We start from the raw sequence: 43484 nt of genomic DNA on the forward strand, positions 1-43484 counted from the left end.
CGATCGTCACCGTCGTCGCGCCGAAGTGATCCCGGACCTGGTAGATCGGCCACAGTGGGGTGGGGACGGTACCGAACGCCATCAACGTCAGGAACGCGGCAGCCACGAACCAGAAACCGGCCAGATGTCGCCCAGCGCTGGCAACCTCAACACGGGACGAACGTGTAGCTGTACTCATTTCCAAAACCTCTCGCAAGCGAATGGTGCTTCCACTCGATGAGAACCGCCTGCTCGCGAAGGCCGATACCAGACTTATTGGGCTTGGATGAGATGGCTTCCATCTCTCCTGGAGATCCCGAGGCCGGAGCCCTCAGCCGGCGCCGTGCCGCGCCAGCATGCCGGCCGCGAACGCGGCGGCCGCAGGACTGGTCTCGGCGCGCGGCGGCAGGATCAGGTAGAGGTGGCGATCCATCTGGGCGCCGTCCACTCGGAGGTGACGCAGCAGGCTGTCGGGATCGGTCAGGACCTTGTACTGCAGTCCCACCGGGGTGAATCCGATACCGGCGCCGGCGGCAATCATCTCCAGCAGGACCTCCCAGTCGCCGACCTCCGCGACGATCCGCCGGGTAAGTCCGGCCCCGGCGAACAGGGCATCGCACAGCAGCCGCGCGGTCCAGCCCGGGGGTACGTCGACGAAGCGCTCGCCCGCGAGGTCGGCGACCGTCACATGGTCACGGCGGACGAGTTCGTGATCACTGCGACAGGTCAGCGCGAGCGGCTCGCTGGCCAGCGAGGTAAGGCGCAACCGGCCGCGTTGCTCCAGAGCCGGTCCGATGGCGCAGTCGAGCTCGCCGTTCTCCACCATGTCGAGCATGGCCTGCGCGGCGGTGCCGCGCATCCGGACGTCGACGCCGGGGTGGTCGCGCAGGAACGCGCCGAGGTAGCCCGCGAACGGTACGAGGTACTGCGCCGAGAGGGCGATGCCGAGGCGGAGCCGGCCTACGAGCACGTCCCGGGTCTCCTGCACCGCGCGGCGAGCGGTTTCTGCGGCGCGCAACGCCTCGCGGGCCGGCGCCAACAGAGCCTCTCCGGTGGCGGTGAGCCGCACCGGCCGGGTGCCGCGGACGTAGAGCTCGGTGCCCAGCTCGCGTTCCAGGGCCTGCAGGGAGTTCGACAGTCCGGATTGCACGATCAGCTCGCGACGGGCCGCGGCGGTCACGCTGCGCTCCTCCGCGAGTGCGATGAAATGGCGTAGCTGGCGCAGCTCCATGCCCGAACCTCCATCTGCTGAGCGGATCGAGAGTATCTGAGGCCGCCGCCGCGGTACCCCTGTCGGGGCTTCTCCGGCCGCGGTTCATTGGTAGTGGCACCCAGCACTGCCGACACCTACGTAAGGAGAACCTGATGCGTATCGAGTGGGATGTGCCGATCACCATGGACGACGGCGTGGTCCTGCGGGCCGATATCTTCCGGCCCGACACGGACGGCCGTTATCCGGTCATCATGACCCACGGGCCGTATGCGAAAGGACTGTCGTTCCAGCAGGCGTTCAGGTTCGCGTGGTCGAACCTGGAGGCCGAGCATCCCGACGCGCTCGACGGCTCGTCCAACCGCTACCAGAACTGGGAGACCGTCGATCCCGAGAAATGGGTCCCCGACGGGTACGTCGTCATCCGTGTCGACGCCCGGGGCTCCGGACGATCCCCCGGGTATGTCGACATCTTCTCGCCGCGCGAGGCCCGCGACTATTACACCTGCATCGAGTGGGCCGGGGTGCAGCAGTGGAGCAACGGCAAGGTCGGCCTGCTCGGGATCTCGTACTACGCCGTCAATCAATGGCAGGTTGCCGCCCTTCAACCGCCGCACCTCGCAGCGATCTGTCCATGGGAGGGTGCGACCGACTACTACCGGGAGTTCACCCACCACGGCGGTATTCCCAGCGACTTCCTCAGCCAGTGGTTTCCGCCGCAGGTAGAGGCGATGCAGCACGGCGTCGGCGACCGCGGCGCACGCAATCCAGTCACAGGAGTGCCGGTGGCCGGCCCGGAAACGCTCGATCCGGACGTGCTCGAGAAGAGCCGGGCGGACGTGGTCGCCGATATGCTTGCCCGCCCGATTCTGGACGACTACTACTGGGACCGATCGGCCGATCTCACCCGGATCACCGTGCCCACTCTGTCCGCCACGAACTGGGGCCACCACCTACATACCCGCGGCGGGTTCGAGGGCTACAACACGATCCCGGCCGGCCAGAAGTGGCTCGAGGTCCACGGGCAGCAGCACTGGGTCGAGTTCTACACCGACTACGGCCTGCGGCTGCAGAAACGGTTCTTCGGCCACTTCCTCAAGGACGAGGACACCGGCTGGCGCGACCAGCCACCGGTGTACCTCAATCTACGCAGGGTGGACGGCACGTTCGCGCAGCGCGCCGAGAACGAGTGGCCACTGGCCCGAACCACCTGGACAACATTCCACCTCGACGTCGACCGCCGGCAACTGGACACCACGCCGCCGCGGTCCGCGACAAGCGTCGACTTCGCTGCACTCAGCGACGGAATCACGTTGTGGACGGACCCGTTGAGCGTGGAAACCGAGATCACCGGGCCTGCCTCCGCGCACCTGACCGTTGCCTCCAGCACCACAGACGCCGACCTGTTCCTCGTACTGCGGGTGCAGGACCCGAACGGACGGGACGTCACCTTCCCCGGTGCAATGGATCCCGAGGGCGCCATCGCGTTCGGCTGGCTACGCGCCTCGCTTCGCTCGACCGACCCAGCGCTCAGCACGCCGTACCGGCCTTGGCACACCTACACCGAGTCGCAGCCGCTCAGGCCTGGCGAGCCGGTCGGCGTCGACATCGAGATCTGGCCCACCTCGGTGATCATCCCAGCCGGATACCGGCTCGGCGTCACACTGTGCGGCCGCGACTTCGCGTTCGCCGGCGAAGGTCCGTGGCCGGAAGCGTACGGCGTTCGTATGCGCGGCAACGGCATCTTCGTCCACACCGACGAACGCGCCCGTCCACACACGGTCTTCGGCGGCACCACCACACTCTTCACCGGCGGGCAGCGCAGGTCCTCGCTGCTACTACCGATCATCCCGGCGACCGCCCGCAGCGCTGGATGACCGTCGCGCCGCACTCGCCGGTGTCCGTAGCTCCGCTCAGCGGGCACCGGCGAGCGAGTGCGGCTCGCATGTCAGCGCCTGGCTCAGCGAATGCTGGCCATAACCGACAGCCAGGAAAGCGACCCGGCTCGTTGCGCAGGCACCAGATCGTGCAACGGTTCGCGGTGATTTACGGTCGTCTCCAGCACCTCGACAGCCGCCTCGGCATGTCTCACCAGGTCGACGTTGCGTCGCCGTACCTGATCGTTGCCTGCGTTCATCGGCGTTCCTTCCGTTGCAGTCCTGGAAGACAGCTTCTCAACCGCAGTTCATCCTTGGCAGGCAGCGGTGGGGAACCTTCGGCCATCCTTGGCAACGCGCACTGTCGATCTGGGGTGACGAGCTCATCGAATCGCTCGGGACCGACCTACTGACCTGGCTGCCGCGCCACCTTGCGCGCGCTTGTGGGAGTCGGTGATGCCTGCTGAACTGTGCTTGTGAGAGGCCGGGACAGGTCGGCGAACAGCAGGCGAACCGCGTTGGGCCGGGCACGACGGCGGTACGCTGCCGGTTCCCGCCGACTTGCCGCGGATGTCGCCGCGACGCGTGCGGGAGCCGGCGGTGGCGGCGCTTTTGCGTGCGGCGCGCGGTCGGGAGGGGATGGCGAGAGCGGTTGAGCGGTGAGCAGTTGCGCGTGCTGGCCGAGGAGCAGGCGGCGTTGCGGCGGGTCGCGACGCTGGTGGCGCGCGGGGTGCCGCCGGAGGAGTTGTTCGCGGCCGTTGTCGAGGAGGCCGGTAACCTGTTTTCGGTCGAATACGTGGCCATGGGCCGCTATGAGCCCGACGGCACGTTGACCATCGTGGCCGGCTCGGGCCGGGTAGCCGACGGCTTCCCCGTTGGCAGCCGGTGGGCCCTTGGCGGGAAGAACCTCGCCACGCTCGTTTTCGAGACCGGCCGTCCGGCCCGGCTCCACCTTCCCGATGCCTCCGGCTCGATTGGTGCAGCCCGGCCGGAGGGAATCGGCTCAGGCGTCGGGGCGCCGGTCATCGTCGAGGGGCGCCTCTGGGGTCTGCTGATCGCGGGCGGGACGTCGAAGCAGCCGCTGCCGGCGGACATCGAGGCGCGCCTGGCCAACTTCACCGAGCTGATGGCGACCGCGATCGCGAACGCGCAGAGCCGCGCCGAGCTGATGGCCTCGCGGGCGCGGATCGTCGCGACCGCCGATCAGACGCGTAAGCGGATCGAGCGCGATCTGCACGACGGCATCCAACAGCAGCTCGTCTCGCTCGGTCTGGAGCTGCGCGCGGCGCAGGCGACAGTGCCCCCGCAGCTCGACGAGCTCGAAGGTGCGCTAGCGCGCGTCGCCGACGGGCTCAGCAGCGTGTTCGACGAGTTGCGCGAGATCTCCCACGGCATTCACCCCGCGATCCTGTCCGAAGGCGGGCTGAAGCCGGCACTCCTAGCGCTACGGCGCCGTTCGGCGGTACCGGTCGAGCTCGACCTGCACACCGAGCGACGGCTGGCAGAGCCAGTCGAGGTCGCCGCGTACTACGTGGTCTCAGAAGCGTTGACCAACGCCGCCAAACACGCGCACGCATCCGTCGTGCAGGTCGAAGTCGACACCCAGGACGCGACCTTGCAACTGGCGATCCGCGACGACGGCATCGGCGGAGTCGACCTCGACCAGGGGTCCGGACTGCTCGGGCTCAGCGATCGAATCGAAGCGCTTGGCGGCACTCTGCAGGTCACCAGCCCCGCCGGCTACGGGACCACGGTGCTGGTCAAGATCCCACTCGAAGGCCCGGCCGGCATTGTGTCGCCCGAGCCGTAGCGCCGGTTCCATCACCCACCACGCAACGCAGCTCGACGATGGTGCCTCGCTCCGCGCGGGGCTGCTCCGGCCTGGCAGTGACGCCGTTCGCGATCGGGGTCGCGGTCTCCGTGGCGATCGCCCGACGCCTGGTCGTCGTCCAGGGGAGCCTGTGGGGCGTGATGAGCGCCTTGTCCCTGTGACCCGAGCCGCTGCCGCCGAAAACCCGAGTCTCGCGTCGGGGAGTTCACGCAGCTGGTTGCGACGGCCATCTCGAACCTCGAGGCGCGCTCGGACCTCGCCGCCTCGCGGGCGCCACCCCGCCGTCCTGTCGGAGGGCGGTCTCGGCCCCGCACTCAAGATGCTCGCCCGACGCTCGGCCGTCCCCACCACGCTGGATGTGAGTGTCGACGGGCGGCTGGCGGAGCGCGTCGAGGTGGCGGCGTACTACGTCGTCTCGGAGGCGCTCGCGAATGTGGCCAAACACGCCCTCGCATCGGTTGCGACGGTCCATGTCGAGGCCCGCCACGGCATCCTCGACCTGAGAATTCAAGACGACGGCGTCGGCGGAGCCGAGCCGGCCCGAAGCTCGGGTCTGATCGGACTCAAGGATCGCACAGAGGCGCTCGGCGAAACGATCGCGATCGCGAGCCCGCACGGCGAGGGAACGTCGCGGCACGTCGAGCTCCCCGCCGAGGTCGCCTGACCGCGCCGCCCCTGGCCACTCGGGAGGCACGTGTGGAACCGCGATGCTGTGGTCGACAGGGACATGGAACGGCCTCCCTTCAAGCTCAGGATTGCTCGGAGGCCAGTGCGGTGATCGCGGCGACCTCCTCGTCGGCAAGCTGGATGCGCGCGGCGGCCAGGTTCTCCTTCAAGTGTTGCAGGCTCGTCGTGCCAGGAATCGGCAGCGCATTGGGTGTGCGGTGAAGTTGCCAGGCAAGGGCGATCTGCTGTGGGGTGGCGTCGTACTTCGCCGCGATCGGGTCGATGACGGCGTGGAATGGCGCGCCGTCATCGCCGCCGGGGACCGCGCCAGGATGCCAGGGCGAGAACACAATGCCCTTGTCCTCTGCGACCGCGCGCACCGCCGCACCGAGGCGGACGGCGACGTTGTAGTGCACCGTGACCGCGGCGATGTCCGCGATCGCCAGAGCCGAAAGGAGCTGATCGGCGCTGACGTTGGACAGGCCGATATGGCGGATCAGTCCGTCTTGCTTCATCCCGGCCAACGTCTCGACTGCCTGCTCAAAAGGGGCATCGGTGAACGCAGGCGTGTGCAGGTAGTAGAGGTCGATCCGGTCGACGCCAAGGCGCCGCATGCTCATGTATGCGGCCTGACGCAGATACCACTTGTTACCCGTCGCGCCCATGTCGCTGTATTCGGGGCCGCCGCGGAGGAAGCCGCCCTTCGATGCGATGACGAGGTTGTCCGGGTAGGGGTGCAGTGCCTCCTTGATGAGCTCTTCATTGGAGTGCGGCCCGTACACGTCGGCGGTGTCGATGAAGGTTACGCCCTCAGCGACGACCTCGCGTAGCAGTGCTATGCCCTTGTCGTGGTCGGGGTACTCGCCCCAGACCTTCGGGCCGGTGAGCTGCATCGCGCCGTAGCCGATGTTCGCGACGGTGAGGTCACCGCCGATGGTGACGGCGCCGGCGATGTTCTTGTCTGTGCTCATGATTCCTTCTTGGAGGTTCGAATGGGTTCAGCGCGCGGTGTAGCCGCCGTCGACGGCGAGTGCGACGCCGGTGACGTAGCTCGACCTCTCGGTGACCATTTCCGCGATCAGGGCGTGCTCGCCAGGCCAGGGCACACCGCGTTGACGCGCACGTTACGGTCGGCGTAGTCGAGTGCAGCGCTCTTGGTCAGGCCGATTTCCGCGTGCTTGGAGGACACGTAGCCGGAGTAGCCCTGCACGCCGGTCAGACCAGCGCCGGACGAGATGTTGACGATCGGTAGTCCATCAGCGGATGCGCGTCGTTGCCTCCGTCGACGCCGGCGCTGTTGACGGCCTAGTCGAGTCGGCCGTCCCCGGCTGCGAACGCGACCGCGCGCTTGATCGCCTCCTCATCACAGCACCACGGCAAGGTGGATCACGAGCACGTGCAAAGGAAGGTCACCGAAGCGGCCGAACATTGACGCCTCCAACGGGTGCAGAGTCTGGGTATCGGGTGGCCGAACAGGCTGCTGTTCGCCGGCGACGCCGGGCGGGTCACCGGACAGGCCTGGCCAGTGGGGGCGGGCGGTTCGGCACGGCTCAGCTCGCGGGGCCTGTGATCTGGCCGCCCTGCACGGTGATGTCGGCGGCCGGCAGCGGCCTGCTCGCCGGGCCGTTGGCCACCGAGCCGTCCGCGATCTTGAACTTGCTGCCGTGGCAGGCGCAGTTGATCGTGCCGTCGGCGACGTCCGCGACGATGCACCCCTGGTGCGTGCAGACCGCCGAGAAGCCCTTGAACTGGCCCGAGGTCGGCTGTGTCACGACCACCTTGGCGTCGCCGAACACCTTGCCGCCGCCGACCGGGATCTCCGAGGTCGCCGCCAGCCCGGCGCCGGCGGCCTGTGCACCGCCCGCGGGTGCGCTGGCGGTGGTGCTACCGCCCGCGTCGCCGCCGCCGGTGCACGCGGCGATGACCGGAATAGCCGCTCCCGCAAGCCCGATCACGGCCGCGCCGCGCAGTACGGTCCGGCGGTCGCGGAGGGTCTGCTCGGGTGTCGAAGGCTTGGGCTGGGTGCTCACCGAATCAGTCCTTCCCAGGCAAGGCGAGATAGCCGAACGCTCTGGTACTGCGGTGGTCTACCGGTCGTAGAGGTGGTCGTGGTCATCGTTGCTCCTGTCTGTTCGCGGTACAGGTCGCTGCACCGCGTGGTCGGTGGCTACTTGGCCAGGAAGTCGAGCAGTGCGGTGTTGACCTCGTCCGGGTGTGTCCAGGCGATGTTGTGCGGGCCGCCTTCGACGGTGACGAAGGTGAGGTCCTTGATCAGTCCCGGCAGGCGTGCGGCGGTCGCCTCGTACGGGAGGATCCGGTCAGCGTCGCCGTGGACGAGCAGCGTCGGGACGTCGATCTTCGGCAGGTCGTCGCGGAAGTCGGTGAGCCAGGTGTCGACGCAGGCGTAGGCGGCGTACGGCGACGCGCCGATGGCCACGGCGAAGCTGTTCTGCCACGCCTGCTCGCTGATCTTGGTGCCGCCGAGCACGTCGACGTTGTAGAAGTTGTCGAGGAAGTCCTTGAAGTAGGCCGGCCGGTCGGCCAGCACCGCCGCCTTGATGCCGTCGAAGACCGCCTGGTCGACGCCCGCGAGGTTATCGTCGGTCTTCAGCAGATACGGCGGGATCGCGCCCATCAGCACGGCCTTGGCGACCCGCGCGGACCCGTAGGTACCGAGGTAGCGGGTGACCTCACCGCTGCCCATCGAGAACCCCACCAGCACGGCGTCGGTGAGGTCGAGGTGGCTCAGCAGCTTGTCCAGGTCGGCGGCGAAGGTGTCGTAGTCGTAGCCGACGGTGGGCTGGCTGGACTTGCCGAACCCGCGCCGGTCGTAGGTGATGACCCGGTACCCCGCCACGAGGAGAGCCCGCTCCTGCTTCTCCCACGACGCCCCGTTGAGCGGGTAGCCGTGGATCAGCACCACCGGCTGCCCCGAACCGTGGTCCTCGTAATGAAGTTCGATCGCCGCGCTGTTCTCCTGCCCGACGGTGATTCCAGCCATAGCTCTTTCCTTTCAATAGTGGAGAACGGTCGTTCCCCGAGGTGACTTTCTACTGCGCGAAAGATCGTTCTCCGTCCCTCGCCGAACCGCCCCTCACGATCCGGTCCAGCGCTCGATGAAGTCGTCCACATCCGTCACGCGGCTCTTCAGCAGGTAGCCGATCCGCTGACCGGTCGCCAGCAGCTCCATCGCGTGCTGGACCTCGGCGGGCGCCGACGGCACCCTCCGCTGCGTCTGAACGAGCCATAATCAGGTAGCCAGATACTGGCCGTCGGCAGCCGGCTGCATCCGCTCCCTGAGGGTCCGTCGGCCCCGATGGAGCCGTGACGTCACGGTTCCGCGGGGAATGCCGACGATCTCGGCGATCTCCAGGTAGCTGAAGCCGTCGACGTCGTACAGCAGAAGCACCCGCCGGTACCGCTCGGGCAGCGACGAGAGCGCCTCCACCAGGCGTTCGTCTGCGATCGAGTCGATCACGGTGGCTTCGACGGACGGCTCGACGTGGCCCTGGGCAACGTCGAGGTGCCACGAGTCGTGGGGAACGGTCATCGGTTCGTGCTGGCGCTTCCGGTAGCTGTTGATGAACGTGTTCCGCAAGATCCGGTACAGCCAGCCGGTCAGATTCGTGCCGCGCTCGAAGCGCGCGAAGCCGCGGTATGCGCGCAGGTATGTCTCCTGCAGCAGATCGTCCGCATCGGCGTGATTCCTGGTCAGCCGCAGGGCCGCGACCCGCAGGCGAGGCAGCAGCGGAACCGCCTCGGCTTCGAAGCGGTCCCTCAGGTCCTCGGTTTGGCACAGGGATCTCACGTCACGAGCATCGCTCTCCTGGCGGGTCGTGTCGTCCAGGTGGGCGCCAATCCCATCAGCCCGCTGACCGGAAGCCGATGTGCCTGCTACCAGGTACATCGGCGCAGGCCTTCTCAGGGGATCCACGCCTGGCGGCCGGGTCCATGACGGTGCGTTCGGCGAAGCGCTCCAAGCAGGCGTCTACACGACTGGAGCGCCTTGCTTCGCGGCTGAAGGAGCAGGGACGGAGCAAGGACGGAGCAAGCACGATCGAACGGCCGGGTACGACGAACTGGACGACGGTCCCAGCCTGCTCTGAAAGCCCTGCACACCACGCAGAAATCCCTTACAGGCCAGGCTATTTCAGCTCAGCGGACGTCTTCCCTAGCAGCCTGCGGGCGACGATGAGTTGCTGGATCTGTTGGGTTCCCTCGAAGATGTCTAGGATCTTGGCGTGGTTTGGACGCCGCCGGCCTCCGTCGGTGCGAATGTGTCTATGACCTGCGCGTTCATCAACCATCGATGATCAGCTCGACCGCGTGACCTTCGGCTCTCATTGCGTCGATGAAACCCATGATCAGCGGTTGCGGGGTCGAGCTCCCCGACGAACAAGACCGTCGCAGCCTTGAGGATCGCGTTGTCCTCCTCCAGTCGCCGAACCTTGGCCTTCAGGGCCTTGATCTCGGCCAGTCCCTCACTCATGGAGCGCCGCCGCTGCCCCCCGTCGACCTGGGCCTGCAGCACCCACCGCCGCACCGTCTCATTGCTGACCCCGACCTGCTTGGCCACCGCAGCCGACGCGGCCGTCAGCGACGAGTACTCCGCCAGATGGTCATTGACCAGTCGCCCAGCACGAGACCGGACCTCAGGATCGATCTTCTTCGGCATAGTGCACATCCTTCCAACTCAGAAAGATGCGGCATCAAACCCGGGGCGCTCCACGGTGTCGGAAGGCTGGGGCTGCCTAGCCGGTACGTCGAGTGGTGCCCCTGAGCGGGGAGCGTTCCGCGGCGGGCCTGTTGCCCATGCGGTCCGCAATGGAGGCTGCAGTAAGCGCGAGGACGAATGCGGTTGTCACCCCGACCAGCGTCCAGGACCAGGCTCGCCAGAAGGGGGACTGCTCGGCGTGGACCCACAGCATGACGAAGTTGGCGGAGGCTGCCACGGGGAAGGTGAAGGCCCAGAAGCTCAGCGTGAACGACAGGTGCCGGTACTCGCTGAAGAACAAGACCTGGACCAGCACCATCATGAGCAGGATGCCGAGCAGTGTGGCGGCGACGGTGTCGATCTGCCCGTTGGTGAGGATGAGCCAGGCGATGCCGGCGACCGCCGGCGGAGACAACAGAACGGACAGCGACGGTTTGATGGCATCGGGCAGCGGGGCGCCAGTGAACAGGCGATGGAAAATCAGTGTGCCGATGCTGAGCCAGAAGAACACACCGACGCCGAACGCGCCCTGCGCGACCCGGTGCCAGCCGCTGGCACTGAGCCCGATGCTGGCGATGAACGCGCCGGCAACGGTCGGCAGGAAGTAGCCGGGGTGGAAGGTCGCGATCAGCAGATTGCCCAGGAGCCAATGGGCCAGCAGTTGCGCGACGATGACTATGAGGGCAACCATGAAGACGGCGACCGCGGTACGCCCTGCAACGCGGGCGTATTGCTCGTAGTGGGCGGCGAGCATAATCCCGATGATCGGTATGTACGCCGCGAACGGGCCGTAGATCGCGTGCGTGCGGTCGGCGGTGAAGGTGCCCGGCCGGCGTAGACCGCCGACGAAGTAGGTCGCGGTCAGCGCGGCCCACAGTGCCACGCTGATGCCGAACAGCAGTTCCGCCGGCCACGCCGGGGCCGACAGCGCGGCGTGCGCTGTTTGCCATACGCCGCCGACGCCCGCCAGACCGAGTGGTACCGCGAACAGGGCCAGCAGGTTGGCGCTTGCCGCGTGGGGTGTTGACCTGGTCATCAGCGTGCCTCGGTTCGATGTCGGGAGGTTGGTCGCGGCTACGGGAGCGCCACGCCAATACCGTCCTGCAGGGTTCGCTGCTGTCGCGCCCTGGGATCCACTGGTCATTCCCGGGTCTCTGTGTGACTCCGCGTACGCCCGCGTCAAGGCCCGGGGATTCACGGGCGCGGCCGGACGGCCTCCTGCGCGACCGTGAGCCGGTGCTAACGGGTGCGAGGGCCCTCGTCCCGAGACCAGCACACCAGCCGTGCGTCGGTGCGGCTGCGGTTCACGAAAGGAACTGCCATGTCCTTGAAGCGCAAGGTGCTGACTGCCGCGGCGGCGCTGACCACGATCGGCGGCCTAACCACGGCGGGGACGGTCTTCGCGAGCGCCGCCACCCCGCAGTGCGGCGCAGCGTGTATCTCCATCTTCAGCAAGAAGCTCGGAACGCCGGCCCAACCCAACTTTGTCGAGGACATCCTGGGCGGAGTTGCCCGAGTCGGCACGCCGGTGATCCTCAAGGAGGTCCATGGCTCTGACGCTTCGGAAGACATCATTCCGCACGGGGGAACGGTCGCCGATTTCTACGCGGCAGGCATGGTGTCCGCCGCGGCGAATCAGCACTACGGCAGCCTCCGGGCCGTGCAGCAAGAATATGCACCGCTCGGAGTCCCGAGTGGTCTGTGCGTGGGCGTGGCGAGAGTTGCGTACCAGAACGAGGGCCTCACCCTGCAGCCGTGCAGCGTCCCCGGTACGACGGTCTGGATCCTCGCTCCCGACCTCTCGCCGGCGCCGGGGTTCTTCCCCATCATCAACGCCTCGACGACCGACTTCCGGCACCCGTTCGCGATGGACCTCCCGCCCGGCGGAAGCGCAGGCCACAACCACCTACTGCAGATCCACACGCGCCGCCTCCAGTTCCGTGGCGGCACGCTGCCGGACAGCCAACTGTGGAGCGCCCACTTCGGCGAACTGAAGTAGGAAACGCAGTATCGAGTGGGTCGCGCCGTCCCCGATCCGAGGTGGCGCGACCCTTTGGCGGGGTCTTACGACTCTTCGGCGAGGAAGAACTCGGCGTTGGGGGTACCCGCGACGACCACGCCGAGTGGCTCGCCTTGGACCGACGCGGCGTAATCCTCGAGGAAGCCGACCTCGCCGTAGTCACCGGCGTACTTGAAGTCCTGGAACTCGTACAGCTCGCGAGCCTTCACCACGATCGCCCGAACGGCCTCCGGGCCGCGCGCAGTCCCGTTCATCGCGCCACCCTCCAGGGTGACGTCGTCGGCCAGCTTGTCCAGCCACCATGGGTAGTAGTAGCCGGTGCCCTGATGCGTGTTTCCTCCGGAGCTCATGTCGCACCTCCCTCCGCAACCGGCAACGCACCATCGGCCAGGAAGTGCTTGGCCAGCGGGGTACCGGCGAACTCCTCGTACATCAGGCGGGAGAAACGCAGCATCGTGTTGCGTGGCCGGTGGTTCACCACGACCTTCTGGGCCTCGCCGGCGGCGTTGCGGGTCACCGTGACGACAACGTAGAGGGGTTCGCCGCGGACCTGGGTCGTGTACTCCTCGAGGAAGCCGTTGTCGCCGTAGTCGCCGGTGAAGCTGAAGTCCTGGAACTCGTAGAGACCGCGAGCGGCCGTCACCACCGAACGAACGGCTTCAGGGCCCTGAATAGGCCCGCCGTCGATGAACGCACCCTGCCCCGTGACGTCGTCGGCCAGCTTGTCCAGCCACCACGGATAGTAGTCAAGAGTCATGCCGTGCCTCCCTCGGAATCCGGCCATGGGCCGGATGCTCGGTTTGTGTCCCGAGCGTCGCGCGGCGCGCGGGCGGGTCGCGCCGGTGACAACCCTGGGTGCACACCCTGGTCCGCGACCGACGCCCATTGGAGCCTTGTGATGTGCAAACTCCATCGGCGGGCGATGATGCCTGCTATGACGAGCCGCGGTGCTGTGACGGCGTTGCTCGGTCGGCGCAGCGAGTGCGAGAAACTCGATCGGCTTCTCGCCGATGTCCGGGGCGGTGACAGCCGCGCACTGGTGGTGCGCGGAGTGCCCGGCGTAGGGAAGACCTCCCTGCTGGAGTACCTGACTCAGCGGGCCACGGGCTGCCGGGTGGTGCAGGTCGCGGGTGTCGAGTCCGAGATGGAACTTCCGTACGCCGGTCTGCAGCAACTGTGTGCCCCGTTCCTCGATGGGATGGACGGCATCCCAGCCCCGCAACGTGACGCCTTGGGTGGCGCCTTCGGCCTGACCGCAGGTCCGCCACCGGATCGGTTCCTGGTCGGGCTCGGGGCGCTCTACCTCTTCGCCGAGGCGAGCGAGCGTCAGCCGCTGGTGTGCGTGATCGACGACGCCCAATGGCTGGATCGAATCTCCCTGCAGACGATCGTCTTCCTCGCACGCCGCCTGATGGCGGAGCGGATCGCTGTGGTGATCGCAGTGCGCGTGCCGAGCGAGGTCCCCGAGTTGGCACAGCTGCCGGAGTTGACGGTGGACGGGCTGGGTGATGCCGAGTCCCGAGCGCTGCTGGCGACAGTGATGCCGGGACGGCTGGACAGTCGGGTCCGTGATCGGCTCGTCGCCGAGACCCGCGGCAACCCGCTGGCGATCCTCGCACTGCCGCGTGCCTGGACCATCGCCGAACTCGCCGACGGGATCGGGTTGCCGGGCGCGATGCCGATGACGGGCCGGATCGAGAACTCGTTCTTCCGGCGGCTGGTGCCGTTGCCGCCGGACAGCCGTCAACTGCTGCTCGCTGCGGCCGCAGAGCCGCTGGGCGACCCAGCCCTGCTCTGGCAGGCGGCCGGCCTGCTGGGGATCGACGCCGCGGCCGCTGTTGCAGCGGAGGCGTCGGGGTTGGTCGAGTTCGGCGTGCGGACCAGGTTCCAGCATCCACTGGTCCGATCGGCCGTCTACCGAGCTGCCTCGCCGGAGGAACGCCAGGCCGTCCACCGCGCCTTGGCCTATGCAACTGACGTGAACACCGACCCGGACCGTCGTGCCTGGCATCTTGCGTCGGCGGCGCGCGGTCCGGACGAAGAGGTAGCCGCCGAGCTCGAGCGGTCGGCTGGTCGCGCGCAGGCCCGAGGTGGGTTCAGTGCCGCAGCGGCGTTCCTACGGCGCTCGGTCGAGCTGACCCAAGAGCCGGTGCGGCGCACCGAACGTTCGCTGGCCGCGGCACAAGCAAGTCTCGCGGCCGGGGCCTTTGACCTGACCCGCGATCTACTGAGGATGGCACAGGCGGGGATGCTCGAGCCGTTCCAAAGTGCCCGGATCGATCTATTGCGGGCCCACGTCGCCTTCGCGTCGGGTCTCACCAACGACGCAGGGCCGCTGCTGCTGACGGCCGCCGGTCGGGTCGAGTCGTTCGACCCGGACCTCGCTCGCGAGACCTACCTCGCCGCGTGGGGCGCGGCGGCGCTGATGGGGTCATCCGGACTAGGCGTCCTGCTGGACATCTCCCGCGCCATCCAAGCCCTCCCCCCGCCGCCGGCCGCGCCGCGTCCCCTCGACCTCCTGCTCGACGGCCTCGCTCTACTGATCACCGACGGGCACACCGCCGCAGCTGCACCTTTGCAAGCCGCAGCGAAAGTGCTCGTCACGCTGCCGGTCGAGGACGTCCTGCGGTGGGGCTGGATGGCTCCGGCTGCCTGCGCTGCCACTTGGGACTTCGAGGGCATGCACGCGGTGGCCACTCGGCAGGTCCAGCTCGTCCGCGATGCCGGCGCGCTGTCTGAGCTGCAGTTTCACATCGCTCAGGTGGGCCTGGCGCTCTCCTGGATGGGGGACTTCGCGGGTACCGCCGCGAACATCGCGGAGACCGACAGCACTGCGGCGGCAACCGGGATCCCGATCGCTCCCTATTCCCTGCTGAGGCTCCGGGCCCTGCAAGGGCGAGAAGACGCGGCGACTGCAGCCATCGTGAGCGCGGACGAGCAGGCGTCGGCGGGAGGGCCAGGGCTGGCGGCGGACTGGGCGCAGTGGGCGGCGGCGGTCCTGTACAACGGGCTCGCCCGCTACGAGGATGCGGCTTCGGCGGCGCGACAGGCCAGCTCGGACAGCGTCGTTCCGTTCTACACGATGTGGACGCTGCCTGAGCTCGTCGAGGCAGCCGCTCGCTCGGGAGACTCCGAGCTCGCCCGCGACGCGCTCGAGCGGCTGACGACGGGTACTCGCCCCTACGGCAACGATGCAGCCCTCGGCATCGAGGCCCGCTGCCAGGCGCTGCTCAACACCGGCGAGACCGCCGAAGCGCTCTACCGCGACGCGATCCAACGGCTTGGCCGCACCCGGCTCCGTCCGGAGCTCGCCCGTGCGTACCTGTTGTACGGCGAGTGGCTACGCCGGGAGAGTCGGCGCGTCGACGCCCGTGACCAACTGCGCACGGCGTACGACATGTTCACCACGATCGGAATGGAAGCGTTCGCCGAACGGACCCGACGCGAGCTGACCGCCACCGGCGAGACGGTCCGCAAGCGAACAGCCGAGGTCCCGACCGCACTCACTCCACAGGAGACTCAGATCGCCCAACTCGCCCGCGACGGCTACTCCAACCCGGAGATCGCTACCCGGCTCTACATCAGCCCCCGCACCGTCGAATGGCACCTGCGCAAGGTCTTCACCAAGCTCAACATCCGCTCACGACAGCAGCTCCACGGCGCAGCGCTGGACAACACGACGGCGTAACCAGCCGACAGTTCACACCAGGGCTCAAGTCCAGGGAGTGCCCTGGTGCGACCAACTCCTCAACAGGTGAGCTTGGGAATCGCCGCAACCGTAGGCGGCCAGTCGCCACAACAAGGAGTCAGAACCATGGACGTAAACCTCGAGGTCGTGAGCATCCCCGTCTCCGACGTCGACAAGGCACTGGAGTTCTACCACGAACGCGTCTCGGCTGGCGGCTCGACGCCGACATCAAGAACGGCGACGTATTCCGCGTCGTCCAGATCACCCCGACCGGCGCGGGCCACACCTCGATCGCCTTCGGCAAAGGCATTCCGATGGCCACCCCGGGCTCGATGCGGCACCTGGAGCTGGTGACCTCCGACATCGTGGCCACCCGCGAAGAGCTCGTCGAACGAGGCATCGACGTGACCGAGGTCTACCACGGTCCCGGCAGCCCGTTCCTCCCGCAGAGTCGCATCCCGGGTCCCGACCCCGGCCGCACCAGCTACGCGTCCTACGCCTCCTTCGAAGACCCCGACGGAAACGGCTGGACCCTACAAGAGATCACCACCCGCCTCCCCGGCCGAGAACCGACGCGCTGATCCCCAGGAAGCACACGAGTCCGTGGCCCGCGATGAACGGGGGTGCCAAGGATCAGGCGAAGTAGGTGTCACCCATCCGCGATCCCGGCGATGGTCGCGGGCCCCGAGAGCAGGTACGGCGATGCCGGGCGTCGTCTGCCCGTGGACAGGTGCACCATACTCATCGAGTCCTCGACGGTGATGGACTGCGGTCCGCCGGCTTGCCGGTCGAGTTCGGGCCGGCCCAGGCAGGGCAGGATGACTGCCTTCCGGCCATGCCGCTGAGGCGGGCTCATTCTACGTGACCCCGATCACATCACCGGCCGGGGTGAAGGGGTCTCGCGCGACAGTACGCCCGAGTAGTCGCCGGCTGTCGCGAAGTCCCGCGGCGGAGGAACGAGTCCTTCTTGACACATAGGGCGGGCCATGAGCGGTCACGCTGTGCCGTCCATGTCGGTGGCGTGTGCCGACTCGCCAGTGTTGTGGTCTCGCTCTGAGGGATCAGGCTCCATCGGGGTGGCGCTCCAGCTGGAGAGCAGCGCGAGCTTCTCCTCCGAGGGGGAGCCCTTGTCGGCGGTGTAGACGATCACGGTCTGTCCGTGGTCACCGGGCAGTGGAAGGGCCTCGTAGTTGAGCTGCATCTCGCCGACGGCCTCGTGGAAGAACCGTTTGCTGCCGTGGGTGTGCTCGAAGAGCCGGTAGTCGGCCCAGAACCTGGCGAACTCCGGGGAGGACACGCTCAGCTCGCCGACCAGCTGGACGAGCCGGTCGTTGCAGACACCGGCGACCGCCGCAGCCCGCAGTATCGCGACCATCTCAGCAGCGATGTCCGCCCAGTCGAGATAGACCTGCTTCGCTCGTGGGTCGAGGAACATCCAGCGCGCCATGTTGCGCTCCCGGATCGGCATGCCGTCGAAATCGTCGAGGAGCGCCTTGGCCGCGTGGTTGATGCCGAGCACCTCGAGATGGGGGCCGTGGATGACCGCCGGCACCGGGTCGAGCGCGTTGATCATCGCGAGTGCCGCGGGCCGTGCCTTGACCGTCGGCGCGGGGTGGGGCGTGTGGACGCTCTCGGAGCTCAGCAGGGACCGCAGGTGCTGGCGCTCAAGCTCGTCCAGACGCAGCGCGGCCTCGATCGAGGCCAGTACCTGCTCGGAGATGTTGCCGACCCGGCCCTGCTCGAGCTTCGCGTAGTAGTCGACACTGACCCCGGCCAGGATGGCGACCTCTTCGCGCCGCAGTCCCTTGACTCGACGATGCGAGTGCGAGGGCGGCAGGCCAACTTCCTCCGGGGTCAGTGACGCCCGCCTGGAGGTGAGAAAGTCGCGCAACTCGCGACTACCGTGCATGTCCCTGATTATGCCGTGGGTCGACCGCTGGACTGCGGGCGAAGGTGGCTCGCTGAGTACCAGGATGAGCCGTACCAGGCATCGCCTTCTGTCGGCGGTCTGACGCGGCTCCAATCGAGGTATCGACCGGTCGCGCCGTGCGACCGGCACAGACACAAGGACCATTGGATGCCTCTGCCCCCAGCCCCGGCGATTATCACCACCTCGCCGTTTTCCTCGATGCGCGGCCATCACGCCGCGATCCGCTACCCCGACTTCGAAGCGGCCCGTTCGTTCTGGGTCGACACGATGGACTGGCGGATCCTGCAGATCTGGCCGTACGGCGACCTGACCCTCGCCTACGTGATGCCGCCCGAGCAGAACGACTTCCACCTCGAAATCCTGGCCGGGCCCGGCGCCGGCGCCCAGACCATCTACCCCGATGTCGACGCCAGCCTGGCCGTGCCGGGCTTCAACCACGTCTGCCTGTCCGTCGATTCGGTCGACGACACCCTGGCGGTCCTCCGCGAGCGCGGCGTGAACGTCGTCAACCCGCCCTTCGAGATGGCTGACATCAGCGCCCGTCTGGCGTTCTTCCGTGACCCGTGGGGCAACATGTTCGAGCTCTCCGAGCGCATCGGCCCGGACGATCACGGAGCGATCTTCGCCCGCCCGTTGGCAGGCTGGCTCGACTCCACGGAGACGTCATGAAGCGGTCCTCCGGGTTGGATGACGAACGCGACAAGGTACCTGGGGCGCAGATCGGCGCTATCTCTGGGCGGAGCGATGCGGGTGGCGAGGAGCTGACGCTGGCTTCGGCGTGGCAAGCGATCAGCGGTGGCGGGTTCACCGACGAGCTGCTCGAGTGGCCGCCTGACGTGTTCGCGCTCACCAATGTGCTGCTCGATCGCACGGAGGCATTCCGTTTCGCGTTGGCGCCACCGGCGGGGGCGCAGTGGCCGCCGGCCGGTGCCGATGACTGGTCCGATGCCGTTGTGGACGCGGGTCGGGAGTGGAGCGCGTGGGTCGAGGATCCTCGCGGCTCGCTGCCGAGCATGGTGGCCGAGGAATGGGCTATCGCACTGAAGCACGCCGATCTGCCGCTGGCCGATCTGGCGGCCGGCCACGATTGGCGGGCCTGTCAGGCGCTGCTGTCGCTGCATGCGATGGCCGACGAGGCGTGCGCCGGGCTCGGGAGCGCCACCGAGCGCGCGGAGGGACCGGGCGCCCGGTATCGCGCTCGGGCGCGGGAGTTGCTGGCCACGACGGGATCACTGGCGCGAACAGCGCCGCGGCGGGTGCGTGTGCTGCCGAAAGTCCGTACGCCGCCGAGCGGGCGAACCGCATTCTCACGCTACGTCTGCGTGCGGGGTGCCGGACTCGAGGCATCCTGGCACAAGACGCCGTCGCGTCACCTCGGGACCGATCCGCGGGCCGAACATGTCAACTTGTTGTTGCTGCCGTGGCCGCTGCGGATCCGCGCGTCCGACTTCCGCGCCGTGGAGGGATCGGTGCAGCGGCTGGAGCGCGACCCCTTCGGATTCTTCGAGTTCGCCCCCGCCGAGCGGCTCGACCTGGACCTCGTGGATCGTGTTCTCACCGCTGCTCTCGAGGAGGTCGACGACGTCGATGTCGTAGTACTGCCGGAGGCCGCCATCGATGAGACCGAGATCGAGGACCTCGAGGCCGTCCTGAGCCGGCACGGGGTCACCTATCTCACCGCCGGGATTCGTCAACGCTCACCAGGCCTGGGCCGGCTCCCGCGCAATGGGGTGCACATCGGCGTGGATCCAAGGCTGCGCAAAGGCGCAGGGGCGCCCGACGGCCCTGACCGGCAGTGGTTCCACATCCGTCAGAACAAGCACCATCGGTGGTCGCTCGACGAGAACCAGATCTACCAGTACCACCTCGCAGGCGCCCTGCACCCGCAGGTGCAGTGGTTGGAGGCGATGGACGTACCGCCCCGCGCGCTGCAGTTCGTGTCGCTCGGCGAAGAGATCACGATCGCCTCGCTCGTGTGCCAGGACCTGGCCGAAACCGACGAAATCGCCGACGTCATCCGGGCCGTCGGCCCCACCGTGGTGTTCGCGGTCCTACTCGACGGACCGCAGCTGGCATCTCGATGGGCGGCGCGGTACGCGAGCGTCCTGGCCGACGACCCAGGATCGGTCGTGCTCACGCTGACCTCGTTCGGAATGGCGCAGCGAAGCCGGCCGCCGGGGCACGAGGCCTCTTCGATCGTCGCGCTGTTGAAGGACGCCGACCAAGGGTTCCGCGAGATTCCACTCGAGCCCGGCGCGCACGCGGTGCTCCTGACGGCAAGCGGCTCGCACGCGACCCGGCGTACCGCCGACGGCCGCCGACCCGTCGACACCGGCACGCACTACTTCGGCACCGCCGTGCACCAGATCCGCGCGTCCGACGCCGGCTCGAAACCATCGGCGGCCGAAACCCGGGCTCCCATGCCCCGAGTCCTCGAGGTCGAGGATCTCACGATCCTGACCGGGTGGGCTGAGGCGGTGGCAGAAACCCTCGCCCACGCTCCCGAGCGCCTCCCGGCACTCATAGCAGATCTCCGGCCGGGCGCACCGTGGCGATCCGAGCTCGGGATCGCAGAACCCTCGCAGCGGCTCGTCGGGGCGATCGATTCCCTCACTCACACGATGCGAGCGGCCGCGCGGACAGCCGGCACACCGACATTCGACGCCGTGCTCGCCGCCGTCCGCGAAGACCGGGCGGGCGAACAGCCACTCGACGAGCTCGTGCGCGCCGTGCTGCGATCCACCCTCGAGCAACTCCGCTCCCGCCAGGCGAGGTCGTAGTACAGATCATGGCGCTGGTGCGCCGTCAGGGTGCCACCGACCCTGAGGGCAAAACGCGTACGGCATTCACCCCTCAGGGATGATCCGGGTCGTCCCAACACAATGTCAGCCTGCTGGGATGCCTTCACCTGCGCTTCGGGAGGTCCATCGTGGCACCGACTACTGAGCAGCGAGCCGACGCGATCCGTCCGTTCTCCGTGGCCATACCGCACGAGGCACTCGATGATCTGAGGCGTCGCCTTGCCGCGACGCGCTGGCCGACCAGGGAGCTCGTCGAGGACCGCTCACAGGGCGTGCAGTTGGCCGCGATGCAGGCGGTCTGCAGCTACTGGGCGAGCGGGTACGACCTAGGCCGGGTCGAGGCGCGGCTGAACGCGCTGCCGCAGTTCACTACCGAGATCGATGGTGTGGAGATCCACTTTCTGCACGTGCCGTCGCAGCACGACGACGCACTGCCGCTGATCATGACGCACGGCTGGCCCGGCTCGGTCATCGAGCTGCTCGATTCCATCGGTCCGCTCACCGACCCGACCAAGTACGGCGGCATCGCCCGGGACGCGTTTCACGTGGTGCTACCGTCCCTGCCCGGCTACGGCTTCTCCGCCGAGCCGGCCGAGGTCGGCTGGGACCTCGGCCGCACAGCTCGCGCCTGGGCAGAGTTGATGCGCCGCCTCGGCTACACCCGCTTCGTGGCGCAGGGCGGCGACGTCGGCGCCGGCGTCACCGACGCAATGGGCCGCCAAGCACCCGACGGGCTGGTGGGCATCCACACCAACCTGCTCGTGCCCGCACTGAACGACCCCGCTGCCCTGCCTTCGGGAACCGAGCAGGAACGTGCGGCGCAGACGGCGATCAAGACGTTCCAGACCAGCGGCAACGGCTACTTCGTTGAGCAGTCCACCCGCCCGCAGACGCTCGGCTACGCGCTCCAGGACTCGCCGGCAGCCCTCGCCGCCTGGATGCTCGACCACGACACCGACGCCTACTACAAGATCTCCGGGGCCTTCGTCGACGGACAACCCACCGGCAACCTGACCGCCGACCACGTCCTGGACAACATCACGACGTACTGGCTGACCGGCACCGGGACCTCGGCCGCCCGGTCGTACTGGGAGGCGTACGGTCCCGACGCACCCGCCGCGCAGAACCAGACGCCGCCACCTCCGGTCCGGATCCCGGTCGGGTTCACCACCTTCCCCGGCGAGATCTGGCAGACACCGCGCAGTTGGGCCGAGCAGGCCTATCCCACCCTCGACTACTTCCATCAGGCGGAGCGGGGCGGTCACTTCGCCGCGTGGGAAGAACCCGAGCTGTTCGCGGCCGAACTCCGGGCCGCATTCCACCCGCTGCGCGCAGACAGCATTACCGAGCCGAGTAGCTGATCCCGACCCACCACACGAACAGGATGTCCCGAAAAAGGAACCTGCCTCTCCTGGCGCCACCTCCGCAGGACGGGACGCTGAAGTGTGTTGAGTGTATGACGGGTCTGCTCGCTTGCGATGCGACGTATACCGGGGGGCGGGACGGTGGTGGCTTCTGATTCAGAACCACCCGAAGGAGCATCATGCAGGGCTCAGAGCCGTATCGAGCGGGCCGATTCCGGAACCTGCGTCGCTGGCCGCTGGTCATTGTGATGGCCGTCGCCATGCTGGCCGGATCGGTCACCGTCTCGCAGCAGGCCAGTGCGAACACCGGCCTGGTCGCCGTACCGGGGGATCTCACGAACTTCGTCATCGCGGGAGCACCGACCTGGTACTTCGCCCGTGCCAACAGCCATGACGCCTGCTGGCCGTCGCCGGCCTTCGTCGGCGCCAACAACGACCAGCACCCGCCGGCCGCGACGGCCAACTGGCCGGACACCAACAAAGGCTGCGCGCCGACCTGGTCCTGGTTTCCCACGTACTACAACGTGAAGACGTGCTATGGCACCGAGGTTCGCGTCGTGTACACGATCTACTTCCCGAAGGACGGCTTCAACCCGTCCGGCGCCAACGGACACCCGCACGACTTCGAGCACGTCACGGTGATCTGGCGCTACGCGGGTAACAACGAGTGGAAGCGCGCCGTCCTGGTCATGGGCAGGCACGGCTGGGAGTACCCGAAGAAGTGGGCCGACGTGGAGACTCTGACCATCCAGGACAACGAGGGCACCTACGGCCACAACGGCGACTTCCCGCAGGCGTACGTCGGTTTCGCGAAGCACCAGATGTTCAACGACAAGACCGGCTATGACAAGTCGGCCACCGGTGGAGCCACCCCGGCCGAGTACCGCAGCTCCGACTACCGGTACACCCCGCGCAACTTCGTCCCGGTGACCGACACCAACTACTGGGGCCAGAAGTTCCTTCAGTACAACTGGGGAGAGGCCAGCAGCAACCCCGCCAAGATGTACCAAGACATCTGCAAGACCAGGTGGTCGGACTTGGGCTACTGAGCCCTGCCTCACGGCCGTTCGGTAGGCGGCGGCGGAGCCGGTTCCGTGTACGGTTCCGCCGCCGCCAACGCGTCCCGCAAGGCGGCGCGGGTGGCGACGCCGAGCTTGGGGAAGATGCGATAGAGGTGCGTGGAGACAGTCCGATGGGAGAGGAAGAGCCGCTCCCCGATCTCCTTGTTGGTCAGGCCGGCAGCAGCCAGTACGGCGATCTCACGCTCCTGAGTGGTCAGGACGGGCGATCCGCTCACCAGCGAGACTGGCACGGTCCGGCCGGTCGCACGCATCTCGTTGCTCGTCCGGCTGATCCACGGCGTAGCGCGCAGCCGGCCGAATGTGTCGAGCGCCGCCGCAAACTGCGCCCTCGCCGCACCGGACGCGTGCTGGCGGCGGAGCCGCTCGCCGTACGCGAGTTGCACGCGGGCCTGCTCGAACGGCCAGCGCGCGGCATCCGGGACGTTCAATGCACGGTCGAAGTGCTCGACCGCGGCTTCGTGGTTGTCGGCGACGATTCCCGCGGACGCGTACACCAGCATGGCAATGCGCGGCGACAGGCGGGCCACGTCCAGCTCGAGCAGGGCGGCTACATGCGCGACTGCCTCGGCCTGCCGGTGGGTTCGGACCGCCGACTCGACCAGATCCAGGCAGACGTTGGGCGCGTCGTGGATGTAGGCGGCCAGAGTGCCGGGTGGGCTCACCGCCGCCGCGTGCTGGTACGCCGTCTCGAAGTCACCGCGGCCGAGCGCGCTGAGAGCCTGCACGTGATGGGAGTAGCGGGTGATCACCTCGGCTCCTCGCGGGACCGCCCATCTGGTCATCTCATTGGCCAGGTGGGTAGCCGAGTCGTCGCCTCGGGCGGCTGCGAGGAGACCCTTACGGAACTGGAAGATCGGGACATAGAACCCGAGCCCGCGGGCGTCGCACAGTTGCAGGCACTCGTCGAGGAGCCGGTCGAGCTCGTCCCATCGACCAGTCTGCAGGTCGTCCCCGGAGATGTGCATGAGCAAGGCGACGAAGTTCGTCACGGCACCCGACTCGCGGCTCTGCTCGACGACTCGCAGGACGGCTGACCGGTACGGCGTCAGTCGATCCAGGATGCCCGCCGCCAGAGTGAGTCTGCGGATCCGCCAGGGACCAGGCTCGTCGTTCAGGCTCTGCAGGGCGGCGTCGAACTCCTCGAGGATGGCAGGTGCGGTCCGGACCGGATCGAGAAAGACCTGCGCCAGCAGGTACAGGTCGTCCGGTACGGCGGGCGCGAGGCGGCCGAAGACGTCGTACAGCAGTTCACTGTGATCGGCTCGTGCGCTGTACCCGCAGATGAGCAGGAGCACGAAGACCGCGGCCAGGACTCGGTCATCCTCGGCGTCCAGAGGCATGCCGTAGCCGTCGATGGCCGCCATCATCAGCCGGTGTGCGGTACCCACGTCGCCGTCGTTGTTGAGCAGCAGGAAGACGCCCGTGGTCGCCGCCTGCAAGGACTGCTTCAGATCCAGCTCACCCTGCAGAGCGTCGCGGAGCCACCGCGACACGTCCTCCAGACCACCAGCCATGTTCGCGCCGAGGAAGGCGGCTTCAGTCAGCCGACGCCCACGGTCCGTTGCGGCCGGGCTGAGTTCTGCGGCCCGGATCAGCCGGAGGACCGCGCCGACGGCATCGCCACGCCCCAGGACTCGATGCGCCGCGAGCTCGAGCAGACCGGCGACTGCTTCGTCCGCGCCAGTGGTCGCCTCCGCCAGGTGCCACGCCTGACGATCGGGCTGCTCAGCCAGTACGTCGGCCAGCAGCCGGTGCGCGCGCTGCCGCTCGTTTCGCGTCGAGACGCCCACGATGGCCGATCGAGCCAGCGGGTGCCGGAACACCAGATGATGGTGGTCCGCTTCGATCTGGACCAGTCCGGCCCGCTCGGCCGGGCCGAGATTCCTCAGGTCCGGGTCCCGCGATGCCCGTTGCAAGACCGCCAACTCACCCGTGCCATCGAGCGCGGCCAGCAGTAGCAGGTTGCGGGCCGCGTCGGTCAGACTCTCGACCCGCGCCTCGAACATCGCCTGCAGCCGGCTGGTGAGCGGAAGGACTGCGGGCAGCGACTCCGAAGCGGTCCGTTGTCTCCCGCTGAGCGCCGTGGGGAGTTCGAGCAGGGCCAGAGGGTTGCCCCGGGCAACCTCTAGTAGCCGCTCGTGCACTCCGGGCGCCAGTGTCGGATACCGCCGTCGCAGCAACGCGTCTGCGGCCTTTGGCGTCAAGGGGTGCAACCGAAGCACAGGCAGAGCGGTTCCGTCGAAGAAGGTCTTGGCATCCGATCGGGCGGCTGCCAGCAACCCCACCCGGCTGCCGGTCAACCGGCGGGCCACGAACCCGAGTACGCCGGCGCTCGATCGATCCAGCCACGGCAGGTCATCGATCACCAGGAGCAGCGGCGTGCTGATCGCGGCCCGTCGCAGCAGCGCGAGAGCCGCGTTCGAGACCACCAGCCGATCCGGTGGCGGCCCCTCACCGAGCCCGAGTGCCGCGCTGAGCGCCGTACGGTGTAGCTCCCCCAGCTGCTCGAACTCGTCGAGGAGGGGTATCAGCGCCTGGTTGAGGCCGGAGAAGCTGACCTGGGCCTCGAACTCGACCCCTTCGACCCGCAGGATCCGGATTCCGCTCGCGGTCGCCGCCTCGGCAGCCGCGTTCAGCAACGCCGTCTTGCCGATCCCGGGATCTGCCGCGACCAGCAGGACACGGTCGGCCTCGGCGTCGTCGTCGAGCAGCGTCGCGACGAGTGCCAGCTCGGTCTCGCGCCCGATCAGCGGCTCTGGGGTCTCGCGGATCACGTCCCCTCCCGGCTCGCGTACGGCGGCTCGGGAACCGCCGTACCCGCCAAAGCTAGCACCGCACCCTGCGTCTATGAGCGGTATATGGCCGCCCAGGACCGTGGAGGCAAAAGCTAGCGACAGAGGAGTTCGTTGTGAGTGACAAGAAGATCATCGCGGTGGTCGGTGCGACCGGTTCCCAGGGCGGAGGCCTGGTGCGAGCCATCCTGGCCGACCCCGACGGGCCGTTCACTGTCCGGGCGCTGACCAGGAATCCCCAGTCGGACAAGGCACGCGAGCTGGCCGCCGCCGGCGTCGAGGTGATCCAGGCAGACCTGGACGACGAAGCGGCCACCCTGGCCGCGTTCACCGGCGCCTACGGTGCGTTCGTCGTGACGAACTTCTGGGAGCAGCGCGCCGAGGGCGAGGAGGACACTCCGCAGGCCCGCGGCGAGAAGGAGTTCGCGCAGGCCGAGACAGCGGCGAAGGCCGCGGCTGAAGCAGGCTTGAAGCATGTCATCTGGTCGACACTGGACGACACCCGGAAGTTCTTCGGCGACGACGCGTCGGTGCCGTCGCTCGGCAAGTACAAGGTCCCGCACTTCGATGCCAAGGGCGACGCGGACGAGCTGTTCGTGAAGTACGGCGTACCGACGACCTTCCTCAACACGACCTTCTACTTCGAGGGGCTTCTGTACGGCCTGGGGTTGCGGCGCGACGAGGACGGCAAGGCCGTCTTCGACTTGCCGATGGCCGACGCGCGCCTGTCCGGCGTTGCGGCCGAGGACATCGGCCGCACCGCGTATGCGATCTTCCGCGACCCGGAGAACTTCATCGGTAAGACCGTCGGCCTGGCCGGCGACCACCTGACCGGTGAGCAGTACGCGCGAGCGCTGACCGACGCCCTCGGTGAAGAGGTCGTCTACCGGCCGCTGACCTGGGACGAGTACCGGGCGATTCCGTCTCCGATCGCGATCGAGGCGGGGAACATGTTCGAGTACTACGCCCGCAATCAAGAGCAGTACACGGCCGACCGCGACCTCGACGCGATCCGCAAGATCAATCCCGCACTGCAGTCGTTCACCGACTGGCTGGCCGAGCACAAGAGCCGGATCTCGATCTGACCGCGACAGCGGCCGGAAGGAAACGACATGTCTGACAAGAAGATCATTGCCGTTGTCGGTTCGACCGGGGCTCAGGGTGGCGGATTGGTTCGGGCCATCCTCGACGATCCCGGCGGTCAGTTCGCGGTACGGGCGCTGACCCGCAACGCCGACTCGGACAAGGCGCAATCGCTGGCGGAGCTCGGCGCAGAGGTCGTGCAGGTCGACTTCGACGACGAAGCCTCGGTCACCCAGGCCTTCAAGGGCGCGTACGCCGCGTTCTGCGTCACCTTCTACTGGGACTACCTGTCCGCCGAGAAGGAGCTGGCTCAGGCCACGATTCTGGCCCGCGCCGCCAAAGCCTCGGGTGTGGAGCACGCGATCTGGTCCACCCTGCCCGACACCAGGGAGCAGTACCCCCTGGACGACGACCGGATGCCCAGCATCGGCCGCTTCAAGGTTCCGCACTTCGACGGCAAGAGTGAGGCCGACGCGATCTTCCGTGATCTCGGCGTACCGACGACCTTCCTGCAGACGGTCTTCTACTACGAGAACTTCATCCACTTCGGGATGGAGCCGAAGCGGAACGGCGCCGGAGTCCTGAGTCTCAACCTGCCGCTGGCCGGCGGGAAGCTCCCCTTCATCGCTGCCGACGACATCGGCAGGTGCGCCTTGGCGATCTTCAAGCAGGGCCCAGCGCTCGTTGGGCAGACGGTGGGTGTCATGGGCGATCAGCTGACCGGGGATGAAATCGCCAAGGCGCTGCAGAACGCCTTCGGCGAGACGGTGGTGTACGAGCCGGTCACGTATCAGCAGTACGCGGCCCTCGGCTTCCCCGGCTCCGATGACCTCGCGAACCAGTTCCAGTACTTCAGCGAGCAAACGGAGAGGTTCGCCGCCGAGTTCTCCATCGCGAGAACCCGTGCGCTCAATCCCACCCTGCTGACCTTCAGCACCTGGCTCACCACCAACAACCACCGGATCCCGCTGGGCTGATGTTCTGGTACGGCGGGTGCTGGGCGAAGGTGATGAGTCCGCGCCCGCCGGTGTAACTTCGGAGCATCAGTCAGATGACGCTGTCAGCTCATCGAGGTGGCTGCGGACTTCGGTCGCCTCCGCACGGCCGAGGTCCTCCAGGAGTCTGAGCGCCTGTTCCCACGTGATGCGCGCGGTGCCGAGATCGCCGATGGCCTCCTGGCTTCTGGCCAGGTGGATCAGCGCGCCCGACTCGTCGTAGCGGTCCCCGAGCAGCCGGAACATCCGGACGGCCTCCTGGTAACAGTCGATGGCCTGTGCGAAGTCCCCTCGCTGGTGGTGGACATAGCCCAGGCTGTCCCAGGTCGCCGCCTGGCCGTCGTGGATCCCGAGCTCCTCGAACAGGGCATAGGCCCGTCGGCAGTGGTCGAGTGCCTCGGAGTACCGATCCAGCTGGGCGAGACACCAACCTACGTCGTTCAGAGCGCGGGCCTGTCCCGGCAGATCAGCTGTCCGCAGGTACAGCGCCAGCGCGGCCTCGCTCTCGGCGAGTGCGGCGTGGTAATCGTCCTGAGCACCCCGGACGAATGCCAGCGCCCGACGAGTTCTGGCCTCGTTCGCCTCGTCACCGATGTCCTGGAACAGCCTGCACGCCTGCTCCAAGTGGTCGGCCGCCTCGGTCAGATCGCCCAGCCGGCCGATCGCCGCCCCCAAGCCCCGGTGGGCGTGCGCCTGCCCCATGACATCACCCAGTCGGGATGCGGCGGCCAAGGCGACACGTTGGACCGCCACCTGTTCGTTCCAGAGCCCGCGGCGTTGCAAGAAGTCCGAGATTGCCCAGGCCGACTGCCAGACCTGTACGGGCGCCGTCGCCGCAAGGGCGGCCGTGACCAGCGCGATCACCGTGCGGTACTCCGTGACGAGCCAGGTCAGCGCGGTGTCGCGGTCGGAGAACTCGGTGAACGCCGTACCCTCCGCGGCCGCGGTCAGAGTGATCGGCGATTCGAGAGGATAGAGCAGCAGGTTCGCCGAGTACGTCGCAGACAAGTAGTGGTCGATCATCCGCAGAAACGCGGACCGCCGGTCTTCGTCGGAGTCGATGCTCCGGCAGAGCTCTTCGCCGTACGCGTGAAGCAGGTCATGGCACCAGAACCGCCCTGGTGCACGCTCCGTCAGCAAGTGCGCCCGGGTGAGCTCGGCGAGCAGCAACCTCGTCTCCCGTACGCCTCCGCCGGCCAGGCTCGACGCGGCGGCGACGGTGACATCCCCGGTGGGGTGCAGCGTCAGCAGCCGGAACAGTCGCGCTGCGTCCGGGCCCAACGCCCGGTACGACCAAGAGAACACACTGCGACTGTCGACCGCGTCGGCCGCGTCGGCCGCGAGAGCGTCGAGCCTGCCGCGACCGTCCTGCAGTTCGGCCGCGATCGCGGTCAGGGTCAGCTCCGGATTCTCAGCCGCGCGAGCCGCCACGATGCTGAGGGCCAGTGGCAGTCCCGCGCCACAGCCGACGATCTGCCGGACAGCGGCCGGCTCCGCGGTGAGCCGTTCCGCCGACAACCGCGCCGCCAGGAAGGCGTGGGACTCCTCCGGCGACAGAAGATCGAGTGGCAACGGCCGAGCGCCTTCGCGAGCGACCAGGCTGGAGAGACCGTCGCGGCTCGTCACGATCACCAGGCATCCCGACGTACCCGGCAGCAACGGACGGACCTGTTCGGCATCCCGGGCGTTGTCGAGCAACACCAGGACTCGTCGGTCGGCCAGCCGGCTGCGGTAGTACGCCGCCTGGGCGTCGAGGTCGGCGGGGATCTCGGCAGCGGGTACGCCGAGGCCGAGCAGGAGATCGTGAATCGCCTCCGAGGCGTCCAGCACCGTGTCCGTCGGATCGAAGCCCCGCAGATTCAGGTACAGCTGACCGTCGGGGTACCTGTGGGCGATCTCGTGGGCCCAGTGGACGGCCAGACTGGATTTGCCGATCCCCGCCGTCCCGGCAATCACCACGGTGGTCGGCGGCGCGCCGGCCGGCGGCAGGAGTGCCGTCGCCGCACGGAGTTCCGTGGTCCGGCCGACGAAGGTCGGGAGATCGGCCGGGAGCTGGGCCCGCCTGGAGCTGTCCCGCAGGATGTGCGCGCGCAGCGCCTGCAGTCCGGGCCCCGGGTCAAGTGCCAGCTCTTCGGCAAGCAACTCCTCGGCTTCGGCGAAGACAGCCAACGCCTCCTCGGTCCGGCCGGACCGATGGAAGGCGGACATCAGCAACTCGCGGAATCGCTCGTCCAGCGGGTGCTGGGCGACCAGCCGGGCCAGCCGGCTCGCGGCTTCGTCGTACGCGCCGAGCTCGATCTCGTTGGTCAGTTGGGCCTCGAGCGCGGCCAGGCGCTCTCGTTCCAGACCGGCACGCTCCTTGTCGACGTACTCCCCCGGGAGATCTGCCAGCGGCTGGTCGGCCCAGAGGGCGAGGCCGCTGTCCAGATGCTTCGCCACTCCCCCGAGATCCCCGGCCAGCCTGGCGACGTCGGCGAGCCGGACCTCTTCGCGAAACGCGGCGAGGTCGAAGTTCGCCGCGGTGGTCCTGATCGCGTAACCGCTGTCCAGCGGAGTGATCAGCGACTCGTCGGCGCCGAACTCGCGACGCAGCCGGTACACATAGGTACGGATCACCTGGACCGCCGCGCGGGGCGGATCGACGGGCCACAGGGCGTCGATCAACTCGTCGACGGACACCTGCTCGCTGTGGCTGAGCAGCAAGGCCGCCAACGTCTTTCGTTGCTGGGGTCCGCCCAGTTTGAGCTCCGCCGATCCCCGCCAGGCGCGGACCGGGCCGAGTATCGAGAGCCAGAGCGGCCTAGGCAAGGCCGGCCAGCTTCGACTCGAGGTCGCCCGCCAGCGGGTGGCGTAGCTCGGTGAACAGCTCGAGCGCCCGCCGCCAGGCTTCGCGCGCGGCCGCCGGATCGTCGACCGACACCCGGTTGTCCCCGTAGTTCGCGAGCGACATCCCCTCGTTGTAGCGATCGCCCAGGTCCGCGAACGCATCGATCGCCTGGAGGTACCACTTGGCGGCCTCGGTGTGGTTCCCGAGCATCTGGTGCGCGTGACCGAGGCTGTCCCAGCTGTTCGCCTCGCCGTGGCGGTCGCCGGCCGCGCTCCACAACTCGATGGCCTGCAGGCACAAGGTGACAGCCAACTGGTGGTGGCCGAGTGCGGAGTATTCGTTGGCGAGGTTGTTCATCGCCGTCGCGCGGGCGATCGGATCGGTGCCGTGCCGTAGTGCCTCCTGGTACTGCTCCACCGCCTCCGCCGATCGGCCCTCGTTGCTGAACAGGTTGCCGAGGCTGGCGTGTGCGCCGGACTCCTCGTCCTCCGAGCCGGTCAGCCGGAACCCGTCGATGGCCTGCTCGAGCTGGTCATGGGCTGACATGACCTCGCCGAGGTCGGTGTAGGTCTTGCCCAGCGCACAATGCGCCACTGCTTGCAGATGTTTGTCGCCGAGCCGGTCGGCGGCCTGGAGCCCGATCTGCTGGGTGGTGACCGCATCGCGCCAATGGCCACCGCGGTACTGGAACGTATCGAGAGCCCAGGCCAGTTGCCAGGCGTGCTCATCGAAGCCGGCCCGTGCGGCTTCTCCGACGGCACTCACGAGGGCGTCGTACTCCGCGGTGAACCACGCCCAGGCGGACCGGCGGCCGGCGACCTCGTCGACCAAGGTCTGCGGTCGGCGAGGCAGGATGTCGACAGGTGGCCGATAAGGATTGACCGACGCGTCGGCGGACTTCGCGGTCTGGACGAAATGGTCGAGCACGCGCAGCAACGCTTCCCTTTGTACGCCGGGAGTGTCCGAGCTCTCCCGTTGTTCCAGGGCGTATACGCGGACCAGGTCGTGGTAGGCGAAACGCCCCTGCTGGGGCTCCAGCAGAAGGTGCGCGGACGTCAGCTCCGCGACGGCCTGCTCGGTCTCCGGGATGGAGGCACCCGTCAGGCTTGCGATGGTGACCAGGTTGCTGCTCGTCCAGGGCAGCGCGGACAAGAGCCGGAAAGGTACGGCCGCGGCCGGCGTCAGCGCTTGGTACGACCACGAGAACACGGCCCGGACGTCCACCGTGGAGTCCGCGTCGGCGAAGGCGTCGAGGCGCCCGCGGCTTTCGTCGAGCTCGGTGAGGATGTCGGCGAGCCGGAAGGTCGGGTTGAGCGCGGCCCGCGCGGCGACCACGGCCAGGGCCAACGGCAACCGACCACATCGCTCGGCGATCGCGGTTGCCGCGGGCAACTCCTGCCGAACCCGCTGGTCGCCCAGCCTGCCACTCAGGAAGGCGAGCGCCTCGTCGGCCGGGAGAACATCGAGGGCGAGCACCGAGACCCGGTCGCCTGCGTCCAGATCAGCGAGCTGGGCTCTGCTCGTGACGACGAACAGGCCACCGGTGCCGTCGACGAGCAGCGGGGCCACCTGCTCGGCGTCGCGAGCGTTGTCGAGCAGGATCAGGATCCGGCGGTCGGCCAACTGCTTGCGGTACAGGGCCGCCCGGCCGCTCAGATCCTTCGGCATCTCCTGGCGAGACACACCGAGCGCTTCGAGCACCAGGAAGTAGGCCTCCTCGGTCGGCATCGCGGAGCGGGCCGGATCGAAGCCGCGGAGGTTCAGATAGAGCTGCCCGTCGGGGAACCGGTCGGCGATGGCGTGCGCCCAGTGGACCGCAAACGTGGTCTTGCCGACCCCCGCCATCCCCGTGACCACCGCGACCGGCCTGCGACCGGACCGGTCCAGGATCGCCGTCGCGGCGGCCAGCTCGGGCCGCCGGCCGGCGAAGCCGAACTGGTCGGCGGGAAGCTGGGCCGGCGCAGCCGTAGTTGCTGGTGGCAACAGACCGGGATCGGCCCGGAGGATCCGCTCCTGCAGTTCGCGCAGCTCCGGCCCGGGACGCGTACCGAGTTCGTCCGCGAGCTTCGACTGCAGCCGGCGGTACACGGCGAGGGCCTCGGCCTGCCTCCCGGAGCGGTACAGGGCGTGCATCAGTAGTTCTGCGAATCGTTCGTCGTACGGATGGTCGACCACCAGACCAGTCAGATCTGGCAGTGCCTCCGACACGGCGCCGAGCTCGAGCTGGATCCTGGTACGCCGTTCGAGTGCGGACAACCGGAGACGATTCAGCCGCACCCGCTGGGATTCCGCGTAGTCGCCGGGAATGCCGGCCAGCACCGGGCCGGTCCAGAGCGCGATCGCCTGCCGAAGCTGGTCGAGCGCCTCCACGGGCTCCGCGGCATCCGCCGCGGCGAGCCGGTGCTGGAAGCAGCCGAGGTCCACCGAGGTCGGATCGATCCGCAGTCGGTAGCCCTGATTGGTCGAGGTGATGATCGACTCGGACGCCTTCTGATGGGGCTCGAGCGCGCGGCGGAGGCGATGGACATAGGTCCGGACGACCTGGACGGCCGTGGATGGGATGTCCCCGCCACCCCAGATCACGTCGACGAGCTCGCCGATGGTCGCCTCGGCGCCCTCGTGCAGGAGCAACGCCGCGAGTACGGCGCGTGGCTGCCGCGAGCCGAGCTCGACCTCCTGGTCGCCGCGCCAGGCCCGAACCGGGCCGAGCACCGCGAACCGCAACTGATCGTTCATCGCGCTCCCGCACGTCAGCCGTGCACCCTGATCGCGATGCTACTCGCGATCTGTCGTCTCAATTCATTCCACCGCGGGACGGGTGCCGAGTGGCCGAAACGCTTTTCTGAGTGGTGGTGGGCTTCGCGTGGGCACCGGCGGACCGGTGCCCACGCGAGTCGCCGCGCGCGGTTCCGAGAGGTGAGCGAAACCCACCGCGCACGGCGGGATCAGGGGGCTATCGGCAGCGGCGTCGCGGTGAAGACGCCGGTGGGGTCGAAGCGCTTCTTCACGGCCAGCAGACGCGGTGTGTTCCCGCCGTACGCCTGGGCGATCTGGGCCTCTTCGTCAGGTCCGAGCAGGTTGGGATAGCCGCCCGGCAACGCGTACGGCTCCAGCGCCGCCGAGGTGTCGGCAGCCCAACCGCGATGCAACTCGGCGTCCTCGCCGGCTTCCCAGGCGGCGACGATCTCGACGGCGAAGTGCTCCTGCCGCAGTCCGAACGCTGTCTGGTCCTGCGCGATCCGTGTCCCCGCACCGCGCAAGTGATGCAGCACGATGCCCGACGTCGGGGAGGTCTTCAGCTCGCCGGCCTTGATCAGCGCCGCGACGGCTCCGGCGCCGAGGCTGCTGAGCGACCGCGTCTTGATCGCATAGTGGCGTCCATTCGCGATGTGCTCGTCGAACAGTCCCAGCATCGCGCCGTACGGCATCGGGGCCAGCTGTGCCATCAACGGCGTACCGAGCTGTTGCAGCCGGTCCATCAGCTTCTGCCCCTCGGCCAGATCCCGGCCGCTCCACACCGGGGCCATGTACAGAGTGGGATTCCCGTCAGGCCCCGTCAGTACGCCCGTCTGAACAGTGAGCTCGTCCGGGGCGTCGGCGATCAGGTCGACGTACCCGCGCCAGATGTCCTCGGCCTGGGACCACGGGAAGAAGATCAATCCGGCGATCACCTCGCTGATCGGATGCAGCTGGACCCGGATCGAGGTGACCACGCCGAAGTTCCCGCCACCGCCGCGCAGCGCCCAGAACAGATCGGGCTCGTTGCTCGCGTCCGTGCTCACGAACCGTCCATCGGCCAGCACGACGTCGGCGCCGACCAGGTTGTCCAGCGCCAGTCCAACGTGTGCCATCAGCGGGCCGTATCCACCACCAAGCGTCAGTCCGGTCATCCCGACGGCGCCAACGGTTCCGGTAGCGGCGACCAGGCCGTGGGCTGCGGCCGCGGCGGTGACGTCGGCGGCCCGGGCGCCGCCGCCGATGGTGGCGACTTCCGCGGCGGCGTCGATCTCGACACTGCGCAGCTCCGAGAGGTCGACGACGAGACCGCCGTCACGCAGCGATCGTCCGGCCCAGTCGTGTCCGCCGCCACGAACCGACAGCGGGAGCCCGTGTTCCCGCGCTGCCCGCACCGCTGCCTGGACGTCGGCCACCGATCCGCAACGCACCAGCAGCGCGGGGCGGGACGTGACTGCGCCGTTCCAGATCGGCAGTGCCTGGTCGTAGGCGGGCCCAGGCAGCAGGATCCGCTCTGGATCCAGCTGTCCGGCCAGCATTTCCGCCGCCGCAGCGGCGGAAGTCTTGGTGTTCATTTTCTGCTCCTCTTCCCGGCCACCGGCTTGGTGGGGCTGGGATATCTGTCCGGCCAACATCCCAGCCACAGGCGATATATGCCGGATGAATGTCAGGTGGTGGCCCGGGCCGCTTCCACGACGAGATCGGCGACGGCGCCTGGCTTGGAGATCATCGGCACGTGCGAGGACGTGACCTCGACCAGGTGGGCGTTGGCGCGCTTGGCCATGAACAGCTGCGCCGCGAACGGGATCGCCATGTCGTCGCGGCCGGCCAGGTACCACGACGGGATCGTCGACCAGGCAGGCGACGGCCCGGAGGCTTCGTTGCCGGCGGCAAGTGCGAGCGGCCGCTGCTCAACGGCCATCAGCTCGGTCGTCGTGGCCGGTACGTCGGCGGCGAAGACCTCCCGGAAGTGATTCAGCCCCAGGTAGACGTCCACGCCGGGCTCCGCCGTCCCGTTGGGGTAGGTGCGAGTCAGCGTGTTCGCCGGCAGCAGGCTGCCGGGGAACTTGCCGGTGAGGGCGAAGATGTTCTCCCCCTCGTCGGGCGCGAAGGCAGAGATGTAGACCAGTGCCTTGACGTTCGCGATACCGCGGGCGGCATTCGTGATCACGGCTCCGCCGTACGAGTGGCCGGCCAGGATGACCGGGCCCTCGATCGACTCGAGCACGCTGGCGATGTACTCGGCGTCGCCGCGCAGGCTCCGCAGCGGGTTGGCGGGGGCGAGCACGGGATAACCGTCCGTGCGCAGCCGCTCGGCGACGGCGTTCCAGCCGGAGGCGTCGGCGAACGCGCCGTGAACGAGAACGATGGTCGGCTTGGGTTGGCTCATCAAAGGCTCCTCGGAACGTGGCGCAATGTGCGCCAGGTGAACGGACGGCAGCTCCGATCTGCGCCACCACCGGTGACGGTACGGAGACCACGTCGCGACGCGCTTGCGTCAAATGACGACACTTCCGCGACGTACAGCGGGCTCGATCGAATGATTGGCGTGGATGAGATTGCCCGGGTCGTACTCGTCCTTGATCTCCTGCAGCCGGTGGTAGACATCGACGCCGAAGATCACCTCGCCAGGGACCGGCGACCCGACGACGTTCTGGTACCCGACCTCGGCCAGCCAGCTGGTGACCGCCTCGAGCATCAGATCAACGGCTTGGTACGTCGCTGTGGCGCTCTGCTCGTCGAGCGCGACGCCGCCCGTGATCAGCAGGTACTCGGCGTCGAGAGCCGAGACCGCACCGGACAGCAAGGTCGAGCGAGCCGCGGCACCACCCAGATGGCGCACCTCGACGGTCACCAACTCCGGCCCGGCGTGGTCGAGAATCGCCTCGACCGTCGCCTCGGTCAGCTCGCTGAGCAGCGCGCCCTCGCCTACGCCAGGCACAGGGTGCTCGGGATCCATGTGCAACGTCCACAGCTCGCTGGGCTTGACCACCGCCATGGTGTCGATCTCCGGTGCGAGGTCCCGCAGCGGCGCCAGCAGCTCGTCGGTCTGGTTCTTGGTCAGCTGGCTGGTCACCTCGACCATCACGACCTCCCGGCCGCGCAGTGGCTCGGGCACCTCGGGCAGCGGCGGGAACGAGAACAGCCGGGCGATCGAGGTGATCTCCTCCGGCGCGGTCGCGGTCCACTCCCGCCACGCGTGCAGAACCTCCTTGGCCTGCTCACGCGGCCAGAACAGCGCACCGGCGTACACCTCCTCGATCGGGAACAGCCGGAACTCCAGCGCCGTCACGATGCCGAAGCTGCCGCCACCGCCACGGACGGCCCAGAACAGGTCGGGCTCGTGGCCGGCATCCACCCGGCGCAACGTGCCGTCCGCGGTGACCAGTTCAACCGCCACCACCTGGTTGACTGCGAGGCCGTGCGAGCGCACGAACCAGCTCAACCCACCACCGATCGTGTAGCCGACCACGCCGACGTCGCGCGCCGTACCTGCCAGGCCGGCCAGACCATGCCGCTCCGCCGCCTCGGTGACGTCCTGCCACTGGGCTCCGGCCTCGACCCTTGCGATGTCGGTCTCCGGATCGACGGTCACCTCGCGCAGCGCCGAGGTCTTGAGCAGGATCGTGCCGGCCAGCGACCCCAGCGGGTCGGCGTTATGCCCAGTGGCCTGCGGAGCGACTCTCAGCCCCAGCCGGCGAGCCGCATTGACGACCGCGACCACGTCGTACTCCGATCCCGCCCGGACCACCGCGACCGGCTGCTGGTCGACGCTGAGGTGCCACGCCTGCCGGGCCGCATCCCAGTCAGGATCGCCGCGCAGTACGAGCGTCCCGTCCAGAGACAACGCCCGCAGCGCCTTCTCGGTCGTTGCTACATCTTGAGAGTTGTTGGAAGCCATGAAGCCAGCGAACGCGCCGCCGATCTACAACTCATAGACAACGCTTCTACGGGACGTATAACCGGGCGCGTGAGCCTGTGAAAATGACCGACATCGACCACAAGCACCTGTTCATCGACGGCGCATGGCAGATCCCCCTCTCCGCCGAACGCATCCTGGTGTGCTCCGCCAGCACCGAGGCCGTCATCGGTTCCGTACCTGCGGCGGACCACGACGACATCGACGCGGCCGTCCAGGCGGCCCGGGTCGCGTTCGACGACTGGTCGCAGTGGACCCCGAGCGCGCGGGCGGACGCACTGCACCGCCTGGCAGACGCGATCGACCGGCGGACCGACGAGTTGGCCCGCCGGGTCAGCGAGCAGAACGGTATGCCGATCTTCCTCTCGACCGCATCCGACTCCCGCCGCCCAGGACAATTTCTCCGGTACTACGCAGACGCCGCATCGCAGGGAGTCGGTGAGGAGGTGCGGATCAGCGCCACTGGGGGCGGCACGCTGGTCCGCCGGGTTCCGGTCGGTGTCGTCGCAGCCGTCGTCCCGTGGAACTTCCCGAACACGATGGCGGCGCTCAAGTACGCGCCCGCGCTGGCCGCCGGGTGCACGGTGGTCCTCAAGCCGGCACCGGAGACGGTTCTCGATGCGATCCTCATCGCTGATGCCGCAATCGAAGCGGGCCTGCCGCCGGGCGTCCTCAACATCGTGACCGGCGGCAGCAGGGCGGGACGCTACCTTGTCAACCATCCGGGGGTCGACAAAGTCTCCTTCACCGGTTCCACCGAGGCGGGCCGCGAGATCGGTGCATCGTCCGGCCGGCTGCTGCGTCCGGTGACGCTGGAGCTGGGGGGCAAATCCGCCGCGATCGTCCTGGACGACGCCACGCTGGACTTGCGCACCATCGGCGCGCAACTCGCTCCCGCCCTGTTCGGCAACAACGGGCAGACCTGCTTCATCACCAGCCGAGTCCTCGCTCCGCGCAGCCGGTACGGCGACGTCGTGGACACCGTGGCCACACTGGCCCGATCCCTCACCGTGGGAGACGCGCTCGACCCGGAGACCAAGGTCGGCCCGCTGGTCAGCGAGCGGCAACGGACCCGGGTCCTGGGATACATCCGCAAGGGCCGAGACGAAGGCGCCCGGCTCGTGCTCGGCGGTGGCCGGCCCACTGCGCTGACCAGAGGCTGGTTCGTCGAACCGACCGTGTTCGCCGACGTGGACAACTCGTCCACGATCGCGCAGGAGGAGATCTTCGGGCCGGTTGTCACGATCACGCCGTACGACGATGACGACGATGCGATCCGCCTCGCCAACGACTCGCAGTACGGCCTGGCAGGAACGGTCTGGACCACGGACCCCGACCGCGGCCTGGCGGTCGCGCGGCGGATCATCACGGGTTCGGTCGGGATCAATCGCTACCAGCCCGACCTGCACTCCCCCGCGTCGATGACCAAGGCGAGCGGCCTCGGTCTCAAATTCGGCCCCGAGGCACTGGCGGCCTACCAGCGGTTCCAGTCCATCTATTTGTGAGGGCCTGCCGATGAACACTTTCGACTACATCGTGGTGGGTGGCGGAACGGCGGGCTCGGTAGTGGCCGCACGACTCAGCCAGGATCCGGGCATCAGCGTCCTGCTGATCGAAGCCGGCTCGGCGCAGCCTTCGGAGGGAATGGCCGGCCCGACGGCCTGGCCACGACTGGCCGGAACCTCCGTCGACTGGAGCAACGAGACGGTGCCGCAACGCGGGCTCGACGGCGCGATCCTGCCCTGGACCCGTGGCAAGGTGCTCGGCGGATCCAGCGGGATCAACGGAATGATGCACATCCGCGGCGACCGGTCGGCCTACGACGCCTGGAAGGCGGCCGGCGCTTCGGGCTGGAACTACGAGGCGCTCCTTCCCTATCTGAAGCGCAGCGAACGAGCCGGCGGTGATCCGCGGTACCGGGGCAAGGACGGCCCGATGCGGGTCGGACCGGCGCCGGGCACGGATCCGCTCTGGGACGCCTGCTTCGTGGCCGCCGTCCAAGCCGGCCATCCCCGGAACGAGGACAGCAACGGCGAGACGGCCATCGGCGTGGCGTGGAACGACATGACCGTTGTCAACGGCAACCGACAGAGCGCTGCGAACGCCTACCTCGTCCCCGTGCTCGGTCGCCCGAACCTGACCGTGGTCGCCGACGCGCGCGCACGACGGCTGGTGCTGGACGGTGCCGTCTGCCGAGGCGTCGAGTACGTCGTGGCCGGACAGGTCCACACCGCTACGGCGGATCGGGAACTGATTCTGACCGCCGGAGCGATCGGGTCGCCGCACTTGTTGCTCCTGTCCGGCATCGGGCCGGCCGCGCAGTTGCGCGAGTTCGGCATCGAGGTCGCGGCTGCTCTCCCCGGCGTCGGTGCGAACCTCCAGGACCACCCGAAATCACAGGTCGCGTACAGCGCCACGAGACGGGTCGCCTCCGGTGTCTACGCGCGCAAGCCGCATGTCCTGCTACGGAGCGAACCGTCGGCGGCACCGGACCTGCAGATCATCTTGATCGAGGCCCCGGTTCACCCCCGCTGGGCGCCCCGTCCGGACAACGGTTACTCCGTCGTCTTCGCGCTGATGACGCCCGCCAGCCGAGGGTCCGTTCGACTCGCCAGCACCGATCCCGACCAGGCCCCGCTGATTGACCCCGGCTTCCTCACCGACCGCGACGACGTCGTTCGCATGACCGCCGGCCTGCGGGCCGCGCGGGAGATCGGCTCCGCGCAGGCACTCGCGGACGTCCGCGACAAGGAATTGTTCCCGGGCAGCGCCTTGCAATCCGATGCCGAGTCCTACGCATACCTGCGCTCGACTGTCACCAGCTACTTCCACCCCGCCGGTACCTGCGCGATCGGCGACAGTCGGGCGTCCGTTGTCGATACAAGCCTTGCGGTCCACGGGATCGCACACCTGCGGATCGCAGACGCGTCCGTGATGCCGACTCTCGTGTCCGGCAACACCAACGCCGCGACGCTGGCCAACGCCGAACGCGCTGCGGCTCTGATCACCGGCGAGGAAGCGGTCCCACCTCGCTAGATTGAGTGGCGGCTTCCTGTTCGTACGGACAGGAAGCCGACTGCGTGGGCGACGACCGTGGGGTCGCCGAGGATCTTGCGGTGGCCGAGGCCGTCGGTGAGTTCGAGGCGTCCGTCGGGCCACCTCGTGACGAGTTCCTCGGAGCCCAGGTACGGCGTCTCGCGGTCGTCCAGGTCGTGGATGGCCAGCAGTGGCGGGAGTTGCCTGATCCCGGCGAACACCGTGGCCAGATCGTACTCCGCGACCGGCAGCCCGAAGCGGCGCTCGAACCGTCGATGGATCGCCGCCCTGGTCTTCGGTCCGAAACCCAGGGCACGCTCGAACAACCAGATGGTGTGGTCGAACTCCTTGGTAGCCGAGACGAATACCAGCCGCTGTGCGGTCAGACCGTTCCGCATCGCCTGCGAGACCGCTCCCGCGCCGAGCGAGTGCGCGATGATCCCGTCCGCCGGCCCCTGTGCGTCCACGACCGCCTTCAGGGCATCGGACATCTCGTGCAGATGCGTCCCGCGGCCGCCGAGATACCCGGGATCCGAGTCGCCGTGCGCGGGCGCGTCGTACGAACCAGCCGGAAGCCGGCCGCGAGCAGGTGTGGCACGAAGGCCGCCGACTGCAGGCCCCAGCCGGCCCAACCGTGGACCAGGTAGACGGTTGGACCTGTGCCCCAGGTCGTACCGCAGACCCGCTGCCGGCGGGCACTCTCCGGGATGCGCGGCACGGTGAACCAGATCTTCATCACCCAGCGCGCACCCAGACTCAGAGCAATCTGCTCCAAGGCCTTGAAGGCCAGCCGCATTCCTCCGGTGCCGAAGGGCAGCAACGCTGATCGATCGTGTCCCATGGCTCACTCCCTGTCGGAACTCCGGCCCTCAGCGTCGGCCACGGCGATACACGTCAGATAGCAGTCCATCGGACGTATATGGCGGCCCAGCAGCCTCGAAACGCAGTCCCACCACTGTCCTGACAGACGGAGCCAGAGATGTCCAACCCCAACCACTACGGCCCCCTCGCCGGTGACAGCTACGGCATCGACGACGATCGAGCGCCGCTCCTGCTGCTGCACGGTCTGACCTATGACCGACGGCAATGGGGCCCGGTCCTCGACGAACTCCGGCGGATCGACGACCGTCGCCGGGTGCTCGCCGTCGATCTGCCAGGACACGGTGACTCGCCGCCGTTCGCCTCGTACTCCGCGGACGACGTCGTCGGTGCGATCCACCGGGCTGTGGTCGAGGCGCGGATCAGTTCCCCAATCGTGGTCGGGCATTCACTCGGCGGTGCCCTGGCGACGACGTATGCCGGCCAGTATCCGGTCCGCGGCGTCGTCAATGTGGACCAGCCATTGCTGGTCGGCGGCTTCGGGGACTTCCTGCGCGGCGCCGAGTCCAAGCTGCACAGTCCCGACTATCTCGAGGTTTGGGAGTCGCTCCTGCCCAGGCTGCGGATCGATCTGCTGCCACCGGCCGCGCAGGACCTGGTCCGTACGGCGACGACGCCCCGGCAGGACATCCTCTTGGGCTACTGGCACGAGCTCATCCTCATGTCCGCGGAGGATCTCCGGGACCGACGGATGCACGACCTCGACGCGATTCGTGCCAACGGGACGGCGTACCATCACGTCAGCGGGGATGAGTTGAGCCCGGAGTACCGGCTCTGGCTGGAGACGGCCCTCCCCCAGGTGACCATCACCGTCCTACCCGGCAGCGGACACTTCCCGCACCTCGCCCACCCAGCCGAGTTCGCCAACCTCCTAACCGCCTGACCAAGGCGGGGGTGCTCAACACCCTCCTCACGGACCTCGAACGCGTCCTGTCAGCATCCGAGTTCGCCCACTACCGACGGCAAGTTCACCGAACTGTGGTTCCTCGCCGACCGCGACTCCGTCAGACACCAACTCTCCCAATAGACGACGGTTTGACTGCTACTCCGAGTGGTTCAAGGTGGGCGGTATCGGCGGGAGCCCTATCCAGCCGACCACGAGGACATCGCACTGTCTTCGATTCGCTGACCCGCCACACGCCACACGCCACACGCCACACGCCACACGCAGTCTGCAGGTCAGACGCCTATCGCGTCCGTCGAGGCCCTGACTACGCCGCTCCGCGTGGGCTATCCATGGTGCGAATTTAGGGCGACCCGAGTCAATTGCGATCCACCCAGCGCCGGCTACCACGCTCGTCACTCTCGACTTCTGCGGAACCCAGGAGCGGCGCGATGTCGGGCTGTCGCTGCCACATAAGAGTGCAGCGAAGCGGGACTGCATTGCGGTTGCTAGCCGCGGCAGCAAGGCGCTGCCTGTCCTGAGCCGGAGAATGACAGGCCCGATGCCCGCAATCTGTGCAGCAGTTCTCACGGCCTTGCCAGACCGGCGGAAACTTGTTCAAAGTTGGGAGCATGGATCGCTCCGAGGAAGACCGCGCCATCTCTGAGGCCGTGGAGAGGCTCATCAAGACGTTCCCGGACGTCTCGCCTGTCGTGGTCGAGCGAGCCGTGGCCGACAGTCGGCCTGAGTTCGAGGGGAACCCGATTCGCGCCTTCGTCCCGTTGTTCGTTGAGCGCGCCGCGAAGCATCGCATCCGAGCGCAGGCGACAGCCTCAAACTGAACCGCTACGCCGCACATTCGGCCGGCATCACGTCGACCAGGGGCAACCGTAAGGCCACGGTCATCGGGAGCCTCCGTGCCGCACATCTTCACCACTGAAGGCCTCGTCCTGGTCGTGGACTCACGGTTCGTCGTGACCAGCGGAGTCTCGGACACCTGGCCCCGGTGTTTACGTCGACTGCGGACTTCGTAGCAGGTGCTCGGCCCGGGCGCAGAGGTGCCAGCGGCTGCGCCTGGCTGACGATATGGGGATCGAGCACCAGGATCTCGCGGTTGTGCTCGTGTCGAACAACCCCTACACGCTCGATCACCCGCTGACGCGCGGTGCCCG

41 protein-coding genes (1 of these 41 only partly in view) are annotated in these 43484 nt (G+C 68.1%); 18 read left to right on the forward strand and 23 right to left on the reverse strand.

Annotated features, from left to right (window positions below; translation table 11 throughout):
• Both ACXC9Q_RS22590 and ACXC9Q_RS22595 read right to left on the reverse strand, forming a co-directional pair.
• Positions 1 to 178, reverse strand: partial view of an MFS transporter gene (locus tag ACXC9Q_RS22590; protein WP_457058617.1) — the 5' end (the start) only. It extends 1082 nt beyond the left edge of the window; only the first 178 of its 1260 coding nucleotides appear in the window; it begins with the start codon at positions 176 to 178; its stop codon lies beyond the left edge, outside the window.
• A gap of 132 nt (positions 179 to 310) precedes the next feature.
• Entirely contained in the window at positions 311 to 1210 is a 900-nt protein-coding gene (locus ACXC9Q_RS22595) for a LysR family transcriptional regulator (protein ID WP_457058618.1), read from the reverse strand.
• A 134-nt stretch (positions 1211 to 1344) separates the two neighbouring features.
• On the opposite strand from ACXC9Q_RS22595, the gene ACXC9Q_RS22600 reads away from it, so the two are divergent.
• Positions 1345 to 3066 carry a CocE/NonD family hydrolase gene (locus ACXC9Q_RS22600; protein ID WP_457058619.1) on the forward strand — a complete coding sequence of 574 codons (1722 nt, stop codon included), beginning with the start codon at positions 1345 to 1347 and terminating at the stop codon, positions 3064 to 3066.
• An 83-nt stretch (positions 3067 to 3149) separates the two neighbouring features.
• Here ACXC9Q_RS22600 and ACXC9Q_RS22605 read toward each other — a convergent pair whose 3' ends face one another.
• Entirely contained in the window at positions 3150 to 3326 is a 177-nt protein-coding gene (locus ACXC9Q_RS22605) for a hypothetical protein (protein ID WP_457058620.1), read from the reverse strand.
• A gap of 14 nt (positions 3327 to 3340) precedes the next feature.
• On the opposite strand from ACXC9Q_RS22605, the gene ACXC9Q_RS22610 reads away from it, so the two are divergent.
• From ACXC9Q_RS22610 to ACXC9Q_RS22625, 4 genes are all read left to right on the forward strand, one after another.
• Positions 3341 to 3523 (forward strand): DUF2716 domain-containing protein, encoded by a 183-nt coding sequence (locus ACXC9Q_RS22610; protein ID WP_457058621.1) that lies wholly within the window; start codon positions 3341 to 3343, stop codon positions 3521 to 3523.
• Between the two features lie 216 nt (positions 3524 to 3739).
• Positions 3740 to 4876: a GAF domain-containing sensor histidine kinase gene (locus ACXC9Q_RS22615; protein WP_457058622.1), complete on the forward strand. Its 1137-nt coding sequence runs from the start codon at positions 3740 to 3742 to the stop codon at positions 4874 to 4876.
• A 38-nt stretch (positions 4877 to 4914) separates the two neighbouring features.
• Positions 4915 to 5058 carry a hypothetical protein gene (locus ACXC9Q_RS22620; protein ID WP_457058623.1) on the forward strand — a complete coding sequence of 48 codons (144 nt, stop codon included), beginning with the start codon at positions 4915 to 4917 and terminating at the stop codon, positions 5056 to 5058.
• A 158-nt stretch (positions 5059 to 5216) separates the two neighbouring features.
• Complete coding sequence (locus tag ACXC9Q_RS22625) at positions 5217 to 5561, forward strand: sensor histidine kinase (RefSeq protein WP_457058624.1); 345 nt, start codon at positions 5217 to 5219, stop codon at positions 5559 to 5561.
• 85 nt (positions 5562 to 5646) lie between these two features.
• On the opposite strand, the gene ACXC9Q_RS22630 is transcribed toward ACXC9Q_RS22625, so the two are convergent.
• The 8 genes from ACXC9Q_RS22630 to ACXC9Q_RS22665 form a co-directional block, all read right to left on the reverse strand.
• Positions 5647 to 6534: an aldo/keto reductase gene (locus ACXC9Q_RS22630; protein WP_457058625.1), complete on the reverse strand. Its 888-nt coding sequence runs from the start codon at positions 6532 to 6534 to the stop codon at positions 5647 to 5649.
• A 107-nt stretch (positions 6535 to 6641) separates the two neighbouring features.
• Positions 6642 to 6773, reverse strand: coding sequence for an SDR family NAD(P)-dependent oxidoreductase (locus tag ACXC9Q_RS22635; protein WP_457058626.1), 132 nt, complete (start codon positions 6771 to 6773; stop codon positions 6642 to 6644).
• A gap of 340 nt (positions 6774 to 7113) precedes the next feature.
• Positions 7114 to 7593, reverse strand: a complete 480-nt coding sequence (locus ACXC9Q_RS22640) for a Rieske (2Fe-2S) protein (protein WP_457058627.1) — start codon at positions 7591 to 7593, stop codon at positions 7114 to 7116.
• Positions 7594 to 7730: 137 nt separating this feature from the next.
• Complete coding sequence (locus tag ACXC9Q_RS22645) at positions 7731 to 8564, reverse strand: alpha/beta fold hydrolase (RefSeq protein ID WP_457058628.1); 834 nt, start codon at positions 8562 to 8564, stop codon at positions 7731 to 7733.
• A 93-nt stretch (positions 8565 to 8657) separates the two neighbouring features.
• Positions 8658 to 8786 carry a hypothetical protein gene (locus ACXC9Q_RS22650; protein ID WP_457058629.1) on the reverse strand — a complete coding sequence of 43 codons (129 nt, stop codon included), beginning with the start codon at positions 8784 to 8786 and terminating at the stop codon, positions 8658 to 8660.
• Between the two features lie 27 nt (positions 8787 to 8813).
• Entirely contained in the window at positions 8814 to 9371 is a 558-nt protein-coding gene (locus tag ACXC9Q_RS22655) for a sigma-70 family RNA polymerase sigma factor (protein ID WP_457058630.1), read from the reverse strand.
• 420 nt (positions 9372 to 9791) lie between these two features.
• Entirely contained in the window at positions 9792 to 10238 is a 447-nt protein-coding gene (locus ACXC9Q_RS22660; RefSeq protein ID WP_457058631.1) for a transposase, read from the reverse strand.
• Between the two features lie 76 nt (positions 10239 to 10314).
• Positions 10315 to 11313, reverse strand: a complete 999-nt coding sequence (locus ACXC9Q_RS22665) for an SLAC1 family transporter (protein ID WP_457058633.1) — start codon at positions 11311 to 11313, stop codon at positions 10315 to 10317.
• Between the two features lie 285 nt (positions 11314 to 11598).
• Here ACXC9Q_RS22665 and ACXC9Q_RS22670 point away from each other — a divergent pair, with 285 nt between their 5' ends.
• On the forward strand, positions 11599 to 12276 hold the full coding sequence (locus ACXC9Q_RS22670) for a hypothetical protein (RefSeq protein ID WP_457058634.1): 678 nt from the start codon (positions 11599 to 11601) through the stop codon (positions 12274 to 12276).
• Positions 12277 to 12341: 65 nt separating this feature from the next.
• Here ACXC9Q_RS22670 and ACXC9Q_RS22675 read toward each other — a convergent pair whose 3' ends face one another.
• On the reverse strand, positions 12342 to 12647 hold the full coding sequence (locus ACXC9Q_RS22675) for a hypothetical protein (RefSeq protein WP_457058635.1): 306 nt from the start codon (positions 12645 to 12647) through the stop codon (positions 12342 to 12344).
• Positions 12644 to 13054 (reverse strand): hypothetical protein, encoded by a 411-nt coding sequence (locus ACXC9Q_RS22680; protein ID WP_457058636.1) that lies wholly within the window; start codon positions 13052 to 13054, stop codon positions 12644 to 12646. Before ACXC9Q_RS22680 ends, ACXC9Q_RS22675 begins: the two co-directional genes overlap by 4 nt.
• A 177-nt stretch (positions 13055 to 13231) precedes the next feature.
• Between ACXC9Q_RS22680 and ACXC9Q_RS22685 the strand changes: the two genes are divergently transcribed.
• Both ACXC9Q_RS22685 and ACXC9Q_RS22690 read left to right on the forward strand, forming a co-directional pair.
• Positions 13232 to 15985: a helix-turn-helix transcriptional regulator gene (locus ACXC9Q_RS22685; RefSeq protein ID WP_457058637.1), complete on the forward strand. Its 2754-nt coding sequence runs from the start codon at positions 13232 to 13234 to the stop codon at positions 15983 to 15985.
• Between the two features lie 314 nt (positions 15986 to 16299).
• Positions 16300 to 16566, forward strand: a complete 267-nt coding sequence (locus ACXC9Q_RS22690; RefSeq protein WP_457058638.1) for a VOC family protein — start codon at positions 16300 to 16302, stop codon at positions 16564 to 16566.
• Positions 16567 to 16634: 68 nt separating this feature from the next.
• On the opposite strand, the gene ACXC9Q_RS22695 is transcribed toward ACXC9Q_RS22690, so the two are convergent.
• Together ACXC9Q_RS22695 and ACXC9Q_RS22700 are read right to left on the reverse strand one after the other, a co-directional pair.
• Positions 16635 to 16841, reverse strand: coding sequence for a hypothetical protein (locus ACXC9Q_RS22695; protein ID WP_457058639.1), 207 nt, complete (start codon positions 16839 to 16841; stop codon positions 16635 to 16637).
• A 138-nt stretch (positions 16842 to 16979) separates the two neighbouring features.
• On the reverse strand, positions 16980 to 17894 hold the full coding sequence (locus ACXC9Q_RS22700) for a helix-turn-helix transcriptional regulator (protein ID WP_457058640.1): 915 nt from the start codon (positions 17892 to 17894) through the stop codon (positions 16980 to 16982).
• A 168-nt stretch (positions 17895 to 18062) separates the two neighbouring features.
• Here ACXC9Q_RS22700 and ACXC9Q_RS22705 point away from each other — a divergent pair, with 168 nt between their 5' ends.
• From ACXC9Q_RS22705 to ACXC9Q_RS22720, 4 genes are all read left to right on the forward strand, one after another.
• The gene (locus ACXC9Q_RS22705; protein ID WP_457058641.1) at positions 18063 to 18584 is read left to right on the forward strand and encodes a VOC family protein; all 522 of its coding nucleotides are present in this window, start codon (positions 18063 to 18065) and stop codon (positions 18582 to 18584) included.
• Complete coding sequence (locus ACXC9Q_RS22710; RefSeq protein WP_457058642.1) at positions 18581 to 20695, forward strand: hypothetical protein; 2115 nt, start codon at positions 18581 to 18583, stop codon at positions 20693 to 20695. Before ACXC9Q_RS22705 ends, ACXC9Q_RS22710 begins: the two co-directional genes overlap by 4 nt.
• 149 nt (positions 20696 to 20844) lie before the next feature.
• On the forward strand, positions 20845 to 22077 hold the full coding sequence (locus tag ACXC9Q_RS22715) for an epoxide hydrolase family protein (protein WP_457058643.1): 1233 nt from the start codon (positions 20845 to 20847) through the stop codon (positions 22075 to 22077).
• 182 nt (positions 22078 to 22259) lie between these two features.
• The gene (locus tag ACXC9Q_RS22720) at positions 22260 to 23129 is read left to right on the forward strand and encodes an NPP1 family protein (protein WP_457058645.1); all 870 of its coding nucleotides are present in this window, start codon (positions 22260 to 22262) and stop codon (positions 23127 to 23129) included.
• A gap of 8 nt (positions 23130 to 23137) precedes the next feature.
• Here the strand turns inward: ACXC9Q_RS22720 and ACXC9Q_RS22725 are convergent, their stop codons facing one another.
• A complete protein-coding gene (locus ACXC9Q_RS22725) occupies positions 23138 to 25936 on the reverse strand; it encodes an AAA family ATPase (protein ID WP_457058647.1) in 2799 nt (932 codons plus the stop codon).
• 134 nt (positions 25937 to 26070) lie between these two features.
• Here ACXC9Q_RS22725 and ACXC9Q_RS22730 point away from each other — a divergent pair, with 134 nt between their 5' ends.
• Positions 26071 to 27039, forward strand: a complete 969-nt coding sequence (locus tag ACXC9Q_RS22730; RefSeq protein WP_457058648.1) for an NmrA/HSCARG family protein — start codon at positions 26071 to 26073, stop codon at positions 27037 to 27039.
• A gap of 27 nt (positions 27040 to 27066) precedes the next feature.
• The gene (locus ACXC9Q_RS22735; RefSeq protein ID WP_457058649.1) at positions 27067 to 28014 is read left to right on the forward strand and encodes an NmrA/HSCARG family protein; all 948 of its coding nucleotides are present in this window, start codon (positions 27067 to 27069) and stop codon (positions 28012 to 28014) included.
• Between the two features lie 66 nt (positions 28015 to 28080).
• Here the strand turns inward: ACXC9Q_RS22735 and ACXC9Q_RS22740 are convergent, their stop codons facing one another.
• From ACXC9Q_RS22740 to ACXC9Q_RS22760, 5 genes are all read right to left on the reverse strand, one after another.
• The gene (locus ACXC9Q_RS22740) at positions 28081 to 30840 is read right to left on the reverse strand and encodes a BTAD domain-containing putative transcriptional regulator (protein WP_457058650.1); all 2760 of its coding nucleotides are present in this window, start codon (positions 30838 to 30840) and stop codon (positions 28081 to 28083) included.
• The gene (locus tag ACXC9Q_RS22745) at positions 30833 to 33595 is read right to left on the reverse strand and encodes a BTAD domain-containing putative transcriptional regulator (protein WP_457058651.1); all 2763 of its coding nucleotides are present in this window, start codon (positions 33593 to 33595) and stop codon (positions 30833 to 30835) included. The genes ACXC9Q_RS22740 and ACXC9Q_RS22745 overlap by 8 nt, the downstream gene beginning before the upstream one ends.
• A gap of 209 nt (positions 33596 to 33804) precedes the next feature.
• Entirely contained in the window at positions 33805 to 35169 is a 1365-nt protein-coding gene (locus tag ACXC9Q_RS22750) for an FAD-binding oxidoreductase (RefSeq protein ID WP_457058652.1), read from the reverse strand.
• A gap of 92 nt (positions 35170 to 35261) precedes the next feature.
• A complete protein-coding gene (locus ACXC9Q_RS22755; protein WP_457058653.1) occupies positions 35262 to 35984 on the reverse strand; it encodes an alpha/beta fold hydrolase in 723 nt (240 codons plus the stop codon).
• Between the two features lie 108 nt (positions 35985 to 36092).
• Positions 36093 to 37496, reverse strand: a complete 1404-nt coding sequence (locus tag ACXC9Q_RS22760; protein ID WP_457058654.1) for an FAD-binding oxidoreductase — start codon at positions 37494 to 37496, stop codon at positions 36093 to 36095.
• Positions 37497 to 37579: 83 nt separating this feature from the next.
• On the opposite strand from ACXC9Q_RS22760, the gene ACXC9Q_RS22765 reads away from it, so the two are divergent.
• A complete protein-coding gene (locus ACXC9Q_RS22765) occupies positions 37580 to 39019 on the forward strand; it encodes an aldehyde dehydrogenase (protein ID WP_457058655.1) in 1440 nt (479 codons plus the stop codon).
• Between the two features lie 10 nt (positions 39020 to 39029).
• On the forward strand, positions 39030 to 40550 hold the full coding sequence (locus tag ACXC9Q_RS22770; protein ID WP_457058656.1) for a GMC family oxidoreductase: 1521 nt from the start codon (positions 39030 to 39032) through the stop codon (positions 40548 to 40550).
• On the opposite strand, the gene ACXC9Q_RS22775 is transcribed toward ACXC9Q_RS22770, so the two are convergent.
• Both ACXC9Q_RS22775 and ACXC9Q_RS22780 read right to left on the reverse strand, forming a co-directional pair.
• Complete coding sequence (locus tag ACXC9Q_RS22775; protein WP_457058657.1) at positions 40547 to 41041, reverse strand: alpha/beta fold hydrolase; 495 nt, start codon at positions 41039 to 41041, stop codon at positions 40547 to 40549. The two genes, ACXC9Q_RS22770 and ACXC9Q_RS22775, sit on opposite strands and share 4 nt — an antisense overlap.
• Positions 41026 to 41391, reverse strand: a complete 366-nt coding sequence (locus tag ACXC9Q_RS22780; RefSeq protein WP_457058658.1) for a hypothetical protein — start codon at positions 41389 to 41391, stop codon at positions 41026 to 41028. The genes ACXC9Q_RS22775 and ACXC9Q_RS22780 overlap by 16 nt, the downstream gene beginning before the upstream one ends.
• Positions 41392 to 41529: 138 nt before the next feature.
• Here ACXC9Q_RS22780 and ACXC9Q_RS22785 point away from each other — a divergent pair, with 138 nt between their 5' ends.
• Both ACXC9Q_RS22785 and ACXC9Q_RS22790 read left to right on the forward strand, forming a co-directional pair.
• Positions 41530 to 42312 carry an alpha/beta fold hydrolase gene (locus ACXC9Q_RS22785; protein ID WP_457058659.1) on the forward strand — a complete coding sequence of 261 codons (783 nt, stop codon included), beginning with the start codon at positions 41530 to 41532 and terminating at the stop codon, positions 42310 to 42312.
• Positions 42313 to 42944: 632 nt separating this feature from the next.
• Positions 42945 to 43154: a three-helix bundle dimerization domain-containing protein gene (locus ACXC9Q_RS22790; RefSeq protein ID WP_457058660.1), complete on the forward strand. Its 210-nt coding sequence runs from the start codon at positions 42945 to 42947 to the stop codon at positions 43152 to 43154.
• Positions 43155 to 43484: the final 330 nt, after the last annotated feature.

The sequence above is a fragment of the Kribbella sp. CWNU-51 genome, assembly GCF_054073265.1.

Excerpts from the sequence above, each read along its gene's own strand:
- ACXC9Q_RS22765 (WP_457058655.1), top strand. The coding sequence starts at position 37,580 with ATGACCGACATCGACCACAAGCACCTGTTCATCGACGGCGCATGGCAG.
- ACXC9Q_RS22600 (WP_457058619.1), top strand. The coding sequence starts at position 1,345 with ATGCGTATCGAGTGGGATGTGCCGATCACCATGGACGACGGCGTGGTC.
- ACXC9Q_RS22755 (WP_457058653.1), bottom strand. The coding sequence starts at position 35,984 with ATGAGCCAACCCAAGCCGACCATCGTTCTCGTTCACGGCGCGTTCGCC.
- ACXC9Q_RS22680 (WP_457058636.1), bottom strand. The coding sequence starts at position 13,054 with ATGACTCTTGACTACTATCCGTGGTGGCTGGACAAGCTGGCCGACGAC.
- ACXC9Q_RS22685 (WP_457058637.1), top strand. The coding sequence starts at position 13,232 with ATGACGAGCCGCGGTGCTGTGACGGCGTTGCTCGGTCGGCGCAGCGAG.
- ACXC9Q_RS22620 (WP_457058623.1), top strand. The coding sequence starts at position 4,915 with ATGGTGCCTCGCTCCGCGCGGGGCTGCTCCGGCCTGGCAGTGACGCCG.
- ACXC9Q_RS22645 (WP_457058628.1), bottom strand. The coding sequence starts at position 8,564 with ATGGCTGGAATCACCGTCGGGCAGGAGAACAGCGCGGCGATCGAACTT.
- ACXC9Q_RS22760 (WP_457058654.1), bottom strand. The coding sequence starts at position 37,496 with ATGGCTTCCAACAACTCTCAAGATGTAGCAACGACCGAGAAGGCGCTG.
- ACXC9Q_RS22695 (WP_457058639.1), bottom strand. The coding sequence starts at position 16,841 with ATGAGCCCGCCTCAGCGGCATGGCCGGAAGGCAGTCATCCTGCCCTGC.
- ACXC9Q_RS22720 (WP_457058645.1), top strand. The coding sequence starts at position 22,260 with ATGCAGGGCTCAGAGCCGTATCGAGCGGGCCGATTCCGGAACCTGCGT.
- ACXC9Q_RS22785 (WP_457058659.1), top strand. The coding sequence starts at position 41,530 with ATGTCCAACCCCAACCACTACGGCCCCCTCGCCGGTGACAGCTACGGC.
- ACXC9Q_RS22780 (WP_457058658.1), bottom strand. The coding sequence starts at position 41,391 with ATGGGACACGATCGATCAGCGTTGCTGCCCTTCGGCACCGGAGGAATG.
- ACXC9Q_RS22750 (WP_457058652.1), bottom strand. The coding sequence starts at position 35,169 with ATGAACACCAAGACTTCCGCCGCTGCGGCGGCGGAAATGCTGGCCGGA.
- ACXC9Q_RS22660 (WP_457058631.1), bottom strand. The coding sequence starts at position 10,238 with ATGCCGAAGAAGATCGATCCTGAGGTCCGGTCTCGTGCTGGGCGACTG.
- ACXC9Q_RS22710 (WP_457058642.1), top strand. The coding sequence starts at position 18,581 with ATGAAGCGGTCCTCCGGGTTGGATGACGAACGCGACAAGGTACCTGGG.
- ACXC9Q_RS22625 (WP_457058624.1), top strand. The coding sequence starts at position 5,217 with ATGCTCGCCCGACGCTCGGCCGTCCCCACCACGCTGGATGTGAGTGTC.
- ACXC9Q_RS22670 (WP_457058634.1), top strand. The coding sequence starts at position 11,599 with ATGTCCTTGAAGCGCAAGGTGCTGACTGCCGCGGCGGCGCTGACCACG.
- ACXC9Q_RS22605 (WP_457058620.1), bottom strand. The coding sequence starts at position 3,326 with ATGAACGCAGGCAACGATCAGGTACGGCGACGCAACGTCGACCTGGTG.
- ACXC9Q_RS22665 (WP_457058633.1), bottom strand. The coding sequence starts at position 11,313 with ATGACCAGGTCAACACCCCACGCGGCAAGCGCCAACCTGCTGGCCCTG.
- ACXC9Q_RS22745 (WP_457058651.1), bottom strand. The coding sequence starts at position 33,595 with ATGAACGATCAGTTGCGGTTCGCGGTGCTCGGCCCGGTTCGGGCCTGG.
- ACXC9Q_RS22735 (WP_457058649.1), top strand. The coding sequence starts at position 27,067 with ATGTCTGACAAGAAGATCATTGCCGTTGTCGGTTCGACCGGGGCTCAG.
- ACXC9Q_RS22675 (WP_457058635.1), bottom strand. The coding sequence starts at position 12,647 with ATGAGCTCCGGAGGAAACACGCATCAGGGCACCGGCTACTACTACCCA.
- ACXC9Q_RS22790 (WP_457058660.1), top strand. The coding sequence starts at position 42,945 with ATGGATCGCTCCGAGGAAGACCGCGCCATCTCTGAGGCCGTGGAGAGG.
- ACXC9Q_RS22700 (WP_457058640.1), bottom strand. The coding sequence starts at position 17,894 with ATGCACGGTAGTCGCGAGTTGCGCGACTTTCTCACCTCCAGGCGGGCG.
- ACXC9Q_RS22705 (WP_457058641.1), top strand. The coding sequence starts at position 18,063 with ATGCCTCTGCCCCCAGCCCCGGCGATTATCACCACCTCGCCGTTTTCC.
- ACXC9Q_RS22775 (WP_457058657.1), bottom strand. The coding sequence starts at position 41,041 with ATGTCCGATGCCCTGAAGGCGGTCGTGGACGCACAGGGGCCGGCGGAC.
- ACXC9Q_RS22770 (WP_457058656.1), top strand. The coding sequence starts at position 39,030 with ATGAACACTTTCGACTACATCGTGGTGGGTGGCGGAACGGCGGGCTCG.
- ACXC9Q_RS22690 (WP_457058638.1), top strand. The coding sequence starts at position 16,300 with ATGGCCACCCCGGGCTCGATGCGGCACCTGGAGCTGGTGACCTCCGAC.
- ACXC9Q_RS22595 (WP_457058618.1), bottom strand. The coding sequence starts at position 1,210 with ATGGAGCTGCGCCAGCTACGCCATTTCATCGCACTCGCGGAGGAGCGC.
- ACXC9Q_RS22630 (WP_457058625.1), bottom strand. The coding sequence starts at position 6,534 with ATGAGCACAGACAAGAACATCGCCGGCGCCGTCACCATCGGCGGTGAC.